This is a genomic window from Clostridium rhizosphaerae, from assembly GCF_016765585.1.
Taxonomy (GTDB): Bacteria; Bacillota; Clostridia; order Clostridiales; family Clostridiaceae; genus Clostridium_AT; species Clostridium_AT rhizosphaerae.
This window is the reverse complement of record NZ_JAESWC010000001.1, coordinates 115344-173014: the sequence shown is the minus strand read 5'-3', so window position 1 is coordinate 173014 and position 57671 is coordinate 115344. Positions and strand designations below refer to the sequence as shown.

The following is a 57671-nucleotide window of genomic DNA, read 5'->3' as shown; positions in this document are numbered from 1 at the left end:
GAACGAGGCAAAAGAGAATAAAGGCAAGCACCATCAGAGGTTATGAGCGATTTTTCCATGTCAAGACATCTAAGGCTAACAACTCTTTCGCTTAGGTTTGGATACTTGGATGCCATATAGGAATCAACTTCTCTTATGAAATCCATAATCTCCTGCTGTGATAATCTTGTCTTCTGTGTGCCAAAGTTTTTTTCAAAGGAATCTGCTGTTCCATTAAAAAACGCTTTGTTTCTTTTCTCTCTGGAATCAAGGAAAACAGCATTATCACTAGCTGCTTTTATTACAGATTTTATACTTTCTTCGTCAACCTCGGCACTGGAAGCAAAGCCCCAGGAACCTCCTTTATATGTTCTCGCACTAACCCCATTTGTAATATCCTTAGCGTTTCCTACTAAATTTCCATTCAGGAAGGTTATATTAAGTGTCCTATTCTCCTGAACTCTCAGCTCGGTATATTGAGATATAAAGCTTGAATACTTGTTTAAGTTTTTTAGAATCAAATTTAATTCCTCCTTTTGTCGGAACACTGGGCAGTCTAAAACGCTCGTTCCCACTCGCAGACTACCCGCTAAAGTCCATTTAGGACTTTAGCCTCCTTTCAATACAAATATTATATCATTTTACAATATGTGGTGGAAGTGAAAGAAATATTATAGAAATTTTGTTTATCTATTGAAGTAGCTGCAAAATTAATATTTCATGAAGCTTTAATAAGAAACAAATAAAAAAGCCGTACCTGATTAAGATACGGCTGTAGTTTTTATGAGAAGCCTAGTGCTGCTTTAAATTAGTTTCTCTGCAATAAACTTAGAGGAAATCCTTTTTATCAATATATAATCAAGTACTAGGAGAACTCCGCCCCCTATAAACATTGCAAGGCTGCTAAGGAGTAATACACCTGTCATTTGACCTACCAATAAAAGAAGCACTGGAAGAACAAGAAGACCACTTACCTGCTGGGCTTCTTGGAAGGTTTCTGATTTTGCAGATACCATCACAGTAAATATTAGGGATAACAAATTGATTGCAGGTGAAATCCATAGTATAATTATGAGCCATTTTATATCAGGGAAAATAAGCCCTCCAAAATATATGAACCCTCCTATATTAAATACAATGCCAAAGACTATAAAGGAAAGCAAGGTTATGATATAAGATGGAATAAAAACTCCTAAAATCTTAGCCCTTAAAAGCTGTTCCATAGATATTGGCGTGTAAAGAAGAGACTCCATAGTTTTATGTTCCTTTTCTCCCACAAAGCTGCTGGCTCCGATAACTCCTGAGCACATTATTGGAATTATTAGAAAGTAAGATGGAAACATATAATTTATGGTTACTTTTATTAAAAGCTGTGCCGGAGTATAGGCTGTATACTCAGAAGGTAATTTTTTTATAAGAGGACCAAGCTTTGTGATCATGCTTGAATCCTTTCCAATAAAGCTGGCACCTATAAGTATTGCCAGTGGTATAATTACCATCAGCACAATTGGTACAATAGTCATAGGCATAATAACCTGTTTTGAACTTGTTATTTCATTTATATCTTTATCTATCAAGGCTTTTTCACTTCTATTCATTTTCTACCCTCCTAAGTCTAAATGGTTACATCCTCGGATGTACCTTTGATGTATTTAAAGTACAGTTGTTCTAGTGACCATTTTTGCTGCACTGCTTCATAAATTTCTCCGCCACTTGTCAGTATACCTTGCAGTAGAGTATTTACATCTTTGTCTCCTAAAATAGCTTTGCTGTACATATCATTACCTTCATGGATAAATCCAAACTTATCAGAAATATTTTTGCCTCTGATTTTTAATTGAAGGGAAGCATTTTTTCTTGAAGCAAGCTCGTCAAAGCTGCCTAAGCCAAGGACATTGCCATTGTTTATAAAACCATAAAGTGTACAAATATCTTCAGCATATTTTAATTGATGGGTACAAAGAAAGATCGTAACCTGATTTTCCTCTGCGAGTTCTTTTATAAGCCTAGTAACATTTAGCGCATTTTCCGGGTCCAGTCCGGAAGTAGGTTCATCAAGAAATAAAATTTGAGGATTGTGAACTAAGGCCAGTGCTAAGGAAACTCTCTTTCTCATTCCTGTACTGAAAGACTTTACCTTTTTATCTTTTACATCAAATAGCTCTAGTCTTTTTAATATAAAACCAGTACGTTCTTTAAGCGCTTTTTCTTCAATTCCATGCATTCTCCCAAAGAACATAAGATTTTGCTCTGCAGTAAGATTTTCATAACAGGAGGAACTTTCAGTCATTACCCCGCATAATCTGTGAATCTCAAGATTATTTTCCCCCACAGGTATTCCTAAGATTTCAGCATGCCCTGAGGTTTTTGAAAGAATTCCATTAAGAATTCTAACTGTAGTGGTCTTCCCCGAACCATTAGGGCCAAGAAAGCCAAATATCTCACCTTTTGGTATGCTTAAACTTATATTGTTTAAAGCATTAGTCTGACCGTCATAGGACTTTTTAAGATTTTCTACATTTATTGCATTCATTTTTTTCTCCTTTCACTCGAAACACTGGGTAGTTTAAGACGCTCGTTATCACTCGCAAACTACCCGTTAAAGGTCATTTAGACCTTTAACCTCCCTTCACTCGAAACACTGAGAATCTATCCATTAAACTCCATTAACAACTTTATTTTTACAATTATTAAACGTACAATCGTGAAAAAAGTTCAAAAAATATTTAATTTATTAGATAAGCATATGAAAGAGAATTAATATATAATAATCACTTGAATAATAATAATAATTAATAATATACTTATTTCAGTAGATGAACTTTTTTCGTTTAAATACGTTAAAGTATTAGGAAGGTGAGGCGGAGAGTGCTTGTATGAAATAGAATTAATAAATAAAGCAAAGCAGGGAAACAAAAGTGCTCTTAATACACTTCTTTCTGATAACCTTCCGCTGCTTAAAGGTTACATAATAAAAATGACCGGCAATGCCGAACTTTCTCAGGATATTATTCAAGAAGCCATGCTTAAGGCGGTGCTGAATATTCATAAATTTAAGCCAGAGGCAAAGTTTTCAACTTGGCTAATTACAATAGCTACTAATGTTTATAGGGATTACCTCCGAAAAAATAAAGAGCTTGAGCTCATAGACGAGTGTATTCCTTCAAAGGAAATGAGTCCCGAAGAGCTAACTATAAGCAAGCTTCAGTATAAGGATATTATAGAAATTTTAAAAGCTATACCCTATGAAAAGAGAGCTGTATTTATACTAAAACATTATTATGGTTATAAATATGAAGAGATTGCAAAGATATTGGATTGTCCTGTTGGCACAGTTCGTTCAAGACTTCATAACACTATAAAATATATAATTCATGAATTAGAGAGGAGGAAGCTGGTCTAATGAAGAAAGACATCATAGAAAATAATATAATTGATAACTATTATAAAGAAGCTTCTTATTCGGAACATTTAACTTCAGAGACTGATGAGCTGTTTAACAAGAAGCTTAATAATTCCTTAGAAAAGATGGATATAGTAGATTCTTTAGATTTTCCTATGGATATTAATATTTTAGAAGTTATAAATAATGCAGAGGCAATAAAAGCTAAGAAAAAGCTTAGAAAGGAATACCTTATTTTTATTTCTATTTGTCTCGTAATAGTATCTTCATTTATCTTCCTTGCATTTAATGTAGATATAAAAATTATAATATATGCAGAAGTTGCAATATCTGTTTTTCTTCCTCTAACTCTAATACCAATAGCTGCAAGGGTTAAACTAAAGGGGGTTCAAAGATGACAAGAAATCAGCTGATATTAGTTTTGATTATTGTAAGCCCTTTACTATTGGCACAGGCTGCCTGGATATTTTCAGATGCACGAAAAAGAGAGGAAAAGTACTACTGGCTTTGGGGACTTTTTGGCCTTATAAACGTTCCTCAATCACTTATTGTTTATTTAATTGTAACAAGAATAATATTAAATAGAAATAAAGACACTAATAAGCTTCCATAATTTTATATTATGAAGGCTTTTTATTTATAGTTTTGACAGTGTGGGAATTTACAAGGGTGAGATGATATAGAGGAACCTATCTTTAAATGTATGTAAATTTCATATTAAGGCAGGTTATATTAGGAGATCTACTCTCCCTACTTTAATTATACCATATCCAAAAAAATATTTACAGACTGTTATTTAGGTCATTTTGCGAGTATACTTAAAAAGCATTTTATGAAGGCTTCAAACACTAAAAGGAGGCTGATGTAGGTATGAGCATTAACGACTTTGAATGGAAATCAGAAAAGGAATGGCTTCAGAAGGTACTTAAAGAGGCACAAAGGCAGCTTGACGAAAAGCTTCACTACAAGGATAGGTTTAGAAAAGATGCACTTGAAACTCAAAAGGAGTTATGGGAGGAGCTCGGCTCTGTTTCTGTAACCAACGGTCTGGAGCAGATTGTAAGTTTTATGGGCTTCATCGACAGAATGAAATATCAAAAGAGAAATCATGAAATTACAAGAAGGCTTCAGGAAACCTATGAGAGAATGCTTAAGTCTCCCTATTTTGGAAGAATTGATTTTCTTGAAAACGGGGAGGATAAAGTTGAGAAGTGCTATATTGGATTATCAAATCTTATAAATGAAGATTATGATTTTCTTATTTATGACTGGAGAGCTCCGGCTTCAAGCATGTTTTATGATTATGAAATAGGAAAGGCAAGCTATAAATGTCCTGAAGGGACTATAGAAGGAGAGCTGACCTTAAAAAGACAGTATAAAATAAGTAATGGCAATATTGAATATATGTTTGACAGTAACCTTAAGATAGATGATGAAATACTCCAGGACATTTTAGGTAAAAGCACCGACAATAAGATGAAGGCCATAGTAACAACTATTCAAATGGAGCAGAACAAGGTAATCCGCAATGAAGAATACAAAAACCTAATTGTTCAGGGGCCTGCAGGAAGCGGAAAAACCTCTATTGCTCTTCATAGAATAGCATATCTTCTTTATAAGCACCGCGCTAAGATAACGCCTCAAAATATAGTAATATTTTCACCCAATGATATCTTTAATGATTATATATCAAACGTTCTGCCTCAGCTTGGAGAAGACAACATGCTCCAGACAACCTTTAAGGAATATATGCATAAGGCTTTAGGGAATAAATTTATTAAAGAAAATTATTCTGATATGATGGAATATATTCTTACCTCAAAAAAGCATTTGGATTATGAAAAGAGAATTAAAAATATAAAATACAAGTCTTCACTTGAGTTTATAGATGTACTAAAGCAATATGCAGCAAAAGTAGAAAAGGCTGGTAGAAACTTTAAGGATATAGTCTTTAGAGATAAATTAGTAATATCTAAAAATGAACTTGAGGAGCTGTATTATAAGGATTATATAAACCTTCCTTTCAAAAGAAGGCTTGATAAGATTAAAGAAAGAGCTTTATTCCTTCTAAAGCCTTTTGAAAAAGAAAGGATAAATGAAATTTATGATGAACTTTGGAATACAGGTTCTTTTGTAGATGAGATGGAAGCTAAAGAAAAAGCTATTGCTTCAGTTAGGGAAGAAACAAAGAATATATATGAGGAAGTTAGCAGGATTACAAGGTTTGATTTAATGAATATATACAGGAAGCTGTTTAAAAATCTAGACAGTGAAGTCAAAGAATATACCTTAAAGAATTTAGGAGCTAACATTCTTAACTACGAGGACCAGCCCCCGCTGTTATATCTAAAAGGGGTTTTTGGTGACCTTCCTAAAACCTCGGACATTAAATATGTAATTATAGACGAAGCTCAAGACTACACACCTCTGCAGTATGAAATCTTTTATCAGCTTTTTAATCAAGCAAGTATAACAATGCTGGGAGATCTTAATCAATCCATTAATCCATTTATGAATGTGGGGAGCTATGATAATATTTCGCATATATTTCCACAGGATAATACCTGCATAATAAACCTTACGAAGAGCTATAGATCTACAATGGAGATTACTGAGTTTTCAAGAAGGATTCTCAATCATGAGGTCAATGCAGAGTATGTGGAAAGAAGAGGGGATAAGCCAATAGTGCTTGGTTTTAATGATGAAGAGCCTATAAATGAAAGAATTCTTAGAGATATTGAAATGTACAGGGAGCAGGGGTATAAATCCATTGGCATTATAACAAGAACTACAAAGGAAGCAGACAGAGTATACAGCTTCTTAAAAGACAAAACAGAGGTTAAAGCTCTAATAAAAGATGATGATGAGTATATAAACGGCGCCCTTGTTATACCCGCCCATCTTGCAAAGGGTCTGGAGTTTGACGTAGTACTTATCTATAATGCAGGAGATGAAAACTACAGCTGCGAAGAGGAAAGACTGCTGTTTTATACAGCCTGCACAAGAGCACTTCATAAGTTAAGTGTATACTACACAGGAAAGCTGACTCCACTGCTAGACAGAATAGCTTAGGATTAACTATTGAGAACCTTACCTCAATCTGTTGTGGTTTCGAAGTAAAAATTGAGCAAAAGTGGGGCTGAAAAAGTGCATTTTTCAGCCCTATTTTTTGTGGGGTTTTATAGAAGAAATAGAGATTTTTGATGATGCCATTTATAATCCTTCTTTCCTCAGATTTCTTTTTTCATGTAGATCAGGTTTGCAATCAGTGCAGAAATTGTCAGTAACACCAGTCCGATCAGAATGCCAAATATGGGGATCAGAACTTGATTTTCCGTGAAATACCGCATGACTTGGCCTAGATTGCTAATGAAATTCGTTTTTTTCGTCATGAATAAGATTAACACCGCGATTACGTACATCGGTAGCATCGTGAAAACGTAGGCTTTCGCAAAGGAAAATTTGAGATAAATCGGATAGGAGACGCCGACGGCAAAGCAGAAATAGCTAAAAGCCAACATAAGTGTGGCCCAGAATGTGAATGGATCCAAACTTACGTTCATTATTGGTGGAACTGCTGTTAATTTTGAACTGTACTTTTTCTGTTTCATATTTAGTTGCTTATAAAATTTATAAGAATAGAATTATAACTTTTGCTTATCGTAAAGAATTAAAGGGCATGCCAGTGGCTTACCCTTAATTATTGTTTCACATCCATAATTGTTTTTGAGCAAAAGTGAATTAATTACTATATTTTTTTTAGTTTGATGTTGCTAATCATTAAATACGAAGCAATACATAATATTATTGCAATAACAATAATATTAATCATTATAGCTGCATTAATGAAAATATAAATAAGATAATATACTGCCATAAAACATCCAACCACAGTAATAGGCACTCCAGTAAATACCCCATTAAAATCAAATGCATTATATCTTGCCAGCCTATAAGCTCCAGCTATCGGCATGAGAATAGTTATAATATACCCGATTAAAGAATAGGAAATAAGGTTACAAATATAGAATGTCAGCACAGACGGGGCCACACCAAATGATATTACATCCGCCAGTGAATCCAGCTCTTTTCCTAGAGTATTTTCCACTCCAAAAAAACGTGCAACGCGTCCGTCATATCTATCAAATAGGGCTGAAATAAGAATGAATAAACTGGAAAAAAGGAAATTTCTCTCGGATGCCATTAGTATAGAAAGCACACCAAAGATTAGATTGCCAAATGTGAATATATTAGATAAATTTTCTTTTCTAGGTAATTTAGGAATATTAACACCTCCTGTTTTTTATATCATAGTTAATTATAGATTAATTCGCGATAGATTGCTATAAAATCCTTCAAGTATTCAGAGTAATTACTTTATACCATTATTCTGCGGTTTTTATAACTTAAATATTCATATTGCTAAATGCATACATCCTAAAACTAATACCAATGCCATTCTAAACATAACCTACTGATAGTTATATGCCCTGTAAAACACTTCCTAAAACATAATATTAAAGAAAAGCGGAACACTAAGGATTAGATTACTAAAGGAAGGGATGAATTTCGTGGTTTCTAATTCTAATATTTCTGTTTATAGTGAAATAGGAAATCTAAAGTGTGTACTTCTTCATTGCCCTGGAGAAGAGGTTGAGAATATAGTTCCGGATTATTTAAGAAGATTATTATTTGATGAAATTGTTTTTTTAAAACAGGCAAAAAAAGAGCATAATCAATTTGCAGATATTTTGCGCAATGAAGGTGTAGAAGTTCTATATCTTACTGATCTTATGGCAGATATTTTAGAGGACCATAAGGTTAGAGATGAGTTTTTGAAAGAATTTATGGAAGAAGGAAAAGTGGTTACTGAGGGGCTTCAGGAAGCTATTATTGAGCTGTTTAGCGGTTGTTCACCACAGGAGCTAATAAGAAAATGCATAGCTGGTATTAGAAAAGAAGAGCTTAATCATATTAAACCCAAGTCACTGGGTGATATGGTTAAAAATCCATATCCTTTTTATCTGGATCCTATTCCTAATATGTATTTTCAAAGGGACCCTTTTGCATCTATTGGATCGGGTATTTCTTTAAATGTTATGGCCAATGAGACACGAAATAGAGAAACTATATTTGCAAAATATATATTTGATAATCATCCTAGATTCAAGAATGTGCCAAGGTGGTATAACAGAAACAAAACTCATCCAATTGAGGGTGGAGATATTTTAGTTCTTTCTGATAAGGTTTTAGCTATTGGAATAAGTGACAGAACAGAACCAATAGCAATTGAAAGGCTAGCACATAAACTGTTAAGTTCAGAGGAGCCTTTTGAAACAGTTTTAGCTTTTGATATTCCTAAAACAAGAGCCTATATGCATTTAGATACAGTATTTACTATGGTGGATTATGATCAGTTTACTATATATTCCGGTATTGAGGACCCTTTAGATGTATATAGTATTCATAAAGGAAAAAATGATGAAATCAAAATAAAGTATGAATATGAAGAGTTGTCTAGTATATTGAAAAGACATCTAAACCTAACCGCAGTAAATCTAATAAGGTGCGGTAATGGTGATCGCATTGCAGCAAGCAGAGAGCAATGGAATGACGGAAGCAATACACTTGCTGTAGCTCCCGGCAAAGTAATTTGTTATAATCGTAATCATGTAACCAACGAAACCTTAAGGAAAAATAATATAGAAGTGCTAGAGTTTGATTCCTATGAATTATCTAGAGGCCGTGGAGGGCCAAGATGTATGAGCATGCCTTTAATTAGGGAAAAATTTAGCAAAGAAAACAAGAACAAGATCAGGTATTAGTATTTTAAAGTTTGATAATAAACAGGTAAAAACCTCCGATAATAAGTTTACGGAGAACCGTATCATAAGTAATTGAGGTTTTTCTATAAATGCTTAGTGTTGCAACACTAAGCATTTATTCCTGAGCCTTGTTTTCTTTTAGAAGTTTTGTTTATTTTTATGCTTTTCATCAATATACTTTTTAACCGCTAACGCAAATGCAATTAGGGCCGCCACTCCGCATATAACCCAAAGTCCAAGCTTGGAAGCCTTGTCTATGTTTTGTCCTAGTACAGAATATACAATTGTTGCAGGGAGTTGTCCGATTCCTGTGGACCATAAAAAACTCCAGAGACTTATGCTAGTAAGTCCGGCAGCATAACTAACTGCATCAAAGGATATAAAAGGCAGAAGCCTTGCAATTAAGATTGCATAAGGACCGTACTTATTGAAAAATTTATCTGAGATATCAAGAGCTTTCTTGCCTACAAACTTTTCAGCAGCAGGTCTTCCGTAAAGCTTTGAGATATAATAGCAAAGGATGGCTCCAAGCATAGCACCGCTCCAGGATAATATTGCGCCAAAGAACCAACCGAACAGCCATGCATTAGCAAAGGTTATTATAAAGGCAGGAAGAGGTGCTGCAATGGATTGAAACATCATAAGTACAAGTGATACAACTGGTGCCCATGCTCCAAAGGATTTAATATATTCCTTCATGGTGCTTATATCCAGCATGGAAAATAAAACAACTAGCTTCTTTACCGTTGTATTTACCTGTGGAACAAATAAATAAAGGCAAATAATTAGCAGCAGGAAACCTAATTTGATTAAAGTGGATTTTTTAAGCGTCAATATAATCCCTCCAAATTTTAATGAAAGTCTCTTTAAAGCAAACTAGCGTGCATAAAATACTGCTTTGCTAAAATCTAAAACTACACTTACTAAAGAATTAATCTGAGAAAAATTTGTGTCTGAAGTAAAACCTTTTAGTTCAATATCTTTAGCAGTTATAGAATAATAACTTCTATCGCCAGCATATCTTAAGCTGGAAATTACTCCTTCAATAGAATCAGGGAGCTTTTCCTTAGAAATATGTATATGTTCCCTGTGAAGCATTGCTGTAACTTCACCTCTATAATGAGCGGAACCTTTGCCTAAAACTTCATAATTGTCTCCTATATTAAAGCTTCCTAAACAGCAGTTGAATACACTATCTTCTATAGTTCCTTCTATATAATTTTTTTCACCAAGGAAATCAGCAGCCTCCAGGCTTTCAGGGCGTTCATAAATTCTTTGTGGAGTATCGCACTGATTAATACTTCCATTAAGCAGCAGTGCAATTCTGTCAGAAAGCATAAAAGCTTCTTCTTTGTCATGAGTAACTAAAATAGTAGTGATGTAAAGCTTTTGGTGAAGCTTCCTAATAAGCTCACGCATTTCCTGCCTTAGAGTTATATCAAGGCTCGAGAAGGGTTCATCTAAAAGAAGCAGGCTTGGATTTACAGCCAGGGCTCTTCCTATAGAAGCTCTCTGCCTTTGTCCCCCGGAAAGTTCGTCAGAATATTTCTTTTCGCAGCCTTGAAGCTTTAGAAGCTCAACTATTTCTTGGACCTTTTCAGTTCGTACTTTTTTATTAACTCCAGCCATCTTAAGTCCGAAGCCTATGTTTTCCTCAAGATTTAAATGAGGAAAAAGCAGAGATTCCTGAAAAACAATAACGGTTCCTCTCTTATTTATAGGAACTTCCTTAATAGATTTGCCATCAACAAGTATATCGCCAGCTTCTATCTTATGAATTCCAGCTATGATTTTCAGCAAGGTGCTCTTGCCAGAACCGGATGGGCCAAGAAGAGAGAGAAATTCTCCTTCTTTAACAGAAAGATTAATGTAACGAAGCACCTTCTGCCCATTAAAGCTTTTGGAAATATCAATAAGTTCTATTTTCTTCATAATTTAATCACCTTAAATGTATAGATGTCCTTCTATTTTATAGTAGTTCTTAAGCATTTTCTCAAATATAAGAAGAAAAACAAAGGAAACAGATATAAAAACTATGCTGAGAGCCCCAGCCATAGTCTGGTCTCCATCTTGAATAAAAGGAAACATAATAATTGCTAAAGTCATAACCTTGCCACCGCCAATTATCAACGTAAGAAGATACTGGCTAAAGGACACAACAAATATAAGATTGGAAGCAGAAACAATTGCAGGCATTAAAAGAGGTAGAGTGATGTTTAAAAAAGTTTTTAGTCTTGAAGCACCAAGAACTCTAGCCTGAACTTCATAGCTGTTTCCGATTACCTCATATACATTTTTAAGAATCCTGATTCCATAGGGCAGACATGGAAATAGATGAATTATAATAACTCCCAGCAGGGTATCTGCAAGACCTAGCCTTATAAAAAATATGTGTATGCCTGTAGCAATAGTTATTGAAGGAATTATAAGTGGAGTCAAAATAAGTATCTCAACAAGCCGCTTTCCCCTAAAGTTGAAGGTGCCAAGAGCTTTTGCAGCAGGTATGGAGAATAAAATTGTAATAAAGGTTACAGAGAGAGAAAGTCCTATGCTGAAGAAAACTACTTTTAACAGCTGATGACCATTTTCTAATATATACCTGTAAGCTCTGAGGTTATAATTTTGGGGTAAAATATTTGGCCAGTTCCACTTGCCAGAAATACTCCATAAGAGGAGTACAGCTATAGGGAGCAGACCTAGAAAGGCAAAGCTTAAGGCAAAACAATTTGCAGTATGCTTAAATATTTTATTCATATAACCCTCCTGTATTCCTTATGCTGCACATAGAGATTATTAATTTCTATGCCTCCTGTATTGTTACGTCTTTAATATTGTTTAGAGGCTTTAACGATTTTGTAATAGATATATATTAAAATAGTTGAAATACAGGCAAGTATTATGTTTATAACCATAGCATAAGGCCTGCTGCTTAGGTCTGCACCTGTATATTCCATGTAAGCCTTAACTGGCAGAGCTTTTGGGAAAGTAGGTCCTAAGAGATAAGGAACTTCAAAGGCTCCAAAGGAAAATGCAAATATGATTACAAAAGCCGATAATATGGAAGGCAAGCAAAGGGGAAGCATTACATGAAAGAAAACCTGCCTTTTGGTTGCTCCAAGATTCCTTGCGGCAATATAAAGCTTATCATTTATATCTTTTAGCACAGTATACACAACCATCGCTGTGAAAGGGATCTCCTTCCAAAGATAGGTTAGCATAATGCCAATACCTTGCCTGTCAAAAATAAAAAGAGTCATGTCTTCCATAGTCTTTATAAGCCCAAGCTTAAAAAGCAGCCTTGCTAAAATACCGCTTTGAGACAAAATACTAAATGCTGCGGCAGCAGCTATAATATGAGGTACTATTACAGGCAACCTGAAAATAAACTTTTCTAGGATTCTTCTGCTGCTGCTCATGTAGACACAGAAAGCAAGAGCAGTGCCTAAGACTAAGGCTGTAAGAGAGGAAGTCAGTGAAGTTATAAGGCTAAACCTTAAAGAACTTATAAAATCACCGTCAAGCAAAATCTCCTTGTAGTAATTAAGAGTTATACTTCCCATTCCATAAGCTTTTGAATAACCAAAGCTCTCAAAGAGAGCATTGATTATTCCCGGAATAAGTATGCCCAAAATTATGACAAGCGCCGGCAGCAGAAGTATATAAGGTTTTAGTTTTTCTTTCAATTTAATCTCCCTTTGCCACATTTTCAAGCCAAAGTTTTTCTATTATTGGTACAAGTTCTGCTCTTAGCTCAGGAATTCTTTGCTGAAGCATTATATTCTGAGGTATGGAATCCTGTCCAAGCTTAATATTGTCAAAAAGTTTTTTCTCATCGGTTTGTAGTTTATCATAAGAAATTACAGGAAGATCTCCCCAGTTTTTAGGATCATATTTAAGGGCCTGAGCTTCAGCACTTAGTATTTGATTAATAACAGCCATTGCACCGGCTTTATTCTGCGAATTTCCTGCAATTGCAAGGAAATGAGTATTACCTACTGTACCCTTATCTAAAAGCAAACTCTTTGTTCCAGATGGCAGCTCGCCGTTTTCTATTCTGCTTGTAGTACCATAAGGATTATAGGTCATTGAGGCCAAAAGCTGTCCATCAGAATACATGCTATCAAGCTGAGCAATAGTAGCAGGATAGCTCTTTCCCTTATTCCATAAATAAGGTTTTAATTCATTTAAATAGTCCAAGGCTGGCTGAATAACCTTTTGAACTTCAGCCTTATCAGCTTTAATATCTGAAAGCTTATTAGGATCCACCAGATTACATATTATAGTTCTTACAAAAGCACTTCCTGTAAAGTCGGGAGGGGCTGGGTATGTAAATTTCCCTTGATTGCTTTTAACAAAATCCATAAGCTCCTTGGTATTGTTAAAGGTTTTTGATACTTTATCAGAATTATAAAGCATAACAAACTGTGCCTTTCCAAAAGGTACCTCATAGCCCTCCACAGGAAATCCAAAGTCATAAGTAACCTCAGGAGAAGCCGTGTCCACCTTTTCTTTAAAGTTTGGCAGGCTTTCAGAAAAAGGCCCATATAGCAAATTAGCTTTTTTTGCATTATAAAAGTTTTCTCCATTTATCCAAACTATATCGATTGAACCGTTCTTGCTTCCTGCCTGTTTTTCAGCCAAAAGCTTATGTAAGATATCATCAATGTTCATGGGAACTCTTTTAAGCGTTATATCATAATTGTTCTTAACTGCTTTTGCAAGGTAATTGTCAACCCATTTGTTAGTAAGCTCGTTGCCACCCCATCCATAGAAGGTAACAGTTGTTCCTTTAGAAGCCTTAAGAACAGCATCCCAGTTTGAAAGATCAACGTTTTCAGCGGTTTTAGAAGTCTTACTGCTGCATCCGATTAAAGAAAATACAATAATTAAAGATAGAATAAAAGATAATAATCGTTTCAAATTTACTACCCCCAAATAAATAATAGTGTTACATAAAGAAACCTTAGTAATTATATCATAATTTTACATATTGATAACAAAATTGAAGTATAGATAAAATTAATAGTTGATAAGTTATTTATTAAAAACTTCTATAGTGAATTATAGCCAAGCTGTGTTAATATAGTTTTGGTATTTGATATTTAGTTTATTCTAGATTAATGGAATAAAAGGGCCTCTATTTAGCTACGGATTCGTGCTGAACTAATAGAGGCTTATTTTTGTTAATGGAAGGGAAAATATGAAAGAGCTGAAACTATCCAGGGAAGTTATAGAAAAGATAAAAGTTGAACAGGATAAATGTAGTGGTTGCAAGCTGTGTATGAAGAATTGTCCTATGTTAGATACTTATTGCAATACTCCAAAAGAATTATTAAAGGATGCAGTGGAAAATAAAGCAATAAAGACCGAAATACCTTACTCTTGTGCTTTATGCGGTTACTGCACTGAGGTTTGTCCAAAGAAGGTTGATCTTAATGAACTCTTTTTTGATCTTCGAAGGTTTATTGTACTTCAAAATAAAGGAGTACCAAAGGAATTTGGCAGAACTACAGTGAATTACCATCAAAAAAACAGTTTTTCAAAGCCGTTTACTACTAGTATAAAGAGCCAGCAAGGCTCAAACGCTGAAAGAGTATTCTTTCCTGGCTGCAGCTTAACTGCTTATAGCCCAGAGTTAGTTTTAAAGGTTTATGAATATTTAAATGAACAGCTTCCGGGCACAGGAATACTATTGAAGTGCTGTGGAAAGCCAACTCAATCTATGGGAGATGAAGCTGCCTTTGAGCATTATTATTCAAAGGTTAAGGCTGACTTTGAAGCAGGAAAGGTTAAAGAAGTTATAACAGCATGCCAAAACTGCTATAAAATAATCTCTAAGCACAGTCCAGATATAAAGGTTACCTCCTTATGGGAGGTTATTGCAAAGGAAGGCGTTCCTAGCGGTGTAAAAAATAGAGGCAGAGAGTTAGGCATTAGATTTGCTCTTCACGATCCTTGTCCAACTAGAAAGGAAGATAAAATTCATACTTCTGTAAGAAATATATTAACTATGCTTGGCATTGAAATAGAAGAGTTGAAATATACGAGAAATAACACTCTATGCTGTGGATCAGGCGGGATGCTCAGTGTAACCAATAATGAGCTGGCGCTAAAACACATGAAAAAGGTAGCTAATCAAGCTGAATCAAATTATTTTGTAACTTATTGTGAAGAGTGTGTGCAATCTCTTATAAGAGGAGGAACGCAGGCTGTTCATATTCTGGATTTGCTATTTAATGAAGAAATATATACAAGCAAGAATTTTGGTCAAAGCAGTCAAGGCACTTTAAAAAGCTGGATTAATAGATATAATGGAGTGAGACTTATAAATAAGATCAATAAATAACAGGAGATTTAAAGTTATGAAAAAGAATTATGTGAAAGGAATTAAATATATTAGCCTCATAGCAGTTATAGCTTTGGCTGTGTATTTTCTAAACAGACTTGATGTATTTAAAAACTATAGCTCTAGGGATATTAAGCAGTTTTTAGATTCTCTTGGACTGCTTGCCCCTATAGTTTATATAGTGCTTTTTACCTTTGTGCCGCTAACCTTTTTCCCGGATTCAGTGCTTGCTATTGCGGGTGGGATGGCTTTCGGACTTATTAAAGGCAGTCTGTTAACTATAATAGGAGCCTTATGCGGAGGAACTCTGGCTTTCTTTATAGCAAGATATCTAGGACAGGATGTTATAAAAAGAATTATAAAGAAGGATATTTCTATATTAGGCAAGCATACTCAGGAAAAGGGCTTCTGGGCTATACTTGTTTTAAGGCTAATACCACTGGTACCTTTTGATGTAATAAGCTACAGTGCTGGCTTATCTGAAGTGAAGTATAAAGATTTTTTATTAGCTACTTTATTAGGAATAATTCCTGGAGTAATGGTATTTTCAAATATAGGCGACAAGTCTTTAGAGATAGGAAGTTTTCAGTTTTATATATCCATAGCGCTGCTTATAATACTTTTAGTCGTTTCAGCACTGTTTAAGAAGAAAATTTCTCAAAGAATTATTGGTGATATAAATAAAACCAGAGAGGAGAACTTGTAATGCTGGATACATATGGAAGAAAATATGTAAACCCGATAATAGATAAAACTGCAAAAGACCTGCTGAAGCTTAATTTAAAGCCTAACCATGTAACAGGTATTGCTTTTTTTGTAGGAGTATTGTCCGGAGTTTTCGTATACTTAGACTTAAGCTTAATAGGTGTAATACTTCTTTGGGTTTCTGGCTTTTTAGATGCTGTAGACGGCTCAATGGCAAGAATAAGTAAAAATACTTCAGCACTAGGAACTCTTATGGACATCACCTTTGACAGGGTAGTTGAAATGTCAATTGTGATAGCGTTGGCTATGAGATTTCCAAGTTCAAGAATTTATTTGTTAATATTAACTATATGCATTTTGTTTTCAATGACAATTTTCCTTACAGTAGGAGCTCTTTCAGATCAAAAAGGAATAAAGTCCTTTTATTACCAGGCAGGCTTGGCGGAAAGAACAGAGGGCTTTATAATGTTTTCTTTAATGAGCTTGTTTACTCCGTGGCTGGTTTTGATAACAAATCTGTTTTCAGCAGCAGTGTTTTTTACAGCTGCTCAGCGTATAGTTGAAGCAAAACGAATATTAAATTGATATAGTATTGAAGTTACGGAGAAATATCCTTAAAAGTGCTATTTCTATATTCTAGTACAAGCTTTATTAAAAAAATAAATAGTGGGCTATAGTACTATAAAAAAAATCTATTAGACCATTTTTCGACAATAGTGTATCATAATGCATTGGGAATTCAAGTTATAAATATATTTGATATGAAAATTTTTAAGGGGTGACACTATGAAAAAGAAAATACTTATAGGCCTTCTTTTTGCAGCTTTGGTTTCTTCATTTGCAACTGGATGTGCTTCTAAGAGCCAACCAACTAGTCCAGCAGATACTAAAGCAGATACTAAGGCTGTTGAGTCTGTTGCAAAGACAAAGGTATTTGTATCACCAGAATGGGTAAAAAGTGTAATTGATGGTAAACAATCAGAATCAAAAGATTACAAAATCATCGAAGCAGCATGGGGTCCAGCTAAGGATGATAAAGACTACGTAGCTGCACACATACCAGGGGCAGTGCATCTGAATACAGATGATATTGAAGAATCAACTTACTGGAATATAAGAACAGGTGATGAGATTAAAAAGGTTATGGCTAATTATGGCATAACAAAAGATACTACTGTTATTGTTTATGGTGCTGACTCAGGTGCTACTAGGGTTGCATTTACATGCCTTTGGGCTGGAGTTGAAAATGTAAAAGTAGTTAATGGCGGCTTAAATGGATGGACAAAAGCAGGATATGCTACTAACAAAGATATAGAAGAGCCAAAGGCAACTACTAAAGAGTTTGGTTCAGCTGTACCTGCTCATCCTGAGTATGTTTTAGCTATGCCTAAAGATGTACAGGCTGAAATGTCCAAAAATGATAAGTTTAGATTGGTAAGTATAAGAAGCCTTGATGAATTTGAAGGCAAAAAAAGCGGATATGACTATATAAAAAGAGCAGGAGAACCTAAAGGAGCTGTATGGGGTCATGATGAAACTGACTACCGCAATGCCGATGGAACCTTTATTAGTTTCGATAAAGCTGTAGGAATGTGGAAAGAACAAGGAGTTACAAAAGATAACGAAATCGCATTTTACTGCGGTACTGGCTGGAGAGCTACCATTCCATTTTTAATGGCTTATGAGAACGGTTGGACAAACATAAAATTATATGATGGCGGATGGTTTGTATGGCAGATGGATCAGAAGAATCCAGTGCAAGCTATAACACCACAAGAGGCCGCAGCTCAACATAAATAAGTTTAATAAAAATGTCTGATTGCCTAAAAGGCTTTCAGACATTTTTTACGTAGAAATTAAATTAAAAGTATTTTTATATGCTGTATAAGTGTAATAATTGCTAATATCAAACTGGTAAAATAGTAGGAACGATAGTTTCCAGTAGAAAATATTAGAGTGAAAAGCACAAATATGAGAGTAAGCACTATGCCTGCTAGTAACATTGGCAAAGCCTTTTTATCCTTAATATAATTACCTTTTTTGGTTTTTACATATAAAATAGCAGCAACGCATAGTATTATTAAAAATATAATTGCAGCATATTTTAGTGCAGTTATAGGATATTGCGCTTCCCATTCATGATTTTTAAATACCACATACCTCATCATTCCCATTCTTTTCATAGAAAAATATTGTATTACATAAGCTGCAATCACAAAAAGTACTTGTAGTATTATGGATATCCAATAAAAGATCTTCTTTAACATAATTTATCTCCCTATCTTTAAAATCATAAAGGAATCAGCTGAAAATAAGCTAACTCTATTATATAGAAACTATCAAGGTTTGTACATTAATATAACTCTCTTTCAGGAAGGTTGAACCTATAAAACTAAATAACAGGTACATAGCAGCTGCCCTTTTCATCTGAATTTAGGAGCTTCATTAGGTTGCACAGCTCTATTATTATATTTTCTATATGCTCCTCATCTAAATAGGTAAAGCATATTCTAAGATGATTGAACTCAACTTCATTAGGATAGCATATAGTTCCGGGCAGGAATGAAATATTTTTTGTTGTTACTGAATGATATAATAGTTTTTCTACATTTAAACTTTTAGGCAGAGTAATCCAAAGGTTTATTCCACCTTCAGGTATAGTCCAGTTTACTCCTGAGGGCGCATTATGCTTTAATAAATTAATAACCTTATCACGTCTTCTTAATAATTTCTTGTTCAGATTATCTAGATAAGAGTTCATCTTATTCGACTTAATAAAGTCTAAAAGCGTCTTTTGGTTTAGCATTGAAGTTCCGAGGTCGTGATTAGCTTTTGCATTTATAAGCCTCGAAAGTATTGAGCCTTCAGCTACGATTGCTGCGAGTCTGTATGCCGGACCAAGGATTTTACTTAAACCCTTTATATAAACAACATGTCCATCAGTATCCATAGATTTTATTGATTTTATCTTTTCCTTTTTATAGGAAATTTCACTCCAAGGATCATCCTCAACAATGATACTATTATTAAATTTAGCTATATCAAGAAGTTCAATCTTTCGCCTAAGGCTCATGCTGCAACCCGTTGGATTATGAAAATTTGGCATAGTATATATAATTTTTGGTGAATGTTTGTCGCATAAACTTATTAAAATATCAGTTCTCATGCCCTCATTATCAACAGGTACTGTTAAAATTACAGCTCCTCTGCTTTTAAACAAATCTATAGCTCCGGGGTAAGTTGGAGTTTCCATAACAACAATGTCTCCAGGACCGACAAAGGTACTGGCTATAAGGCTTATTCCCTGCTGAGAACCGCTTGTTATCAAAATATTTTCAGGTGCAGTTGATATTTCTTTTGATTTTAAATAATTGCTTAACACGTTTCTAAATTCATGATCTCCTTGAACAGGAGGATATTGAGCAAGATACTCAATATTACGCTCCGTTAAGTTTAAGGAGTCCTTTAAAATATCAGCAGTAGGCAGAAGTTTATAATTAATTGAGGCGATTGATAGGTTGTACATATTATTGCCATAGGTTAAATTACTGTTGCTTTGAAATTGTGATCTTGATAAATAGTCTGGAATCCCCATCTGCCATTGAAAATCGTTATGTTCCGGGAAGCTGTTAAGTTTTTCTATATTATTTCTTTGATTAACATAAGTTCCTTTGCCTTGTATAGTAACCGCAAGCCCGTTTTTCTCCAATTCATTGTAAGCTTTTACTATAGTCATTGGACTAATATTTAATTCCTTTGACAGAGTCCTAATTGAAGGAAGCTGCTGACCGTCTTTAAATAATCCGGATAAAATTCTATCAGAAAAAAATTCAAATAGCTGTTGAGTTATAGTTATTATACTGTTTCTATCAATTTCAATAATCATATATAATTCTCCTTTTAGTCGGATACACCGAGAAATTAAATCATTGGCTAGGCAGCTGTAAAAGTGTATTTAGGGCTTTTAACTGCAGAGGTGTTATACACAGTTTTAATATAACTTATTTAAATTATAATAACATCATATCTTAATTTAGCTCTAAATACCATTAAAACATAAGTTTTTCATGATTCAACTGTTATACTTGACGCTTGACTGTTATACAGTGTTTTGTTTTATAATCATATCACAGATCAAATTAAAATTAATGGAGGCTTGTTAAGTGAAAAAATATGCTTTAACTTTGGTTAGATTATTTATAGGACTCTTTCTTTATGCAGTTGGGATAGTTTTTACTATTAATGCTAATTTAGGACTATCACCATGGGATACTTTTCATCAGGGGATTTCTAAACATACGGGTATTACAATGGGACAGGCAAGTATTGTAATTGGATTAATTATTGTAGTTATAGACTGGGCAGCAGGGGAGAAGGTCGGAATCGGAACTATATTCAATATGCTGTTTATAGGTATCTTTATGGATCTTTTGATGCTTAACCATCTAATACCTTCTTTTGATAATATTGCAGCCAGAATAATAATGATGCTTCTTGGAATGCTTATTATAGGAATTGCCTGTTACTTTTATATTGGTGCTGGCTTAGGCTCCGGACCTAGAGATGGGCTTATGGTGGCATTAGCCAAGAAGACCAACAAACCAGTTAAATTAATAAGAAGCTGCATTGAAGCTGTGCCTTTGATAATCGGCTATTTATTAGGAGGAAGTGTAGGATTTGGAACTGTAATTATGGTAGTTTTCGGCGGATATTTTATACAGTTTGCCTTCAAAGTGCTAAAATTTGATGTAAGAGATGTAGAGCATCAATTTATAGATGACTACGTAAAAGTCATTAAAGAAGCTTTAACTAATAAAAAAGAAGGAACAAATATAAATTAATAAATAGAGGTTAAAGCCCTAAATGGGCTTTAACGGGTAACTTGTGAGTGGAAACGAGCGTCTTAAGTTACCCCGAACTAAAGCCCTAAATGGGCTTTAACGAGCAATTTTAGAGGCTAAAGTCCTGAATGGACTTTAGCGGGTAACTTATGAGCGAAGCGAATGTCTTAAGTTACCCTGTGCCCGAAGGGGAGCGAGAGTTTTTAATTGCTCAGTGCTTCCGACTAAAAGGAGGAATTATAAAATGAAACAATTTAGAAACCCTGAAACTGTACACGCACCAGTAGCCGCTTATACACATCAAATAGAGGTCACCGGAAACAACCGATGGCTTGTTTTATCAGGGCAGCTTGGAAAAGATGAAAGCGGAAATCTTCCTGAGGACCCTATAAAACAAATAGAAAATGCTATGGAAAACCTCGTTAGAAATCTTCAGGCAGCTAACATGGGAATTAAGGACTTAGTTAAAATAACCTTCTATATGGTTGGACCTATAGATAATGCCAAGAGACGTGAAGCTGTTTCAAAATTTTTAGGAGATCACAATCCTTGTATGACAATGCTCTATGTAGCTTCTTTAGCTGATCCATCCTTTAAGGTTGAAGTAGATGCATGGGCATGTGCCTAATAATCAGGGAAAGAGCAGTACTTAAAGCTTTAACAAGGCTTTTAGAAAATGAAAAAAATGTAAGAATATATCAAAAAAGGTTGATTCTTAATGGATTGGATGGTAAAATCTGATTAATTATTCATAAAATGTATAAGTATTATGCTAATAGGGGGGATTATTTATGGATAAAATGAAGATTAATCATGAAAGAAATCGGCTGCTTGTTAAACTTTTATGGTTTTCTGCTTTTTTGAGCATCGCACTTTCCATTGTTACAAAAAAGCCTGCCGGAACTTTGCTGAGCTTGGTGTATGGTGGAGTTGGAACAAGTATTATTATTACTTTTTTGACTTATAAAAAAATTATTGTTAATGAAGTTATGTATGTAGTTGTTGTTGGTTTGGCAGCTCTTTCATTCTTTATGATGAGAGGAACACCGCATATTACTACATATGTTGTAATTTACTATAGTATGGTTTTGGTGGCGCTTTATCAAGATTGGAAACCTATGATTTTATCAGGTGGAATTAATATAGCACTCACCATATATTTCTTTTTTAATTATAATCAGATGTTTCCAAGCTGTAATACTGTAAGCCTTATTAACTTTATTCTTTATATAATTCTTGTAACCAGCATTCTTGTATTTCAAAGTATATTTAGTGAAAACTTAAGAAAAACATTATATGAAAGCAACAGAAAAACAGAAGAAGGAAAGAAAATTCTAGAGAATATGTTTTTTAAGATCAGAAATTCAGTTAAGCAGTTAAATAAGTTTTCTGGAGACTCTATTGATAATATTAAAATAACTGGGGATATATCAAGAGAGATTACAAAGACTTTTTCTGAAATAGCCTCAGTGGTAGATGACCAGGCTAAAGCAGTAGTTGAAATTACAGAATTTATGGATGATGAGAATAATGAAATAGAAAGCGTAGTTGTAGCCTCAAGTAAAATGAAAAGTATTTCTAACCAAACAGTTGCTGCTATAAAAAATGGAGATGAACTAGTATTAAACCTGTCTAAGGACATGGATTCAGTAAAGAACACTATAGATAATACTGTTGGACTTATGGCTGAATTAAATGAACAAACAAAGATGATTGAGGAAATTTTATCATCAATAACAAGTATTGCAGCACAAACAAATCTTCTTGCATTAAATGCTGCAATCGAAGCTGCAAGAGCTGGAGAAGCTGGGAAAGGATTTGCAGTTGTAGCAGAGGAAGTTAGAAAGCTGGCAGAAGATTCGAAGGATTCAACAGAAAGAATAGCAGATATTTTAGGACATATTCAAGTAAAGACAGGACAGGTTACAAGCGAAATAATTTTAACGCAAAATGCCGTTAATTCCAGTCTACAGTCAACAACCAGGGTAGAAACAATATTTAAAGACATTTCCGATAATGGCGAGAAGGTTGCTTATGAAGCACAAAATGTTGGAAGTGGAATAAAGAATGTGAAGCAATCCTCAGAGACTATTCTTAAAGGATTGGAAACAATAACAAGCACTGTTGAGGAAACTACATCATCAATTCAAGAAGTATTCTTAAGGGTTGAAGAGCAAGATAATCGAATAGCAGAAACTATTAATGCATTTAATGAATTAAATGAAGTGTCTTTAGAGCTAGAAAAGTTATCTAGTTAATTTCTTATCGCGATATCTTCTTTTCAAGAAAGGAAGATATCGCGATAGTTTTTTACAGTTCATATAAGAAATTTGTACGAAGCATCATCTAGAATTTTTAATATATACTCCACCAGATCCCATGAGTCCTCTCACAAAAATACGATTATGTTCTTTGTCATTCTTATATTCAATAACCCAAAAGGGCCAAATATAATCAGACAAAACCCTTTTACCTTCTATTGCTATACCTATAGTTTTCCCAAGGTTTTCTTCGTCTGAAGCAGATAAGGAATTACTGCGATTATAAATAATGTTATTTATTATTAAGGTATTACCATTATCATTCATCTCAAATTTATCTAAACAAAATCTCGTGTATATAAAAAAAGCTGGTATTGATAAAATTAATAGGATAACCATAATTAAGATTGCTCTTGAAAGCTTCAATCTACTCACTCCAATCAAGTTTTAATAAGATGATATAATATATCTGATTTATTTTACAAATATTACATATTATTATTATTAATTTTAACTTAATCAGTGAAGTAATGGCAATGTTTTTAAATATTATTATAAAACTCATGAACAATTGCAAGAAGTATCTAATTCACCTGAACGAAGGAATTTACAATAACATGTCGAATTTATAGCTTGATTACTATAAAGGGGGCCACATGATGAAAGGGAGAAAAATAATCAGTTTCTTGATTTCAACTATTTTAATTTTAGGGCTTTTAGCAGGCTGCAGTTCTTCAAAAACTACCACAAGCGGAAGTGCCGCAGAAAGCAAAGTTGGAAACACAGGCGGCAATATAACAAATCGAGGTGTAATTGCTAAGCAGGGTGATTGGATTTATTATTGTAATTTTAGTGATAATAGAAAATTATATAAGATAAAAACGGACGGCACTGAAAAAACCAAGCTGAATGACGATCATTCAACTTATATAAATGTATTAGGCGACTGGGTTTATTACACCAGCGGCAGTTCTGCTGGGACTTATGGCGGAAAACTATATAAAATAAAAACAGACGGCAGTGGAAAAACCAAACTGAGTGATAATGAAGCCGGTTATATAAATATATCAAGTGACTGGATTTATTACTCCAACTATGATGATATGGATAAACTGTATAAAATAAAAACAGATGGTACTAAAAAAACAAAGTTAAGTGACAATAGAGCGTGGTATATAAATATATCAGGCGATTGGATTTACTATTCTAAAATTGTTAATAACAGAGGACAGCTATATAAAATAAAAACCGATGGAAGTAAGGATACAAAACTGAATGAAGATGCACAATATGTAAATGTTGTTGATGACTGGATTTATTATATGACTAATTATACGCGCAATAATCCTGGTGGAAAAGAAGGCGGAAACTTAAGCAGGATGAAAATTGACGGCACGGGAGAAACAAAGATTAATGACAATCAGTCAGACTATATAAATATATCGGGAGACTGGATCTTCTACGCGAATTATAATGATATGGGAAAACTATATAAAATAAAAACAGACGGTACTGAAAAAACCAAATTAAATGATGATATGCCGGAGAATATAAGCGTGGCAGGAGACTGGATTTATTACAAGGTTTTTACCGGAGGTGTTGGCGGCGGAACGCTATATAAAATTAAACTAGATGGCTCAGAAAAGACTTCTATAGGTTTGCCGAAGGAGGAAGTAAAGAAGGAAACAGATATTCAAGCTGCCCAAAGTAAAGAAGATAACAGCGGTTCATCAGTAGAACAGGATCAGCAGCAATCCTATAAAAAGTATATAAATGATAGATTTGGATTTTCAATAGAATATCCAGGTACGTTTGTAGTTAAATTGACTCCAGATAATAACGATGGAATAGTTTTATCATCTAAGGATGGCAGCGCAGAACTTACTGTGTCGGGAATCAATAATGTGTTAGATGAAACTGTAACTTCTAATTATAACAAACTACTACAGGCGCATAGTGATGCTGCATATAAAACACAGCAAAATAATTGGCACATAGTATCCTGGATTGAAGGAGATAAAATTGTTTATCAAAAAACAGTTGTAGGAAATGGTTCAATAAATACATTTATTATTAAATATCCTTTAAGCCAAAAAGATAGCTATAATTCAATAGTTTCTCATGTTAATTCAACTTTTAAAACACCAGGGATTGATTCAGCACATTAGATAAAATATAGTTGTATGCAAAATCAAAAAGCTGCTGCACAATTAATTAATTAGTTAGTGCAGCAGCTTTTTTCATAAATTATAATACTCTATACATTAGTTCCCGGCTGATAAATGAGGTGCGGGGTTCCACCAAGACTATCAGCAGTAATTGTATCAGGATCGATAGAGATACCTCCTACTGTTGTTGTTGCAGATTGAGTCATTTGATAGCCTCTTGTAGGTATGCTTGGAACTGTACTCATAGACTTCCAGTAGTGTTGGAATTTAAGATTATTATACAGCTGAGTACCTGTTAGTCCGCAGTTAGCACCTACATATATTCCAGGCTCATAGCCAGAAGCATTAACCTGATCATACCAATTATTGCAATAAGCAATAATATCAGTTGAGCTGCAGCTGGATGAAACCTGTTCTAGGTCAAGCCATAAAGTAACACCTTTAGGAAGACCAATTGACTGAGCATTTGCAGCTGCGTTTGCACCATAAGTAGTACCTTTAGAGCCATTTGCGATCCAATATCCACCTTCACAGTGTTGAACGGCCATGAGAGCAAGACCTGTAAGTAAAATTGCGCCAGCCTCAGTGTTGTCTAAGTCTCCACTTTGTTGACCTGATTGCCTTGAAAGATACCTTATGCAAAACGAATAGCCGTTGTTTGCTAAGGTTTGAGCAGTTTGTACAGTAAGTCTTGTTGCAGTATCAAATCCCTTATTAGTTTTTAGAGATGTACCTGAAACTACATTGCCTGATAATGTTGCCATAATAAAATCCTCCTTATAATTTTTATTTTCAATATATAAGAAGGATTTTCTCAGCTAAATGTAAACCTATGAAGTATTATTTTTTTATATCTTTGAGATATTCATTATCTATGGCAATAATTGATGCAAATAAAAAGTCTGTATCATGCAGGCTGGATACACTGATATTCATATCCTCAATATCATATTTTAATTCATTGTTTTGTTTTGTAATTTTTGTTATTTTATTTGCTGTACTATAAACGCCCTGCTTTGCACTAACTATAGGGTGATATATTAAGGACTGCTTAGTAAAATCTATAGGGTAATTAAATACATAATTAATTGCACTGTCATCATGAAGATACTCTTTTTGAAAAGCGTCCCACTTTTCCTGTGTATCAAAGATTATATTATTCCTTGGTAAAAATCCCTGCTCAATCTTATTTGTATAGTTAATTAAGAACCCTGAATAAACGCATTTAAATGGGATGCCTTGTTCAGTGCCGTCATTTGTACTCATTAGGCCAATACCGCTATTTTCAGCTGCAAGCCTATTTACATTGCCGCATCCAAGAAAAAATGTACTTATGAAAATAATTGCTAGTGCTAAATTTAATATTTTTTTTCTCATAATTCTCATCCTTCCTTTACTATACACTTATCCGATAATATATATTATTACCCATATTTTAACATTGATACCACTTGCTAATAGTATCAAAAGTGTTACAATTTAGTTTAAATAAGGTTTCTTTTAAAGTAAAAGAACGCATCGCAAAAAGATAAAACTATTTAATATGGGGGATATGATGGAAAACAAAGAATTGTTAGATAAACTGGTTAAGGAAAGCTCAAATATTTTTGAAAATAACCTGGTTGGAGTCTATCTTCATGGTTCTATGGCTATGGGATGTTACAATCAAATAAAAAGTGATTTGGATATTTTAATTGTTGTGGAAAACGCAATTACAGATTTGCAGAAGAAGAGATTTATGGATTTTATTGTTGAGTTAAATGATAATGCTCCTTCTAAAGGTATAGAAATGAGCATAGTTAGGAGTGAGCACTGTAAAATTTTTGTTTATCCAACACCTTTTGATTTGCATTTTTCAAATATGCATTTGAATTGGTATAGAAGCAATCCGGAGGAATACATTAGAAAAATGAAGGGCACAGACCATGACTTGGCAGCTCACTTTGTGATTACAAAGAATAGAGGTATTACTTTATACGGAAAACCAATCAGTGAGGTTTTTGGAAATATTCCTTCAGAAGCGTATTTGGACAGTATTAAAAAGGACATCATGGATGCAAAAGATGATATAGCACATAATCCTATTTACATTGTTTTGAATCTTTGCAGAGTACTTGCCTATGTACAAGATAGCTTGGTGCTTTCCAAAAAAGAAGGCGGAGAATGGGGAATAAAAAATGTTGATGAAAAATATAAGGTGTTAATAGAAAGTGCGCTTAAATGTTATATTTCAGATGTAGAAATGGAGCTTGATCCTGTAATTGCTATAGAGTATTGTGAATATATGAAAAGCAGGATAGGTATATAAAAACAAATAAATAAGGGATGTAGCAAAACAGCCAAACCTAGCGTGGTATTTGAATACGTAGAAACATTTGAGCAAGCAGCAATAAGACTTTAATTAAAAAATTTATAAAGCCGTTAAGAATCCTATACTGTCTGAGCAAAGCGAGTTTATAGGATTTAGGATTTATAAATTTTTTAATTATTAGTCTTATCTGCGAAGCGAACGTTTCATAGAATTCAAATACCACGCGAGAGGTTTAGGCTGTTTTGCTACATCCCCCTTTGTTATTAGATCTTATATCTATGCCTTGCTTGTCAAAACTGCATTTTTATGTGCATTTACATCTGATACATAGGAAATTGTCAATGCTACGGAAAGTACTATAACTGCAGTCCATATTGTTTTTTCGTGAAAGAATCCTGCTTCTATGGCTCCTATGCCTGCTCCTAAGAAAAATGAAAGGAGAATGCAGCTATATCTATATGCCTTTCTTAAAGCTTCCTTATCTTTTCTTACAATACCTTTATAGTAATTGTCTGCGCAGGAACGCATATTTCCGCTGCAAAATATATTGGCATAATTTTCACTTGTGCCAAATCTTCGAAATGCGCAGTACTGAAGAGAGGCAGCAAAAGCCACAAGAGAATCAGCTATTACATTTGAATAAGATAATGGAATAAAACCTGTAATAAATAAAATCAGTATTGAAAATACAAGTATTCCACGTTTCCATGCAAGCTGTTTTTCTTTGCAAATAGAATAAAATATATGCCATGCTGAAAAAATACCTGCCCAGAAAGCTACAATGGGAACTAAAGCGTGAAAAAATCCTATATAATTTTTTTCTACTAACTGAGCTGCAGCAAGCACAAAATTACCGGTTTGGCCTGTAGCAAATACTTTTCCGCGGACTGTATAAGAATAAGCATCCATTAATCCGCCAGCTGAGGCAAGAAGCATTCCAAAGCCTAATTTTTCAGTTATCTCTATATCAACTTTTTTGTCTTTCATAATGGATCACCTTGATTCTTTTATAATAATTATTATTTTTATAATCATATTTTTATTATAACGTTGTTTATTAATAAATAGAAATATATAATATTTATTAAATTGATAATAAAATGCTTATGGATTTATGGAGGATGACATGGATATTCTTCAACTAAAATATTTTCTTGCTGCTGCTGAATATGAGCATATGACTAAGGCTGCACATTCTCTGCACATAGCACAACCTGCTTTGTCACAATCAATAAAGCACCTTGAAGAGGAAATGGGAGTGCAGCTCTTTGACCGTAAAAACAGAAGTATACGCTTGAATGCTTCAGGCAGACTCCTGCAAAGTGAATTACTTCCAATAATAAATACACTTGATTCATTGCCTGCTAAATTAAAAGAGTCCGAGAAGCAAGCTTCTTACACTATACAATTAAATATCCTTGCTGTTTCTGTAATGGTTACGAAATCAATCATTTCTTTCAAAAAGTTATTTCCTGAAGTGAATTTTCGTTTATTGCAGCATGCGGATGAGAGAGAGTTTGATCTTTGCATTTCCTGTGTAGGTTTTGATGCAGTTCCTAAAGGCGGTATTCCACTTGTTAAGGAAAAAATATTGCTGGCAGTTCCAAGCAGTAGTAAATATGCATCGCAAAAGAACATAGCTTTAAAGCAGGTAGAACAGGAAGGCTTTATCAGCTTTTCTGAGGCGAGACCCTTCAGAAATATATGTGATGATTTTTGTAAGCAAGCTGGCTTTAGACCTAAGATTGTCTTTGAAAGTGATAATCAGGAATCGGTTCGTAATTTGATTGACTCTAACTTAGGGGTTGCTTTCTGGCCGGAACACTCCTGGGGAAAGCTAACAGCAAAGGATGCAGTACTTCTTACAATTAGTGAACCGGAATGCAGTCGTACTATTTACGCTATTGAGAATCATCATTCTATAAATAGTAAATATGTTACAGCTTTTTTGGAGCATTTAAGGAAGTTTATTAAGGAGATAACATAAAAAAAATTCTATTTCGGCGTTTGAATTCAGGCTATGTTAAAAAATACTGCCGATTTTATGGAATCATTAAAGGAGGTCAATTATTGACCTCCTTTGGTTCGTTTTATGAAACTATTTCGAAATAGTCTTAGTAGAAAATAAGACGAACGATCTTTGAAAACTGAATAATAAGGTGTTAAATAATTAAATTATTTCTTTATAGTATAAGCACAATAATGCCCAGTCTTACATTATATGGTATAATTAATTCGAAATTGTAAATGAAAGCGAATTAGGATTACTAATATAATCTTTTTATTTGAAAGGAGAATGGGGATTGTTAGCGATAAAGAAGGCAAAAATTGAGGATGCTCAATTAATTACTGATATAAAAACAAAAGCATTCAACAAAGAAATTAATACATATTTAGGAAGAGATGGAGGTCCCCCAGGATATGATAAGGTGGAGTCTGAAATTAATATTATAAAGAAATTTATTGCTTATAAGATTGAATTAGATAATCAAATTATAGGTGCATTGTTTCTTATTCCTTTGAATGATAGTAAGATGCGCTTTGAAGATTTTGTAATAGAACCATCATTTCAAGGAAAAGGATATGGTTATATAGTAATGGAATTGGTTGAAAAAATATATCCACATATTAATGAGTGGCAACTTTCTACACCCGTATTTAGTGTAGGTAATCAACACTTATATAAAAAATTTGGGTATATAGAAGTTGCAAGAAATGAGGATGAAATTGAATATATAAAGAAAATTAAATAATACGCTATTTTTTTATATTGTAAAATAGCATAAAAATAGAATATTTATTTAAAACACCGTACTATTCAGAATTGAGTTTTACGGTGTTTTTGTTTCCCAATACAAAACTATGGCGTAATAACATAAGTGAAGAGTAAAACAAACAGTGATCTTTAGAAATTGAATAATAAAATGCTAAATAATAAAAGCCCTTCCTTAGGCATAAATATAATGATTTTCTATCTTGCATTATATGGTATAATTGCTTTAATTGGTTAGAAGTTGTAAGAAATAGTCAAACAAAATATCTTAAAAGAACATATTAATGTATCTTGAAAAGAGGATAGATAATGATGGAGAAAATAAATAACAATATTCCAAAGCATGTTGCTATTATGATGGATGGTAATGGAAGATGGGCGAAAAAAAGACTGATGCCGCGTAAAATAGGACATTTAGAGGGCAGTAAAAGGCTTGAAAGTATTTGCGAGAGTTCTTATAAACTTGGAATTAAATATCTTACAGTATACGCCTTTTCAACTGAAAATTGGAATCGACCAAATGATGAAGTTAATGGAATTATGAATCTATTTCGAAAGTATTTAGTAGATAAAAAGAATAAATGTATTCAAAATGACATGCGTGTTAGGATTATAGGAAATCGAAATGGCTTAGATAATGATATTCTTCAAAAGATAGAAGATATGGAAGAAGCAACAAGAAAATGCAATGGCTTAAATTTGCAATTAGCTGTAAATTATGGTGGGAAAGATGAGATAGTAAGAGCAGTTAATAAAATTCTTTTATGTAAAGAACATTTGAATAGCATTACTGAAGCTGAGTTTTCATCTTATCTGGATACAAGGGATATTCCTGAGCCAGACTTGTTTATAAGAACTGGCGGTGATAAAAGATTATCAAATTTCTTATTGTGGGAGATGGCGTACACTGAGTTTTATTTTTCCGATATATTATGGCCTGACTTTAGTGAAGAAGAATTGAAAAAGGCAGTAAATGAATTTTCTAAAAGAGACCGTAGATTTGGGCAAATAAAAGAATAGTTAGCAGTAAGAAAATGCAGAACCAAATTTAAGAATTAATTTGTAATGTTCTCATATTGTACAAGAGCAAGACGTTATAAATAGATTAAGTATATTATAACTAAGGGGGATTTTTATGAAGGGAGCAGTTTTATCTGATATTCATGGAAATGGAGTAGCATTACATACCCTGTAGATGAGATTATTAATATAGCAATATACAATAAGTTTCCTCTATTGAACGAATATAGAAACATTATATTGAATGCATATATGTAATAGGTACAGCAATAGCGATGCATTATTTTACATTATATGGTATAATTATATAAAGTGAATTTAGCATTTATATCATGTTGCACTAAAGGAGTGGTTGATGTGGAAATTATAGCAATAATGGCAATAATATTAGGGCCGATTTGCTTGTTTATAATTATTTTAGCTGCAATCAAAAATGGTGTAGAAAGAGCATCAATTGAACTTAAAGAAGACTTTATTGACGAATTTAATATAAGAAAAACAACGGCAAATGAGGACCATAATGAGAATTTAGTATAAAGTTTATTATTAAATGCAATTCTTATATTCTGTAATGATTCCAAAATAATATGAACAAAATTAAGTTCGTGTTTATAAGGAGAGTATATACTATGGCCTTTATATTTTTAGTTATAATTTTTACACCGTTGCTAATATATGAGTATGTGGTAAGCCCAAAGATTTGTGAGAAAAAAATATATAACCATATAAGTAATCTTGGTGGACAAGTGACTGATATAGAAAAATTAACTACAAGGGAAAAACTCTATTGTGTTAGCTTTATTATAGATGGAAAGCCTGAAAAAGCGATAGTGCGATTTGACTTTTTTCTTGAAGATATGTGGAAAAGGTAATAGCATACTGATTTAAAGCACCGTATTATTCAAAAGTGAATTTTACGGTGCCTTTGTTTTGTCATATTTTACTTTACGACTCTTAATAAGAAGAACGTAAATTAAGCTTTTATAAGCTTTAATATTTCTTTAGGATTTTCAAGAATATATTTTGCATCAATTCCTACTGATGATTTAGCACCCCATAACGCTAGTGCAAAATCTATGCCAGCGCCCAATGCACAATCCATATCATATTTAGTATCGCCAATATATATTGCCTTTGATTTATCAGCACCGGAAAGTTCAATAAATTTTAAAATTGGGTCTGGATTAGGTTTATGCTTTTCTGTATCATCCGCGCAAACTACTATGTTAAAAAAATCATTAAGCTCAAATGGTAGAAAGTTATCTATAAACTCTTCTCTAGTTTTTGAAGTAACTATACCAGTTGAAATTCCAATTTCATTTAACTTAATTAAAGTATCTTTAATACCATTAAAAACTTTCACATGATGAAAATATTCCATTAAGTATTTATTCCATTTTACATTGCAGTCTGAAACGTTACTTATTCCGAGCCTATTTAATGAAATTTCTCCTGGAATTCCTAGAGCAAAGCTTAATTCATCAAAACTTAAATTTTTATTGAGCTCTTCAAACACTAATTTTTGGAGAGATGAAAGAACTGCAAACTCTGTATCCAAAAGAGTACCATCAATATCGAATATAATATAGTCGTACATACTTTCCTCCTTTTAGTCGGAAACACTGGGCAAAAGCCCACTCGCTTCCGCTCGTAAATGCCCGCAAAGACCCATTTAGGGTTTTCGCCTCCTTTTTGCCGAACTAGGAATAATTTATGACTTTAACCTCCATCCGAAAACATTTAATTTTTTAATAAAGCGTGACTTTTAAACTCTGTTAATATTGCGTTTCGTATTATCTACTAGCTTCACACCTGAATACATAAGCTTAATAGTAAGTTCAATAATACCTGTAAGGCAATCTCTTCTGCTGTCTTCAGCTATGAGTATTTCAGGCATGACTTTATTTGCAATATAGGTTTCACATCTTTCTATAATTTGATTTATTAGGTTCTCTCTAAATGTCTCCCCGCCAACAACAACCAAATCGGGATTAATCACACAGTTAGTGGTTGCAATAACTCGAGAAACAGTATCGATATAGGAATAATCCTCAGGTTCGCTTTCTATAAAAGAATTTAGGTATTGTCCATCACCTAATGGAATAAATCCTATCTCACCAGCTAAATTACTGCCGCCATGAATAAGCTCCCCGTTTAAAATGATTCCTGATCCTACTCCTGATTTAGTAAAATGTATATATATCATATTTAGTATGTGAAGATCATCCACATCAAGCCTATCCATAAGGCATATACTGTGACCAAACGCCATAGCATTTAAATCATTTTCCAGAACCACAGGAATGTTATATTTCTCCTCGATATATTCTCCAATATTGCTTTCTTCCCATACCTTAAGGTTTTTACCGAATAAGTATTTTCTCTTTTCTATATCTACTACACCGGGTACTGCAATTCCTATAGCTTTAATATTGCTTTTACTCTTCATAATATCATCAAGGATTTTTTCTATTTCATAAAGGTAGTCAGTGCTGCCTATTTCAACTCTTGCATTTTCAATGATTTCACGTAAAGGGTTTGATATCACATATTCAATAAAATTGTCTCTAATATAAAAAGCTAATGCGAGACTTTCCTCTAAGTTCAGAGCATACCTCTCGGCTCTTCTGCCTCCGCTGGATTTATCCAAGCCTAATCTAATCACTTCGTTATTTTGAAGTAACTCTTCAAGCAATGATCTCACTGTAGTCTGGCTTATTCCTGTAATTTCAGATAATTCCGCCCTAGTAGCTGCGCCTATTTTCTTTAGTTCATTTTTTATTAAAGCAACATTAATTTCCTTCATGGTCTTTGGTTTGCCTGTAAAGCCGGCCACAAAATCATCTCCATTATACTTATATCAGATACTTTTAAAAGTGTCTGATATAAGTATAGCTCTATAATTTAATTATTTCAAGCAGCTTAATTCAATAATTTTATTTCTAGATAAACGCTTAATATTAATGTATATAGCGAAAGTAAAAAGCGTCTGTAGAGGCTTATAAGATCTCGTTTAAGTATAATATTATGAAGCTTTTAGCATGATATATGAAGTATATTATAAATCGTTCCTTTCTCTGCATTTACTTTTCCTAAGTCATCTATAAAGAAGAATACATGATATTTCCATTTGTCAGGATTATAAATAACTATATATTCTGCATCATTAATTTTAGGAATATCCTGCTCTATTTTATCCTTGAAATTATTTAGGCTTTCTTGTGGCTGGATTTCTCTTGTAATTTCAAACAGGTATCTAATATTTTTAATTTTATCGGTGGTTGTATCAATTAAAGGTATTCCTATATTTACTTGCTGCCATCCAAAAGAAGTTATTATATTGTCATAAAAACCATTGAATAAGAACTTATTTAGGCCATTGCTGTCTTTCCAAAGATATAAAGGAGAATAGCTATTCTGCAAGCTGTCGTTTTCTCCTTTTTCTGTTATTAAATATAGTTTAAATTTTAAATCCTCAAATCCATCAGTTTTATAACCGTTATTCTTTACTCTTTCTCTGATTATGTTCATGTCATAATTACTTGGAAGTGTAATTTTGTATTGTGTTGCGATCATTTGACAATCACTCCTTTATATTAATTAAGTAACTTTAAATTCATTATATATCCATCTAAATAATATTAATAATAGTTATAAATGATAGCAGATATTAATTAAAATAATATCAATATAAATGAGAGTACTAATAATAAAAATATGTTAAAATTATGATTAATACATAGTAAAGAAGGTAATAAAACTATGGAAAGTAATGATTTAAGAATATTTCAAGTAGTTGCATATGAAGGGTCTATTTCTAAGGCAGCTTTAAAAATGGGATATGTTCAATCAAATGTAACATTGCGCATAAAAACACTGGAAGATGAGCTTGGAACTAAGCTGTTAATAAGACATAGCAAGGGTGTCTCACTTACCCCTGGTGGTGAAAAGCTGCTGGTTTATGCAGACCAAGTTATTAGGATACTAGATGAAGCTGTGAAAGCTTTAAAAAATAATGATAACAATAACTATTTAAAAATTGGTGCAACTCAAACAATAGCAGCTTCAATTGTACCAAAATGGTTAAGCATATATTCTGAAAGATATTCCGATGTATCATTATCATTAAAAACAGATAATCAAAGGGGATTAATTGAACAACTTATAAATGGAGAACTGGATGGTGCATTTATAAATAGCCAATTTACGCATCAGAATATTAAATCAGTGTTTACTTTTAATGAAGAACTAGCAATTGTATCTTCTACAGATATCAAAGAAGTAGATGAAGTATTAAAAAAGCCTATTATTATAAAAAACGATATTAATTGCCCTTATCGTGTGCTTTTAGAAAAATGGGTTATAGCTAACAATGGAAATTTAAGCAGAGTTATGGAGATTGATTCTCTAGAGGCTATTTTAAAGTGTGTATCAGATGGAATGGGGATTTCTCTTTTGCCCAAGAGTGTCATTAAAGATAGCAATAAAGTATATACACATGAGTTATCTAATGAGTATAATAAACTTCCAATAAACTTTATTATACGTAAAGACTTAAATGTAAATACTTTGATTAATAATTTTATCGATGTCCTTTTTGAAAGCTGAGATTTCAACCTTAGGATTTTCAAGCAATTGCGTAAAGCAATTTTTAGGTTAATAAAGTTGCTCGAAAAAAGTAGAAATTTGACGAAAACTTAAAATTTTTATTGAACGTATTCAATACTTCTATTATAATATTAGTAAGACTGGTAAGCGTTTAATAATCTATATTTCACCGTAGTCTAGCTAGCAAAAAGAAGCTTTAAAGATTAAGAAAATAGAAATCAATAATTCCTAATAATTTAGTTTTTGGACATGTCATAAATATGATCAGAACCCTAAAATAATTGTTATCATATCACACCTAAACAATATCATTGTTATTCATTAAAATAATCATAGAATATAATTTTATATTGGAGGGCTTTGCATTGATTAAGTTATTAGAAAATGGAGATCTAGACTTAGACGTACTTGAAATCGGTGATGTAATAGATATTGGTTTGTTACAAACCTTTCAAGATAATTTCGCAACAGGAATGAATATAGCAAGCGTTACAGTGGATAGACAAGGAAACCCAGTTACTAGGCCAAGCTCCTACACAAAATTTTGTATGGATTTTACACATTCTACTAAGCGTGGAGACGACAGATGTGCATTATCTCACAAGAAAGGCGGAGAAGAAGCAGCTAGAACCGGAAGACCATATATTTATACCTGTCATGCAGGGCTTATAGACTTTGCGGCACCGATAATAATTAATGGACATTTAATAGGCACAATTTTAGGTGGACAAATTCTAACTTCCAAGCCTGAAGAAGAGAAATTTAGAAAAACAGCCTCAGAAATTGGTGTGGACCCTGAAGGTTATGTTAAAGCAGCAAATAATGTTTATATGACAAAAGAAGAAAATGTAAGATCAGCAGCTGAAGTTTTGTTCATAGTAGCAAATGCACTTTCTAATGGTGGTTATGAACGGGTTAGATTAAGTACTATGTCAAAAACTCTTTCAGAAAATTTCAGTCAAATATCTGCTACATTAGAAGAGTTAAGTGCATCTTCAGTAAATGTTACTAATAATCAGCTTAATTTAAATAATGAAATAAATAATGTAAAGCAAATTTCCGTAGAGATAAATACAATATTAGACTCCATTAAAAGCATAGCTGACCAAACAAAAATGCTTGGTTTAAATGCAGCAATTGAAGCTGCAAGAGCAGGGGATGCAGGAAGAGGATTCGGAGTAGTTGCAAGCGAAATAAGAAAGCTGTCCGAGAATTCAAAGGAAACAGCTGTAAGAATAATGGACCTTACAAGTAAGATCCAGGAATCAGTAAATAAAACTATTGAAACATCAAATGCAACCCTTGAAACAACAGAGCAGCAGTCAGCAGCAATTGAAGAAGTGGCAGCCAGCGTATCAGATGTTTCTAATTTAGCCGAGGAATTAAATGGTATGGCGAATCATAAATAAAAATTACCCTATGAGATAGGCACTTAAAAAGGTCTATATTATAGGGTATTTTTGTTTTACTTACATCTATATTTGTGGGATAATAAAAAGGTTGAAGAATTATGTAGTTTTATGACATTATATATAAATTAATATCGCAAATAATTGAAGGAGTGGAAGCTATGAAAAAAGGATTTGATCATGAAAAATATCTAGAAGAACAGTCTAAGTTTATTTTGGAAAGAGTTAATAATTACGACAAGCTCTATATAGAGTTTGGTGGAAAGCTGCTGTTTGATCTTCATGCCAAAAGAGTTTTGCCTGGCTTTGATGAAAATGCAAAGATTAAGGTGCTGCATAGTCTAAAGGATAAGCTCGAAGTAGTTATCTGCGTATATGCCGGAGATATTGAAAGAAACAAGATAAGAGGAGACTTTGGCATTACCTATGATATGGACGTTCTAAGGCTTATAGATGATCTAAGAAGCTATGATCTTGATATAAACAGTGTTGTAATCACACGTTATGATGGGCAGCCTGCTGCAACTATGTTTATTAACAAGCTTGAAAGAAGAGGCATAAAGGTTTATAAGCATAAGGCAATTCCAGGATATCCTGCAGACGTTGATGCTATAGTAAGCGATGAGGGGTATGGAGCAAATCCATACATCGAAACAACAAAGCCAATAGTTGTAGTAACTGCACCAGGGCCAGGAAGCGGAAAACTGGCTACCTGCTTAAGTCAGCTTTATCATGAGAATAAAAGAGGGATTACTGCAGGTTACTCAAAATATGAAACTTTCCCTGTGTGGAATGTACCTTTAAAGCATCCGTTAAATACAGCTTATGAAGCTGCTACAGTAGATTTAAAGGATGTTAACATGATAGACTCCTTCCATTTTGATGCTTATAATGAAGTGTCAGTAAACTATAATCGTGATATTGAAACCTTCCCTGTTTTAAAGAGAATTATTGAGAAGATAACAGGAAAAGAATCAGTTTATAAATCTCCAACAGATATGGGAGTTAACAGAGTTGGCTTTGGAATAATTGATGATGAAGCTATTAAAGAAGCTTCAAGGCAAGAGATAATCAGAAGATACTTTAAGGTAGGCTGTGAATATAAGAAGGGTTATGTGGACAAGGAAACCTTCCAAAGAATAAAGCTTATTTTAGATGAGCTTAACTTAAAGCAGGAGGACAGAAGGGTTGTTATGCCTGCAAGAGAGCGTTCTGCAGAGTTAAAGAAAGCTTGCGGAAACAATGAAGCATGTCCAGTTGTAGCACTTGAGCTTCCTGACGGAACAATTTTAACAGGAAAGAGCTCGGAAACTATGGAGGCATCTGCGGCTGTAGTTATAAATGCCATCAAGTATCTTGCTAATATTGCAGATGATATGCATTTAATTTCTCCTGTTATACTTGAGCCTATTATAAAGTTAAAATCAAAAGATCTTGGCAGTAAAAACACTGCATTAAGTTGTGAAGAGGTGCTTATTGCGCTAAGCATATGTGCAGCAACAAATACAATGGCTGAAGCCGCTTTATCAAAACTTTCAATGCTAAAGGGCTGTCAGGCTCACTCAACAGCTATCCTTGCAAGAAGCGATGAAGAAACCTTCAGAAGAGTGGATATAGATGTTACAAGTGATCCGGAATATCCAACAAACAACCTTTACTACAGTATGTAAAATGATATGGCGTCCTATAGGGCGCCTTTTGCTTTGCAATAATTATATTCTGCATTAAATGATAACTTGCTGAAAGTAAAACCTTTTTACATTAGCTTTGAGTTGTTTGAAGCCTGAAAGGAATGTTTTTGCAGAATTAATACATAATACTTCAGTATAAGACTTATTTTTTGAAGATGCCTAAAGAAAGAAGTGGATTTACGTTGAATTATATATATACTATTTTGGTTCAATATGTCGATAGAGCTACCTTGCTTCTTATATGTTTATTTATTATTACAAGAATGAGAGTCTTTAAAGACATATTCATAAAAGAAAATTACGAAAGAAAAGATTATGTTTTTATTTGTGTAGTGTTTTCTTTATTTGCTGTACTAGCAACTTATACAGGACTAAATGTAGAAGGATCTTTAGTAAATGTAAGGACCATTACTATAGTGTCTGGAGGAATAATATTTGGGCCGATTGTAGGAATAGTAACTGGACTTATATCAGGTGTTCACAGATACCTCATAGATATAAACGGCATAACCTCAATACCCTGTCTTATAAGCAGTATAGCAGCAGGTGTTGTTTCCGGATATATAAATAAAAAGGTTAAGAGAAAATATAGGTGGATTGCAGGTATAGCAGCAGGTATGCTTAGTGAGACAATTACAATGACACTTATACTTCTATTAAGTAAGCCTCATGCCTTAGGGTATGATATAGTATCTAAAATAGCTATCCCAATGATTTTGGGACAAATCAGCGTTGGATTTATTGTTCTGCTGGTTCAAAGCGTTGAAGACGACAAAGAAAAGATAGCTGCAAAACAGGCGAAATTAGCACTGGATATTGCCAATAAGACTCTTCCATATTTTAGAGATATAAACAGCGACTCTTTAAATAAAATATGTAATATAATAAAAGAAGATATACAAGCAGATGCAGTAGCTATCACTGATACAAAGTATATATTGGCTTATGTAGGAGTTGGGGAAGAATACTATAATATTGGCCATGAAATAATTACTGATGTAACTAAAAAAGCAATAAACAGCGGAGAAATAATTATTAGAAATGAAGATCTTGGTGACAAGAGTACTAGGTTAAAATCTGCTATTGTAATACCTCTTAAAGAAAAGAATGATATTATAGGTGCTTTAAAGATATATTATTTAAAGGAGTATAAAATAACGTATTCCTTACAAACTTTAGCAATAGGACTTTCACAGATTATTTCTACTTTGATGGAAGTGTCTAAGATTGAACAAATGAAGGAAATGGCAAATAAAGCGGAAATAAAAGCTCTTCAAACTCAGATAAATCCCCATTTTTTATTTAATGCGTTAAACGCTATAACTTCATCTATTAGAATAAATCCTGATAAGGCAAGAGAACTTATAACAACCTTATCTAGTTATTTAAGATATAATTTAGAGTTAAACGGTGAGTTTATAGATATAAAGAAAGAACTAAAACAAGTTATGGATTATGTAGAAATAGAAAAAGCTAGATTTGGTAATAAGCTTAGTGTAGTTTATGATATAGATGAAGTGGAAATTAAGATTCCTAGTCTTATAATACAGCCTTTAGTAGAGAATGCCATAGTACATGGCATTTTGAACTGTAAAGGCGGGGGAACTGTAAAAATCAATGTAAAAGATGAAAAAGAAAAGGTTAAAATAGAAATAGTTGATAGCGGTATCGGCATAAGCGAAGAAATTATAGAAAGAGTTTATAATGGAAGTATGCCTGAAAACAAAATTGGAGTTTATAATGTACATTCAAGGCTTAAACTTATTTATGGAGAAGGGCTTATAATAGAAAGACTTGATAAAGGAACTAAGGTACAATTCTATATAAAGAGGTAAGGATATGAAAGCAATAATAGTTGAAGATGAAGTTTTAGCAAGGGAAGAACTTAAATATTTTATTAAAAATTACAGCAGTATAGATATTGTGGATGAGTTTGAAGATGGAATAGAAGTGCTTAAATTTATGCAGGAAAATGTAGTGGACGTTATTTTCTTAGATATTAACATACCCTTACTTGATGGAGTTCTGCTTGCAAAAAGTATTAGTAAATTTGCTAAAAAGCCGCAAATAGTATTTATAACTGCGTATAAAGAACATGCTGCGGAGGCCTTTGAAATAGAAGCTTTTGACTATATATTAAAACCTTATTCAGAAACTAGAATTATATCTATGCTTAAAAAGCTTGAAATGAGCTATGGACAGCAAAAAGAAATTCCTAAAAAAGGAAGTATTACAGATAAGATAAACTTATGGAAGAATGATAAGATAATAGTTGTGGATATGAATGATATTTATTATTGTATAGCAAAAGAAAGAGTAACTTATGTTTATACTAAAAAGGAAGAGTATTCGGTAAATCTTAGTATATCTGAGTTTTATAACAATTTGACAAAGGATAAGTTTTTTAGATGTCATAGATCTTATATAGTAAATATAACTAAAATAAAAGAAATCATTCCTTGGTTTAACAATACTTATAACTTGAAGCTTCAAGATATTGACTATGAAGTGCCAGTAAGCAGAAGCAATCTAAAGGAATTTAAACAGCTTATGAATATTTAATTGAAATTTATATCAGATGAGGTTTTGCCACATCTGATTTTTTTATTGAAAAAAATTAGAAGGCTGCATTTTTGTTATAAATTATACAAAGATTGATAATGTTCATTGTGTAATGAAGCTATGTAACTAGTTGTCGAAACTATGCATTTTATGCACTATTTTTTGCATTTCATTCAGTATTTAATCTCTTTATTTTGCTTTGATATATAATTTGAATCAGATTAGGGAAAGGTTTTCAAAAATGATAAACGTTTTAAATAAACATTATTTTAACAGAAAAAATAAAGGGAGGGCTTCACAATGAAAAACACACCAGAAAAACGATTGTTAATAGTATTAGGTACAATAATTGCCCAGATTGGTTTAGGGACAATTTATACTTGGAGTTTATTTAATCAGCCTATTGTTAATAAGTTTGGCTGGGGATTAAGCAAGGTATCCATGACATTTTCTATTACAAGCTTTGCTTTAGCATTTTCTACATTAATTGCTGGTAAGCTTCAAGACAAGCTAGGGATTAGAAAGCTTGTATCAATTTGTGGAATAATACTTGGAGTTGGTCTTTTACTAACATCTAAAGTAAATTCATTACCTATGTTATATATTACTGCTGGTGTGATTGTTGGAGCCGCAGATGGTATTGCATATATCACTATTCTTACTAATTGTATAAAGTGGTTTCCAGAGAGAAAAGGGCTTATTTCAGGTATATCAGTTGGAGCTTATGGAACAGGAAGCTTGATTTTTAAATATATAAATGCAGGATTAATAACTTCAAAAGGTGTTTCTACAGCATTTCTATATTGGGGGATTATTGTAATAGCTTTAGTTTTTACAGGTGCTCAATTACTAAAGGATGCATCAATTAAAACTGTTAAAGCTAATAATGCTTCAGAAGGGCATAACTATTCGGTGAAAGAAATGTTAAAGACTAAGCAAGCATATATGTTGTTTATAATATTCTTTACAGCATGCATGAGCGGTCTTTATCTAATAGGAATTGTAAAAGATATAGGTGTCAGCTTAGCTGGTCTCACCCCTGCTGTAGCTGCAAATGCAGTTGCAATGGTAGCAATATTTAATACTGCTGGAAGAATAATTTTAGGAGCACTGTCAGATAAAATAGGCAGACTAAAAGTAATAGCATTTACCTTTACACTTACTGCAATCAGCGTATTTGTATTAAGTTTTGCACATTTGAATTTTGGAATTTTCTTTGCTTGTGTTGCTGGGATAGCCTTTTGCTTTGGAGGAAACATCACGATATTCCCTCCTATAGTAGGTGAATTTTTCGGTTTGAAAAACCAAACTAAAAACTACGGAATTATTTATCAAGGTTTTGGAATAGGTGCTCTTTCAGGATCATTTATATCTGCCGCTGCAGGTGGTTTCAAGCCTACCTTCATGGTTATAGGAATATTATGCCTAGTTTCAATTATAATAATTGCAGCTATAAAGGCTCCGGTAACTATAAAACAAACTAGAATAGGTTCAAAAGCTGTTATAAAAGCTGCTTAGAAAAAAAGTATTAGCTGTATAAAGGCAACTTGTAAACAAATTTGATTATAATATAAGCCTCCTTGGGTAGTATAACTGCCTTGGGAGGTTTTTTGTCTTAATACGGAGTATATAAATAATGAATTAAAGTTCCTTTAACTTTTATATAAATACTTTAGCAGGATTTCCACATCCTAATACAGAATATACCATGTATCAAACAACCGAGGTGAATTCCATGCTAAAAGAAGGAGTTTATGAGCAGATCATAAATAGAGAATTAAAACAAAAGCTTAAACAATTAAGTTTAGATAAATATCTTATAGAAAAAGAAGAGCTTGATGTAGAAGAGGCAAAGACAATACTCTCTGCCTACATATCCTCAGTAGTTAAAAAGGCACTCCGATTTATAAGAGAAAACAGCAAGCAAAATGATAAGGAAGCACTGCTTTCACAGATAGAAGCCTGCAACGAACTTATAAAAATGTTAGCGAATATTGCCCGGGAAAGGAATATTGAGGACTTTAAGATCGAAGAAGAGGGAGAAGTGATGACAGCTCTGTATTCTAAGATAAACATCATAAAGGCTGTGAAGGAAAGCAAGTCTGTAAGACCTGTAACTCCTCTTTATCAAAGCTCGTTATTTACAGGCTCTGTTCAGGAACCTAACATGATGAGTGAGCTTAAGAAGGAGATTTTATGCTGTGATTCTATAGATATGCTTGTGTCCTTTGTAAAGTGGAGCGGTCTTAGGTGTATTATTGAGGAGCTTAAGGAGTTTACAGAGCAGGAGGGGCATAGGCTTAGAATAATAACTACATCATACATGGGAGCAACGGATTATAAAGCCATAGAGGAATTAAGTAGGCTAAAGAACACAGAAATAAAGATTTCCTATGATACGGAGAGAACAAGACTCCATGCAAAGGCCTATCTTTTCAAAAGAGAAACTGGCTTTACTACGGCCTATATTGGTTCCTCCAATTTATCAAGTGCTGCCATAACCTCAGGACTTGAGTGGAACCTTAAAGTAACGGAGAAAGATTCCTTTGATATTATTAAGAAGTTTGAAGCAACCTTTGAAAGCTATTGGAATGATGGTGAGTTTATAGTATTTAACGGAGAGGCTCAGGAGGATAAAGAAAGGCTTAAAACCTCACTTAATAAGGAAAGCAGAACAGATGGTGAGGGTGAATCTATATTTAACTTTGATATAAAGCCTTATTTTTATCAGAAGGAAATACTTGAGAAACTTAAGGCTGAGAGAGTTTTATTTAACAGGCATAAAAACCTTTTGATTGCTGCAACTGGAGTAGGAAAAACAGTTATTGCTGCCTTTGATTATAAGGATTTTGTTCGTGAACATAAAAGAGATAAGAACAGGCTGCTTTTTATTGCTCATAGAGAAGAAATACTTAAGCAAAGCAGGGATACCTTTAGAGCTATTTTAAAGGACAGCAATTTTGGAGATTTGTATGTTGGAGGAAGTGTACCTTCTTCCTTAGACCATTTATTTATGAGCATACAAAGCTTTAACTCTGCTAAGCTTTATGAAAAGACTACAGCGGATTTTTATGATTTTATAATAGTTGACGAATTTCATCATGCTGAAGCTCCATCTTATCAGAGGCTTTTAGATTACTATAATCCTAAAATACTATTAGGATTAACTGCTACCCCTGAAAGAATGGACGGCAAAAATGTATTAGAGCGCTTTGATGATAGGATTGCAGCAGAGATGAGACTTCCTGAAGCTATAGACAGAAAGCTTTTAAGCTCCTTTCAATATTTTGCTGTGTCTGATTTAGTTGATTTATCAAAGCTTAAATGGACTAGAGGAGGCTATGACAAACAGGAGCTTGAGAAGGTTTATACAAGCAATGATATTAGAGTAAATCAAATTATAACTAGCCTTCAAAAGTATGTAACGGATATGAATGAGATTGTTGGACTAGGCTTTTGCGTTGGTGTTGAACATGCTAAATACATGGCTGACAGGTTTAATAAAAATAGCATAGCATCAATTGCTTTAACTGGTGAGAGCAGCGATGAAGAAAGAAGCAGCGCTAAGAAAAGGCTTGTAAGCGGAGAAATAAAATTCATATTTACAGTTGACCTTTATAATGAAGGTGTAGATATACCTGAAATAAACACTGTGCTGTTTTTAAGACCTACAGAAAGCTTAACCATATTCCTTCAGCAGCTTGGAAGAGGTCTAAGACTTAGCGAAGGAAAAGAATGCCTAACAGTTTTGGACTTTGTTGGTCAGGCTCACAAAAACTATGATTTTGAACAGAAGTTTAAAGCCTTGATAGGCAAATCAAAGCATTCAGTAGAATACAGCATTAACAATGGATTTTTAAACCTTCCAAAGGGCTGCTATATACATTTAGAAAAGCAGGCTAAGGAATACATACTTAGAAACATAAAGGATGCAAGGCTTACAAAGGCTGCTTTAATAAGCAAGATTAAATATTTTGAAGCTGATACAGGACATAAGCTTATCTTGGCTAACTTCATGGAACACTATGGCTATAGCTTAATTGATGTATATGGCAAGAATGGAGACAGAAGCTTTAGCAGAATGAAAGTTGAAGCCGGTATTATGGAGAGCTTTGATAATAAAGATGAGGAAGTAATAAATAAGAGATTTAAGAATTTGTTTCATATAAATTCTAGAGAACTTATTGAATTTGCAACTAGGGTGCTGGCTTTAGGTGAGGATATTAAAGCACAGGTGTTTAGTACAGAAGAGAAGCTTATGCTTGGAATGCTATATTATAGCTTTTATTTAGAGGCGCCAGAAAAGCAAGGATTCGCTACTTTTGAAGAATGCTTAAGTGAGCTTTGTGTAAATAACAAGGAGCTTATGAAAGAGGCTTTAGAGATACTTCAATATAACTATCTGCACATTGATTTTGTTGATAAGCAGGTGGATTTAGGATTTCAGTGTCCGCTGGATTTGCACTGCAGTTATAGTGTGGATCAAATTATGGCTGCCTTCGGCTATTTTGAAGAAAGCAAGAAGCCGGCCTTTAGAGAGGGAGTTAAGTATTTTAATGAGAAGAAGCTTGATGCTTTCTTTGTAACTTTGAATAAAAGTGAGAAGGAATATTCGCCATCAACCCTCTACGAGGATTATGCAATAAATGAAAGGCTGTTTCACTGGCAGAGTCAGAGTAGGACTTCAGTAGACAGTGAGACTGGACAGAGGTATATTAACCATTTGAGAACTGGCAATAGGATAGTTCTGTTTGTTAGGGAGAATAAGAAACAGGATGGTGTGACTTCGCCTTATGTTTATTTGGGTGAGGTGGAGTATGTGAAGCATGAGGGGGATATGCCGATTAGTTTTGTTTGGGAGATGAAAGAGGAGATGCCGGCTGGGATGATGAGGGTGGCGAATAAAAGTATTGTATAATATGTTGGAGAAAGTATATAAAAAGCAGTTACAGAGGCTTGATGACTATTCAATGGCTAATAACCAGTGTAAATTCGGCCTGAAATTATAAAAGCGATAGAAAAACTACTATTTAAGTAAATCATATTTTTGTTTGAATCTATTTGCAAATATTAAATATCCAGGTTACAGAGGAAATATTGGGTATTTATAGAGTAGAAAAATAAGATAAGTGAAATAAAAGGTTCAAATAATGTCTATAATGTGGAGTTAGTATCATAATATCATGCTGAACGAAGTGCAAGTAGACCCATGGTTATGTGAAATAATGAAAAAGTTAAATAGATATCGGTTTGAAGTAGAAAGGGGAAATATACATGTGGGCGTTAGGAAGTTATGAAAGATTGGTTTATGAAATTAAAAGAAGAGAGAATCCCGACTTACCTGTTACTTTTGGGTTACTAATTGCAGATTTTGACCAACGAAAGTGCAAAGAGTATATATTAAATTATATTGATGTTTTTAACTATAAATCTGGCGAATATATAAATTTTTATTTACCAGGTTATATGGAAGAGGGGATGTATGAGAGCAAAAAGAAAATAACTATTAAAGGCAAAGATTATTACTTTAAACGTGAGATCTTTCTTGAATTTTTGATGAAACTGGAACAGGATTTCGATATTGATTTTCCATATAATCCAGTTCTAATACTACTTGAGTATGATAGAGGGCATTTCAAAATGTCAAAGAGAATAGTTATTGAACTAGATGCTAATGGAGCACAAATTGAAAGAACAGGTGATTTTTTTGAACAAATATTCAGTATAGCTAGAAGAGTAGTTTCTTTAGAAGATGTGTCTGAAGCATTAGTGGCAAAACAATTGAAAGGTGGGTTACTGGATACAATTTTTGGAATGGTTGATAATAGTTATCTATCCGCAATTTATAATAAGCATGGAGAGTGCAAGAAGTATAAGCTGAAATAAGTGGATTAATCTAAATTGTAGCTTTCATTGATTACTTAACATATTAATACATCTCCGTCCGATATGATCAGCTCTCACTGGGTGTAAACTACATTTTCGAAGAGGGACAGCTCAGAGGAGACGGAGATACAATGATATTAGGCGAATAATGAAAAGATAAGATAATCATAATTTAGTGATTGACCTATATTAGCTTATCTAAATTATCAAATCTATTTAAAAAAACGAAAAGGGTATATATCCTTCTGAAAGCAAAAAAATTTCTATTTTATATCTTTACCAGAAAAGTCAGTATGGTCAAAGGTAAACTTGTGGTCATGGTTCTTTTCACAATACCCAATTATCTTACCAGTGATGTTATCTTTATACAGTTTTATCTTTCCACCACATTTTGGCTTAGGGCATACTCCACTAAGATCTAATAAAGATGCTGTACCGTCATTATTGCACTTTAGTTTCAAGTTTATTAAATTATGAGGTTTAATCCAAATAAAGCCTTTTGTAAGTAACTCTTTATATAAAATGTGTATCAAAAGACTAATCAAAAGAACAATAACAGAAACTGCAGTAATTATAAAAGAGTTATTATTTCCAAGCATTGTTGAACTATTATTTAGAATTCCTAAAGTTGAATCTACAAGTCCTAGAGCCGTTCCGATTGCACCTGCTGACATTGACACAATCTTTAAATATCTTACCTTATTAAGACTAAAAGGCTTTCCTTTTTTTGTGTAACTATATTCAAGCTGTTTTGCTTGTTCAGTTGAATTAATAGTAGCATATAAATTACCAACTTTTATATTTCCTTTACCACTACTAACAATACTTACACTACCTTCACCAGTAATAATTGTATTATTAGTTTCATTAAATGCTGAAAGCTTCTTACCACAACTAGAGCAGAACTTATCAACAGTTTTTATACTATTGCCACAGCCTGTACAAAACATATATTTCCTCCAAATATTATCTGAAATTTGTTTATAGCTTCATTTATACCTGCTTCTTTCATCTTTTACTAATAATCTAACGTTTTGCTTTCCTAATCTTCCTAAAAAAAATCCGATTTCTAGGATAACGTTTTTCCTTGCTCTGATACTTCCATCCTCTAGCTTATCATCAGGACTTAGCAAAGCAATAGCATATGTAGCGCCATAAGTCTCTTCAATAAGTTTGTCTATTATATTTCTACCTTTATCTGCACATTCATGGAGAACTACATCAGTTACTTTAGCTCTGCTTAATAGCAACTGAACATTTGTTTTCATTTCACTATCATGTCCATGTATAATAAACACTTTATCAACTTTATCCATACCTACTTCTTTCCTTTCTAATGGATCATTTACATGAATATCTTCGTTTGGCACTTTTCTAACCTCATAGTGGCCGGAAAAGTAATTTTCAGTATTTTTGTAAAGTAATGCTTCTGCAAAGATTGAAATACCTGGTTCAAATAGTTCATCAATGTTTGTGTAAAAAACTTCATTATTGCTCATAGTAATAATATTGCTTCTACCTGATGGTGCTAGCCTACAAGTTTTAACTTCTCCCTTAAATATTTTAGGTGTATTGGCAGGCTTTCTTCTATCATAAATTTTATAATAACCATCATGGTCAACTATCTCATAATCGTCAAATCTTAAATAATTGTTCAAAAAATTTACTATATCAAGTAAATTATATTCTGAATCAAAATATTCATGTGGATCCAAAAGACTGGTTATTAGCTCCTCAATCTCTGGTGTTTTGGTAATTAGATTAATTTTTTTGTTCAGTAAATCTTGTTCTTGATGGTAAACATGCTTCAAATTGTCCCCATAATCCCAAGTTTGCAAAAAATTTTACCAAGTTTGATCCGCTTCTATAAATTGATTTTTTATTGTCCCTGTAATTGTATTAACTAAAATATCGATTGTTTTTTGTGAAATAAACATAGTATCCCCCAATTCGCCAGGCTTTTACTTTATGATTAAATTATACCACAAAACTTACTATCTTCTCCATAACTAGTAGAATGGTTTGGCAAAGGTTACTGACATTAGAGAATAGTTTCAATATAACATCATATTCGCGAATATATTACATTTGATTGTATTTATAGATGAAGTCTATTTTTTACTAAGAAAAGTAAAGTTATAGGAGGACGCAGAGGAAGGAAAGAGATTAATACATACAATTATGGTTGATTTCAGCCATTTTGAGGAAAGAAAGAGGCCATTGTTTAGCGAAGGAGTATTGACCTTCAACCCTCTACGAGGATTATGCGATAAATGGAAGGTTATTTCTTTGGCAGAGTCAGAGCAGAACCAGTGTGGAGAGCGAGGCCGGGATGATGACAGTGGTCAATAAAAGTATAGTGCAATGAATTGGAAAAAGAGTATAACAATTAGGCTCAGAGTGTTGTTGAATATTCAATAATCTATAATCAGCATGTTTTTTGCTGGTATTATAAAAGTCATATAAAAGAGTTACTATCTATACAAATAGTAGCTCTTTTTATGAGTTAATTTTTAAATATAAATTGTCCATATTTTGAAGGAAATGCAAGATATTTGTAGAATAATGAAATAAGAAAATTGACTTTGAAGGTTCAGACAGTTTTCAAAATAGGAAGTTGAAAGGTTGTAGATGAATGAAATAATTCATCAAAATCATAAAATATTGAAAATATTGTTGTAGGTGGGTGTTAGGTATGTTAGAAAGTATACTGCTTGAAAACTATCGGTGTTTTGAAAAATCGAAAATGTCAGTGAGAGACTTGACTATTATTGTCGGAAAAAATAATGCAGGTAAATCTTCTATTATAGAATCTCTGAGAATGATAGCAATGGCTACTAAAAAATGTACAAAAACTTCATATATTAGCGCTCCAAAGTCATTGGGATTACCACAAAATATTAAAGGGTTTCGATTGCCAGTTGAGAAATTAAAAATTGATTTAAGAGGAGTGATTTATTATTATAAGTCTGATATAGCTAAAGTTACGGCATGTTTTAAAAGTGGTGTTACAATAATTGTCTATATCAATAAGGAAATAGCCTTTGCGACTATATATGATAAAAGTAGAAATTTAGTTTCCTCAAAGGCAAAAGCGATATCACTTAATATTAGCACAATAAGTATCTTACCACAAATTGGTCTTATAAAAGAGAATGAGAAAAAGTTAAGTGAAGGCACAATTATAGATGATATGGATACATACCTGACTTCAAGGCATTTTAGAAACGAAATGTTATTATATAAAAAAGAATTGTATAATAAATTCAAAAGACTCGCTGAAGAAACATGGCCAGGTCTAAGAGTGAGAGAGCTAGATTATAATTACAGTCACAGTGAATATATTAATTTTCTTATTGAAGATGAAAGGTTTCCAGCCGAAATTGGATTAATGGGAAGCGGGATTCAAATGTGGCTGCAAATTATATGGTTTATTTGTAGGTCAGGTGGAAGTGAAACAATAATTCTTGATGAGCCTGATGTTTATATGCATCCAGACCTTCAGCTAAAAATACTTAAGCTCGTAAGATCCCAATTTAAGCAGGTAGTTATTGCTACCCATTCTATAGAAATAATATCTAATGTTTCACCACGCAATATACTTACGATTGACAAACACGATAGACAAATGAGGTATGCAAATCATCTTGCAGCTGTTCAAAATATTGTGGATGATATTGGTAGCGTATATAATTTATCATTAGTTAGATTAAATGGCTCAAATAAATGTTTTTTTGTTGAAGGCGAAGATGTGAAAATACTACAGCAGTTTTATAATGTACTTTACCCTAAGAATACATATTCCTTAGATGCTATACCCTCATTGCCTCTCGGAGGATTTAAGAGAATAAACGAAGCTTTTGGGGCAGCAAAGTTGTTATTTGAGAATTCAAGTGGCCATTATAAATGTTTTGCAATATTAGACCGAGATTATTATTCTGAATCACAAATAGAAGTACAACGAAATAAGTCAATAGATAATCATCTTTCACTCCATGTTTGGAGTAAAAAGGAATTAGAAAACTATATTATAATACCTGCAGTTTTATTCAGAATAACTAAACAAAGTAGTGAAATGTTTCAAGAGTTTATAGAAAAGTATGAGGGGCTTATTGACACTTTTAAAAATGATGTCATTGATTGCTTTACTACTAAAATTCAGGAAGAAGAAAAAAAACTTACTGCTGGGACCGCAGCTGCAAAGGCAAGAGAATATGTTAATTTAAGATGGACGAATTTAGATAGAAAGCTTGCTATTGTACCTGGGAAAGAACTATTAAGGGCAACAAATAATTGGATGAGGGAAAATTATAAGAAAAGTTGCTCCATGAAAAGTATATTTAATGCCATGGAGGCAGGGGATGTTGATAGGGAAATTGTTGAAGTGCTTACAAAGTTAATAAATTAGAACTAAACTCTACGTTCGTATCAATTATAGATTTAGTTCATAGTATTAAAGAGATAAATTTTGTTCATATAAGACGAATATAGCAATATGTTTAAACGATAAAAAATAGTTATAGGTAATAATTTGATTATAAATATCGATTAAAATGATAGTCGTAAGCTACTAATCAAGCTGTTTTTAATTTTATAAGCATATTTTTTATATAGCGAGGTCAACCATATTATTCTGGGGAAAGAAAGGTAGTAATATCCCATCGGGTTAATAATTAGTATTATAATATGGCTACAGACTTAAAAACATAAAAGAAAAGCACCTTAAATAGGGTTACCTATTAAGAACAATAGAAAATGTATACGGAGGAATAAAAGTATAAAATGATTAGAAATTATACAACGATAGAAAAAGAAATAGCTGAAACAGGGTTCTTTTCTGAATATTTGCCACCCTGTTTTAAACTAGATCCAAAAGTATTTTTAAGAGTTCCATCTGAGAGTTGTGAATTAATTGAACCATATTGTTTTACAATGAGTAGATACAACAATAACGATGCTAGGCGTAATATTTTTATTCCTGAAATAGGAGCGTATACTGTAGTTCGAAATTACATTAGGCAAGAGCAGATTGTAAAAGATCTAGTTGAGTTCACTGAAAACAATGATGCATCATTTTCCCCTATTCTAGGTAAAAATGATAGCATTGTGAGGCATGAACAATCATACGGTGGAACAACGGGCCAAGTAATGGAACTTTCCAAGTTAGAGGAAATTTCTTCAGATTACATTGAAAATATATCTAAAAAAATCATTAAAGCAACAGGGTCTAAGAAAGTATTAAAATTGGATATATCAAATTGTTTTTCCAGCTTCTATATGCATATGATTCCGGCAATTTTGTTAGGTGTGAAAGAAGCAGAGTGTAACTACAATAAATTTTTAAAGGATCCTAATGACCAGTCTATTAATAGTATTTATCGAAAATATCGAAAGTTGGATGAAGTTCTTAGACGGCAAAATTTGAATAGAACCAATGGGTTGCTTCCTGGTCCGTTGATATCTAAAATGATTGTCGAAGGAATTCTTACACGTATTGATAAAGAACTAAGTAAAGAGGGAATTAAGTTTTCTCGGTATGTTGATGATTATGAAGTTTATCTTTTTGATAATGACGATAAGACTGTAATAAGCATTTTTACAAGGGTGCTTAAATTATATGGATTTTCTCTTAATAATGAAAAGACAGAAATAATTGAGTTCCCTTATTATGTAGCAGAAAATTTAGAAAAGATTTTTAAGGGGCTCATGAAAGAAAATTTGGATACTTCAGATTTAATGAAGCTGTTTAATACATATTTTCTCTTGGAAAGAAACGGCACTAAGGGATCAATACGATATTTGCTCAAAACATTAGAGCAAAGTCACATAGAATCAACCAATACATCTCTATATAAAGCTTATTTGTTAACAATTATCGAAAACAATGAACGTTCTTTGACAAAGGCATGTTCATTGCTTATTAAAAACAAAGAAAGTCTGACTTTAGATGAAAAAGATGTTGATATTATAAAGCAAATGTTAAATAGACATATAAGTTTTGAGCACGATTTAGAAGTACTGTGGTTGTTATATTTGTTAATCGAAACAGGCAATATTAAAACTGATGAATCACTGGTGCATGAAATCGTAGAAAGTAAAAACGAATTAGCTAAAATTATTCTTATGAGAAAAGGTTTGTTGGGTCAGGAAGAAATAACCCTAGTAAGCAGTAATGCTCTTTCTTGGATTCTCATTTATGAACTTTATGTTTCAGGCTATATAACTGAGGATATACTTATATCAAAACTTAATCTGAATAAAAATTTGCACATGTATCAATATCTTAAACAAAATAATGTGCATTTTTGTGAATGAAAAGTTTCTACAGTTATGATGTTGTATAAGGTAATAAAGGCAGTTTTTAAATTGTATGAACTATTAATTATCCATATGATATCATGAGATAAAAAAATACTGAATAAGTTTATGAACATAACTTTATCGAATATTAAAATGAGATATCGTACTAATAAAGATTAAACAAGAAAATAGATAAAATAGAAATGAAAAGCAAGGTTTCACTTAATAGAAATTATTTGTATTAGTAAAGGAAATATGCTGAAAATAAACATGGTTTATTCATAATAAAGCATCTACTCTCAATAATATATTATTAAAGAGTAATATTTTATAAAGAGGTAGAAATTTGAATAATCAAGCCAATCCAATCGCTCCCCAAAAGTTAATTGAAAAAATTAATAGGCTCTTTGATGATATTAAAAATTCTAAAATTGAAAAAGAAGTTGAGGATGTCTATAAAGGAGCATTAGAAAGCTATTTCACAGATAATTCTATTAGATATGATTATGGATGTGATGGATATCTAGTTAGTAATATAGTCTATAATAATAAAACTAAGGTATTAAGGCTAATCATGGAGTTTAAGCATGATGAAGACTTTAGTTCAAAGATTAATCAGGCAAAAGTATTAATTCAAGTTTTATATTATCTAAAAAGTTTTTCCCTAAAAAGCAATGAGTTCCCTGAAGTCATTTTGGTTGGAGATAAAGATGAGTGTTTTGTTTTATCCTCGAAGCAGTTGATGCCATATTTAGATGAAAAAATAGACTGGTCTATAGCACCATCCACAGCTCGTTTCAAGAATAGCCTACTCTTAAATAAGATAGCAGCAGATAATACAATAATTCCTCACGTTTTTCAAATTGATAAAAATTTTAAATTTACTGATGTTATAGACGATATTCAAGCTATAGCCATGAATATGAAAATACAAATTAAGCTTACAGAGCAAAATATTTCCTCAATATATGATTATTTCATCATTAAAATTATAAAAGATCCAAATAAATATACAGTTAGTGATTTGGTTTTTATATTTATTAATTTAATATTAGATCCTATAGATAATTATATTCATCCTAAAAGAAAGAATACTTTAGTACTTTCGAACAATGATCACATATATATTAATGGAGATGCATACGAATCTTTTGTTGATTATTACTCTTTAGATTACAGTCCTAAAGAAAAAGAAAGGCTAACATCTATTTCAGATAGGTTATATGAAGATACTCAGAGGAGATTTAGAGGAGAATTTTATACACCTACAGTTTGGGCTGATGAAGCAAATAAAATGATATCTGAAATTTATGGACAAGACTGGAGAGAAAAATATGTGGTTTGGGATTGCGCATGGGGTACTGGGAATCTAACAAGAGATTATTATTTTAAAGAATTGTATTGCTCTACCATTTTTAAAGGAGATTTAGTTGTAGGAAGCAAATATAATACTAATGCTACAAAGTTTCAATATGATTTCCTTAATGATGATATTGATATCTTAAAGGGAGCAGAATTACTAGAAAGTATGTGTAAAATGCCTAGGAAGCTACTTGAAAGTTTGAAGGCGGATAAACCTTTTCTATTTTTTATTAATCCTCCTTTTGCCACTGCAGGAAATGCTAAAGCAAAAGATGCAAAAAGCAAAAACGGTACAGCTAATACTGAGATAAATAAATTGATGAAGAAATATAATGTTGGGAAATCAGCTCAACAGCTTTACGCCCAATTTCTATATAAAATTCTTCTATTGAAAAGAAGAGATAACCTATCTAATGTTAAAGTTGCAGTCTTTTCAAATCCTTTATTTTTAAGTGGTCCTTCATTTGAGGGATTTAGAAAGCATTTCTTTGAAGACTTTAAATTTGTTAAGGGAATGCTGTTAAAGGCCGGAAACTTTTATGATGTTTCAAATGACTGGGCTATAAGTTTCAGTTTATGGGATACCGGTACAAATACTGATATTAGTACTTTTAATTATGATATCAAGGATATTACAAACGAAAATAGTATAGTAACTATAGGTAAAAAACAAATTTATAACTTGGATGGACTAAGAAGTGCAGCAGATTGGATAAGTATTAAGGAACTGCCTAAGACAAAAGAGATAATTACACTTAAGTCACCAGTTAATCCCGACAAGGAGATTGTAAAAACTGATCAGGAGGCACTAGCTTATTTCATTAACGACAGTAATAACATATATGCAAATACTCAAGGGGTTTATTTAATGTCTAGTAAAATAACTAGGCATATTAGGACGATACCAATCTATAAAGAAAATATAATGCAGTGTTTGTCGCTTTTTTCAGCTAGGAAGGTTATAAAGAGTAACTGGATAAATCAAAAGGATGAATATCAGGAGCCCAATGTTAACCATGTAAAATATAAGGAGTGGGAAAAGGATAGTATTGTTTATTCATTATTTAATGTATCATCGTATCAAAGTTCATTAAGAAAAATTAAGTCATCGGGTAGAGATTTCAATATCTTCAATGAGTTATTTTTTATGTCAAATGACGAAATAAAGACTTTAGCTGATAAGTACAATAATTATCCGTTATATATGGATGCTAAAAATTATTCAAATGAAAGATATCTTTACTTATTGCTTAAAAATATCCATTTATCAAAAGAAAGTAGAGATGTGCTAGAAAAAGCTAAGGAGCTAATTATAAAGAGTATCGAGTATAGAGAGCCATTTGATAATGAATTTCCTCAATATCAAATAAACAGTTGGGATGCAGGCTGGTATCAAATAAAACAATTGCTAAATAAATATATGAAGACTGAATTAGAAGAGTTTGAGGGGTTTTATCTCCAGCTCGAAAACAAAATGAGAAATCTTATATATGACATAGGATTTTTAAAAAGTTAGCAAACTCATCGCTCCACTCCTCGCAAACGGGTCAGAACCCACCTGATTTTTATCTTGCATAACTTTAAATCCAAGAGCATTTTTCAATATAGTAAATAATATAGCAAAGTAAAAAAACAATATAATAGTATTAAAAACTTCATAATAGAAGGAGCTGTCATATCAAATGGACTATGTAAAATACATAAGAGACAAAGTAGGAACTGATGCGATAAATCTAACAGGAGTTAATATACTTATAATAAATGATAAAAATGAAATCCTACTTCAAAAGAGGGGCACTTTCCCCTATAAATGGGGGCTAATTGGAGGTATAACTGAGCTTGGTGAATCTCTTGAAGATACAGCAGTAAGGGAGATCAAAGAAGAAACCAACCTGAATATTGAAGACCTGACCTTCTTAGGAACAACTTCCGGCAAAGATTGCTATATAGAATTTCCGAGCGGAGATAAGGCTTACTTTATAACAATAGGTTATTACACTAAGACCTACTCTGGTGAACTAAAAGTAGATAATGTAGAAACTCGAGAATTGAGATTTTTCGGTTATGAAGAACTGCCAGAAAATATACCAAGTAGTCATAATAAAATGCTGGATAAATACTATTTACGATAAAATACTTGTTTCTTCAGTAAAAATAGAAGCAAAAAACTGTGAGGTTCTATTATACCTCACAGTTTTTATATTTTCGTAATATGAATCGA

General features: G+C 32.8%; 51 protein-coding genes (1 of these 51 only partly in view). 31 read left to right on the top strand and 20 right to left on the bottom strand.

The window, feature by feature from the left end; all coding sequences use genetic code 11:
- From JK636_RS00835 to JK636_RS00825, 3 genes are all read right to left on the bottom strand, one after another.
- Positions 1-500, bottom strand: partial view of a TldD/PmbA family protein gene (locus tag JK636_RS00835; protein ID WP_202746940.1) — the 5' portion only. It extends 880 nt beyond the left edge of the window; the window shows 500 of its 1380 coding nt (coding positions 1-500); its start codon is at positions 498-500; its stop codon lies beyond the left edge, outside the window.
- Positions 501-782: 282 nt separating this feature from the next.
- Positions 783-1577 (bottom strand): ABC transporter permease subunit, encoded by a 795-nt coding sequence (locus JK636_RS00830; RefSeq protein WP_202746939.1) that lies wholly within the window; start codon positions 1575-1577, stop codon positions 783-785.
- Positions 1578-1594: 17 nt separating this feature from the next.
- A complete protein-coding gene (locus JK636_RS00825; protein WP_202746938.1) occupies positions 1595-2512 on the bottom strand; it encodes an ABC transporter ATP-binding protein in 918 nt (305 codons plus the stop codon).
- 339 nt (positions 2513-2851) lie between these two features.
- On the opposite strand from JK636_RS00825, the gene sigY reads away from it, so the two are divergent.
- From sigY to helD, 4 genes are all read left to right on the top strand, one after another.
- Complete coding sequence (gene sigY, locus JK636_RS00820) at positions 2852-3382, top strand: RNA polymerase sigma factor SigY (protein WP_202746937.1); 531 nt, start codon at positions 2852-2854, stop codon at positions 3380-3382.
- Positions 3382-3780, top strand: coding sequence for a DUF5345 family protein (locus tag JK636_RS00815; protein WP_202746936.1), 399 nt, complete (start codon positions 3382-3384; stop codon positions 3778-3780). The genes sigY and JK636_RS00815 overlap by 1 nt, the downstream gene beginning before the upstream one ends.
- Entirely contained in the window at positions 3777-3995 is a 219-nt protein-coding gene (locus JK636_RS00810) for a sigmaY antisigma factor component (protein ID WP_202746935.1), read from the top strand. The genes JK636_RS00815 and JK636_RS00810 overlap by 4 nt, the downstream gene beginning before the upstream one ends.
- A 257-nt stretch (positions 3996-4252) precedes the next feature.
- A complete protein-coding gene (helD, locus tag JK636_RS00805) occupies positions 4253-6454 on the top strand; it encodes an RNA polymerase recycling motor HelD (RefSeq protein WP_202746934.1) in 2202 nt (733 codons plus the stop codon).
- Positions 6455-7130: 676 nt separating this feature from the next.
- Here the strand turns inward: helD and pssA are convergent.
- Positions 7131-7667 (bottom strand): CDP-diacylglycerol--serine O-phosphatidyltransferase, encoded by a 537-nt coding sequence (gene pssA, locus JK636_RS00800; protein WP_202747388.1) that lies wholly within the window; start codon positions 7665-7667, stop codon positions 7131-7133.
- 286 nt (positions 7668-7953) lie between these two features.
- On the opposite strand from pssA, the gene arcA reads away from it, so the two are divergent.
- The gene (arcA, locus tag JK636_RS00795; protein WP_420839257.1) at positions 7954-9207 is read left to right on the top strand and encodes an arginine deiminase; all 1254 of its coding nucleotides are present in this window, start codon (positions 7954-7956) and stop codon (positions 9205-9207) included.
- A gap of 138 nt (positions 9208-9345) precedes the next feature.
- Here arcA and JK636_RS00790 read toward each other — a convergent pair whose 3' ends face one another.
- The 5 genes from JK636_RS00790 to JK636_RS00770 all read right to left on the bottom strand — a co-directional run bounded on the left by JK636_RS00790 (position 9346) and on the right by JK636_RS00770 (position 14127).
- Positions 9346-10044 (bottom strand): TVP38/TMEM64 family protein, encoded by a 699-nt coding sequence (locus JK636_RS00790; RefSeq protein ID WP_420839256.1) that lies wholly within the window; start codon positions 10042-10044, stop codon positions 9346-9348.
- Between the two features lie 39 nt (positions 10045-10083).
- Entirely contained in the window at positions 10084-11139 is a 1056-nt protein-coding gene (locus JK636_RS00785) for an ABC transporter ATP-binding protein (protein ID WP_202746932.1), read from the bottom strand.
- Positions 11140-11151: 12 nt separating this feature from the next.
- Positions 11152-11961, bottom strand: coding sequence for an ABC transporter permease (locus JK636_RS00780; RefSeq protein ID WP_202746931.1), 810 nt, complete (start codon positions 11959-11961; stop codon positions 11152-11154).
- A 71-nt stretch (positions 11962-12032) separates the two neighbouring features.
- Complete coding sequence (locus JK636_RS00775) at positions 12033-12890, bottom strand: ABC transporter permease (RefSeq protein ID WP_202746930.1); 858 nt, start codon at positions 12888-12890, stop codon at positions 12033-12035.
- 1 nt (position 12891) lies between these two features.
- Positions 12892-14127: an ABC transporter substrate-binding protein gene (locus tag JK636_RS00770; RefSeq protein WP_202746929.1), complete on the bottom strand. Its 1236-nt coding sequence runs from the start codon at positions 14125-14127 to the stop codon at positions 12892-12894.
- A 280-nt stretch (positions 14128-14407) separates the two neighbouring features.
- Between JK636_RS00770 and JK636_RS00765 the strand changes: the two genes are divergently transcribed.
- The 4 genes from JK636_RS00765 (at position 14408) to JK636_RS00750 (ending at position 18058) form a co-directional block, all read left to right on the top strand.
- Positions 14408-15553, top strand: coding sequence for a (Fe-S)-binding protein (locus tag JK636_RS00765; protein WP_202746928.1), 1146 nt, complete (start codon positions 14408-14410; stop codon positions 15551-15553).
- Between the two features lie 16 nt (positions 15554-15569).
- Positions 15570-16259, top strand: a complete 690-nt coding sequence (locus JK636_RS00760; protein ID WP_202746927.1) for a TVP38/TMEM64 family protein — start codon at positions 15570-15572, stop codon at positions 16257-16259.
- Positions 16259-16843: a CDP-alcohol phosphatidyltransferase family protein gene (locus JK636_RS00755; RefSeq protein WP_202746926.1), complete on the top strand. Its 585-nt coding sequence runs from the start codon at positions 16259-16261 to the stop codon at positions 16841-16843. Before JK636_RS00760 ends, JK636_RS00755 begins: the two co-directional genes overlap by 1 nt.
- 201 nt (positions 16844-17044) lie before the next feature.
- Positions 17045-18058, top strand: a complete 1014-nt coding sequence (locus tag JK636_RS00750) for a sulfurtransferase (protein ID WP_202746925.1) — start codon at positions 17045-17047, stop codon at positions 18056-18058.
- 56 nt (positions 18059-18114) lie between these two features.
- On the opposite strand, the gene JK636_RS00745 is transcribed toward JK636_RS00750, so the two are convergent.
- Positions 18115-18525, bottom strand: coding sequence for a hypothetical protein (locus tag JK636_RS00745; RefSeq protein WP_202746924.1), 411 nt, complete (start codon positions 18523-18525; stop codon positions 18115-18117).
- 125 nt (positions 18526-18650) lie between these two features.
- On the bottom strand, positions 18651-20144 hold the full coding sequence (gene pdxR / locus JK636_RS00740) for a MocR-like pyridoxine biosynthesis transcription factor PdxR (RefSeq protein ID WP_202746923.1): 1494 nt from the start codon (positions 20142-20144) through the stop codon (positions 18651-18653).
- A gap of 277 nt (positions 20145-20421) precedes the next feature.
- Here pdxR and JK636_RS00735 point away from each other — a divergent pair, with 277 nt between their 5' ends.
- From JK636_RS00735 to JK636_RS00725, 3 genes are all read left to right on the top strand, one after another.
- A complete protein-coding gene (locus JK636_RS00735) occupies positions 20422-21099 on the top strand; it encodes a DUF6198 family protein (RefSeq protein ID WP_202746922.1) in 678 nt (225 codons plus the stop codon).
- 244 nt (positions 21100-21343) lie between these two features.
- The gene (locus JK636_RS00730; protein ID WP_202746921.1) at positions 21344-21727 is read left to right on the top strand and encodes a RidA family protein; all 384 of its coding nucleotides are present in this window, start codon (positions 21344-21346) and stop codon (positions 21725-21727) included.
- A gap of 163 nt (positions 21728-21890) precedes the next feature.
- The gene (locus JK636_RS00725) at positions 21891-23357 is read left to right on the top strand and encodes a methyl-accepting chemotaxis protein (protein ID WP_202746920.1); all 1467 of its coding nucleotides are present in this window, start codon (positions 21891-21893) and stop codon (positions 23355-23357) included.
- An 84-nt stretch (positions 23358-23441) separates the two neighbouring features.
- Here the strand turns inward: JK636_RS00725 and JK636_RS00720 are convergent, their stop codons facing one another.
- Positions 23442-23786 carry a hypothetical protein gene (locus tag JK636_RS00720; RefSeq protein WP_202746919.1) on the bottom strand — a complete coding sequence of 115 codons (345 nt, stop codon included), beginning with the start codon at positions 23784-23786 and terminating at the stop codon, positions 23442-23444.
- Between the two features lie 233 nt (positions 23787-24019).
- On the opposite strand from JK636_RS00720, the gene JK636_RS00715 reads away from it, so the two are divergent.
- Positions 24020-25528 (top strand): DUF5050 domain-containing protein, encoded by a 1509-nt coding sequence (locus tag JK636_RS00715; RefSeq protein WP_202746918.1) that lies wholly within the window; start codon positions 24020-24022, stop codon positions 25526-25528.
- Positions 25529-25617: 89 nt separating this feature from the next.
- Here the strand turns inward: JK636_RS00715 and JK636_RS00710 are convergent, their stop codons facing one another.
- Both JK636_RS00710 and JK636_RS00705 read right to left on the bottom strand, forming a co-directional pair.
- A complete protein-coding gene (locus JK636_RS00710) occupies positions 25618-26292 on the bottom strand; it encodes a DUF1906 domain-containing protein (protein WP_202746917.1) in 675 nt (224 codons plus the stop codon).
- Positions 26293-26368: 76 nt separating this feature from the next.
- Positions 26369-26905, bottom strand: a complete 537-nt coding sequence (locus JK636_RS00705; RefSeq protein ID WP_202746916.1) for a hypothetical protein — start codon at positions 26903-26905, stop codon at positions 26369-26371.
- Positions 26906-27083: 178 nt separating this feature from the next.
- On the opposite strand from JK636_RS00705, the gene JK636_RS00700 reads away from it, so the two are divergent.
- Entirely contained in the window at positions 27084-27836 is a 753-nt protein-coding gene (locus tag JK636_RS00700; protein ID WP_202746915.1) for an aminoglycoside adenylyltransferase domain-containing protein, read from the top strand.
- Between the two features lie 279 nt (positions 27837-28115).
- Here JK636_RS00700 and JK636_RS00695 read toward each other — a convergent pair whose 3' ends face one another.
- Positions 28116-28826 carry a YoaK family protein gene (locus tag JK636_RS00695; protein WP_202746914.1) on the bottom strand — a complete coding sequence of 237 codons (711 nt, stop codon included), beginning with the start codon at positions 28824-28826 and terminating at the stop codon, positions 28116-28118.
- A gap of 139 nt (positions 28827-28965) precedes the next feature.
- Here JK636_RS00695 and JK636_RS00690 point away from each other — a divergent pair, with 139 nt between their 5' ends.
- The 5 genes from JK636_RS00690 (at position 28966) to JK636_RS00670 (ending at position 32504) form a co-directional block, all read left to right on the top strand.
- A complete protein-coding gene (locus tag JK636_RS00690) occupies positions 28966-29826 on the top strand; it encodes a LysR family transcriptional regulator (protein ID WP_202746913.1) in 861 nt (286 codons plus the stop codon).
- Positions 29827-30142: 316 nt separating this feature from the next.
- Positions 30143-30592: a GNAT family N-acetyltransferase gene (locus JK636_RS00685; RefSeq protein ID WP_202746912.1), complete on the top strand. Its 450-nt coding sequence runs from the start codon at positions 30143-30145 to the stop codon at positions 30590-30592.
- Positions 30593-30921: 329 nt separating this feature from the next.
- Positions 30922-31632: an isoprenyl transferase gene (locus tag JK636_RS00680; RefSeq protein WP_338025708.1), complete on the top strand. Its 711-nt coding sequence runs from the start codon at positions 30922-30924 to the stop codon at positions 31630-31632.
- Between the two features lie 357 nt (positions 31633-31989).
- Positions 31990-32169 carry a hypothetical protein gene (locus JK636_RS00675; RefSeq protein WP_202746911.1) on the top strand — a complete coding sequence of 60 codons (180 nt, stop codon included), beginning with the start codon at positions 31990-31992 and terminating at the stop codon, positions 32167-32169.
- A 92-nt stretch (positions 32170-32261) separates the two neighbouring features.
- The gene (locus JK636_RS00670; protein ID WP_202746910.1) at positions 32262-32504 is read left to right on the top strand and encodes a hypothetical protein; all 243 of its coding nucleotides are present in this window, start codon (positions 32262-32264) and stop codon (positions 32502-32504) included.
- A gap of 101 nt (positions 32505-32605) precedes the next feature.
- On the opposite strand, the gene JK636_RS00665 is transcribed toward JK636_RS00670, so the two are convergent.
- The 3 genes from JK636_RS00665 to JK636_RS00655 form a co-directional block, all read right to left on the bottom strand.
- Positions 32606-33229 carry an HAD family hydrolase gene (locus JK636_RS00665; protein WP_202746909.1) on the bottom strand — a complete coding sequence of 208 codons (624 nt, stop codon included), beginning with the start codon at positions 33227-33229 and terminating at the stop codon, positions 32606-32608.
- A gap of 168 nt (positions 33230-33397) precedes the next feature.
- Positions 33398-34468, bottom strand: coding sequence for an ROK family protein (locus JK636_RS23475; RefSeq protein WP_202746908.1), 1071 nt, complete (start codon positions 34466-34468; stop codon positions 33398-33400).
- A gap of 200 nt (positions 34469-34668) precedes the next feature.
- The gene (locus tag JK636_RS00655; protein WP_202746907.1) at positions 34669-35208 is read right to left on the bottom strand and encodes a DUF4865 family protein; all 540 of its coding nucleotides are present in this window, start codon (positions 35206-35208) and stop codon (positions 34669-34671) included.
- A gap of 186 nt (positions 35209-35394) precedes the next feature.
- On the opposite strand from JK636_RS00655, the gene JK636_RS00650 reads away from it, so the two are divergent.
- The 8 genes from JK636_RS00650 (at position 35395) to JK636_RS00615 (ending at position 47788) form a co-directional block, all read left to right on the top strand.
- Positions 35395-36240 carry a LysR family transcriptional regulator gene (locus tag JK636_RS00650; RefSeq protein WP_202746906.1) on the top strand — a complete coding sequence of 282 codons (846 nt, stop codon included), beginning with the start codon at positions 35395-35397 and terminating at the stop codon, positions 36238-36240.
- 365 nt (positions 36241-36605) lie between these two features.
- The gene (locus tag JK636_RS00645) at positions 36606-37649 is read left to right on the top strand and encodes a PocR ligand-binding domain-containing protein (RefSeq protein WP_202746905.1); all 1044 of its coding nucleotides are present in this window, start codon (positions 36606-36608) and stop codon (positions 37647-37649) included.
- A gap of 161 nt (positions 37650-37810) precedes the next feature.
- A complete protein-coding gene (locus JK636_RS00640; protein ID WP_202746904.1) occupies positions 37811-39319 on the top strand; it encodes a DUF1846 domain-containing protein in 1509 nt (502 codons plus the stop codon).
- A 176-nt stretch (positions 39320-39495) separates the two neighbouring features.
- Positions 39496-41175, top strand: coding sequence for a sensor histidine kinase (locus JK636_RS00635; RefSeq protein ID WP_274601585.1), 1680 nt, complete (start codon positions 39496-39498; stop codon positions 41173-41175).
- Between the two features lie 4 nt (positions 41176-41179).
- Entirely contained in the window at positions 41180-41902 is a 723-nt protein-coding gene (locus JK636_RS00630) for a LytR/AlgR family response regulator transcription factor (protein WP_202746902.1), read from the top strand.
- 300 nt (positions 41903-42202) lie between these two features.
- Positions 42203-43420, top strand: coding sequence for an L-lactate MFS transporter (locus tag JK636_RS00625; RefSeq protein WP_202746901.1), 1218 nt, complete (start codon positions 42203-42205; stop codon positions 43418-43420).
- Between the two features lie 217 nt (positions 43421-43637).
- Positions 43638-46820, top strand: a complete 3183-nt coding sequence (locus JK636_RS00620) for a DEAD/DEAH box helicase (protein WP_202746900.1) — start codon at positions 43638-43640, stop codon at positions 46818-46820.
- Positions 46821-47176: 356 nt separating this feature from the next.
- Positions 47177-47788, top strand: coding sequence for a hypothetical protein (locus JK636_RS00615; RefSeq protein ID WP_202746899.1), 612 nt, complete (start codon positions 47177-47179; stop codon positions 47786-47788).
- Between the two features lie 263 nt (positions 47789-48051).
- Here the strand turns inward: JK636_RS00615 and JK636_RS00610 are convergent, their stop codons facing one another.
- Positions 48052-48738, bottom strand: a complete 687-nt coding sequence (locus JK636_RS00610; RefSeq protein WP_202746898.1) for a zinc ribbon domain-containing protein — start codon at positions 48736-48738, stop codon at positions 48052-48054.
- 39 nt (positions 48739-48777) lie between these two features.
- On the bottom strand, positions 48778-49599 hold the full coding sequence (locus JK636_RS00605; protein WP_202746897.1) for a TIR domain-containing protein: 822 nt from the start codon (positions 49597-49599) through the stop codon (positions 48778-48780).
- An 884-nt stretch (positions 49600-50483) separates the two neighbouring features.
- Between JK636_RS00605 and JK636_RS00600 the strand changes: the two genes are divergently transcribed.
- The 4 genes from JK636_RS00600 to JK636_RS00585 all read left to right on the top strand — a co-directional run bounded on the left by JK636_RS00600 (position 50484) and on the right by JK636_RS00585 (position 57582).
- Positions 50484-52196 carry an ATP-dependent nuclease gene (locus tag JK636_RS00600; protein ID WP_202746896.1) on the top strand — a complete coding sequence of 571 codons (1713 nt, stop codon included), beginning with the start codon at positions 50484-50486 and terminating at the stop codon, positions 52194-52196.
- A 374-nt stretch (positions 52197-52570) separates the two neighbouring features.
- The gene (locus tag JK636_RS00595; protein WP_202746895.1) at positions 52571-54103 is read left to right on the top strand and encodes an RNA-directed DNA polymerase; all 1533 of its coding nucleotides are present in this window, start codon (positions 52571-52573) and stop codon (positions 54101-54103) included.
- 331 nt (positions 54104-54434) lie between these two features.
- A complete protein-coding gene (locus tag JK636_RS00590; RefSeq protein ID WP_207751671.1) occupies positions 54435-56966 on the top strand; it encodes a hypothetical protein in 2532 nt (843 codons plus the stop codon).
- 166 nt (positions 56967-57132) lie between these two features.
- Positions 57133-57582, top strand: coding sequence for an NUDIX hydrolase (locus JK636_RS00585; RefSeq protein ID WP_202746894.1), 450 nt, complete (start codon positions 57133-57135; stop codon positions 57580-57582).
- Positions 57583-57671 lie beyond the last annotated feature (89 nt).

Excerpts from the sequence above, each read along its gene's own strand:
- JK636_RS00830 (WP_202746939.1), bottom strand. The coding sequence starts at position 1,577 with ATGAATAGAAGTGAAAAAGCCTTGATAGATAAAGATATAAATGAAATA.
- JK636_RS00825 (WP_202746938.1), bottom strand. The coding sequence starts at position 2,512 with ATGAATGCAATAAATGTAGAAAATCTTAAAAAGTCCTATGACGGTCAG.
- JK636_RS00815 (WP_202746936.1), top strand. The coding sequence starts at position 3,382 with ATGAAGAAAGACATCATAGAAAATAATATAATTGATAACTATTATAAA.
- JK636_RS00810 (WP_202746935.1), top strand. The coding sequence starts at position 3,777 with ATGACAAGAAATCAGCTGATATTAGTTTTGATTATTGTAAGCCCTTTA.
- helD (WP_202746934.1), top strand. The coding sequence starts at position 4,253 with ATGAGCATTAACGACTTTGAATGGAAATCAGAAAAGGAATGGCTTCAG.
- JK636_RS00785 (WP_202746932.1), bottom strand. The coding sequence starts at position 11,139 with ATGAAGAAAATAGAACTTATTGATATTTCCAAAAGCTTTAATGGGCAG.
- JK636_RS00780 (WP_202746931.1), bottom strand. The coding sequence starts at position 11,961 with ATGAATAAAATATTTAAGCATACTGCAAATTGTTTTGCCTTAAGCTTT.
- JK636_RS00765 (WP_202746928.1), top strand. The coding sequence starts at position 14,408 with ATGAAAGAGCTGAAACTATCCAGGGAAGTTATAGAAAAGATAAAAGTT.
- JK636_RS00760 (WP_202746927.1), top strand. The coding sequence starts at position 15,570 with ATGAAAAAGAATTATGTGAAAGGAATTAAATATATTAGCCTCATAGCA.
- JK636_RS00755 (WP_202746926.1), top strand. The coding sequence starts at position 16,259 with ATGCTGGATACATATGGAAGAAAATATGTAAACCCGATAATAGATAAA.
- JK636_RS00750 (WP_202746925.1), top strand. The coding sequence starts at position 17,045 with ATGAAAAAGAAAATACTTATAGGCCTTCTTTTTGCAGCTTTGGTTTCT.
- JK636_RS00745 (WP_202746924.1), bottom strand. The coding sequence starts at position 18,525 with ATGTTAAAGAAGATCTTTTATTGGATATCCATAATACTACAAGTACTT.
- pdxR (WP_202746923.1), bottom strand. The coding sequence starts at position 20,144 with ATGATTATTGAAATTGATAGAAACAGTATAATAACTATAACTCAACAG.
- JK636_RS00730 (WP_202746921.1), top strand. The coding sequence starts at position 21,344 with ATGAAACAATTTAGAAACCCTGAAACTGTACACGCACCAGTAGCCGCT.
- JK636_RS00725 (WP_202746920.1), top strand. The coding sequence starts at position 21,891 with ATGGATAAAATGAAGATTAATCATGAAAGAAATCGGCTGCTTGTTAAA.
- JK636_RS00715 (WP_202746918.1), top strand. The coding sequence starts at position 24,020 with ATGAAAGGGAGAAAAATAATCAGTTTCTTGATTTCAACTATTTTAATT.
- JK636_RS00710 (WP_202746917.1), bottom strand. The coding sequence starts at position 26,292 with ATGGCAACATTATCAGGCAATGTAGTTTCAGGTACATCTCTAAAAACT.
- JK636_RS00705 (WP_202746916.1), bottom strand. The coding sequence starts at position 26,905 with ATGAGAAAAAAAATATTAAATTTAGCACTAGCAATTATTTTCATAAGT.
- JK636_RS00700 (WP_202746915.1), top strand. The coding sequence starts at position 27,084 with ATGGAAAACAAAGAATTGTTAGATAAACTGGTTAAGGAAAGCTCAAAT.
- JK636_RS00695 (WP_202746914.1), bottom strand. The coding sequence starts at position 28,826 with ATGAAAGACAAAAAAGTTGATATAGAGATAACTGAAAAATTAGGCTTT.
- JK636_RS00690 (WP_202746913.1), top strand. The coding sequence starts at position 28,966 with ATGGATATTCTTCAACTAAAATATTTTCTTGCTGCTGCTGAATATGAG.
- JK636_RS00680 (WP_338025708.1), top strand. The coding sequence starts at position 30,922 with ATGATGGAGAAAATAAATAACAATATTCCAAAGCATGTTGCTATTATG.
- JK636_RS00670 (WP_202746910.1), top strand. The coding sequence starts at position 32,262 with ATGGCCTTTATATTTTTAGTTATAATTTTTACACCGTTGCTAATATAT.
- JK636_RS00665 (WP_202746909.1), bottom strand. The coding sequence starts at position 33,229 with ATGTACGACTATATTATATTCGATATTGATGGTACTCTTTTGGATACA.
- JK636_RS00655 (WP_202746907.1), bottom strand. The coding sequence starts at position 35,208 with ATGATCGCAACACAATACAAAATTACACTTCCAAGTAATTATGACATG.
- JK636_RS00650 (WP_202746906.1), top strand. The coding sequence starts at position 35,395 with ATGGAAAGTAATGATTTAAGAATATTTCAAGTAGTTGCATATGAAGGG.
- JK636_RS00640 (WP_202746904.1), top strand. The coding sequence starts at position 37,811 with ATGAAAAAAGGATTTGATCATGAAAAATATCTAGAAGAACAGTCTAAG.
- JK636_RS00635 (WP_274601585.1), top strand. The coding sequence starts at position 39,496 with ATGCCTAAAGAAAGAAGTGGATTTACGTTGAATTATATATATACTATT.
- JK636_RS00630 (WP_202746902.1), top strand. The coding sequence starts at position 41,180 with ATGAAAGCAATAATAGTTGAAGATGAAGTTTTAGCAAGGGAAGAACTT.
- JK636_RS00625 (WP_202746901.1), top strand. The coding sequence starts at position 42,203 with ATGAAAAACACACCAGAAAAACGATTGTTAATAGTATTAGGTACAATA.
- JK636_RS00620 (WP_202746900.1), top strand. The coding sequence starts at position 43,638 with ATGCTAAAAGAAGGAGTTTATGAGCAGATCATAAATAGAGAATTAAAA.
- JK636_RS00615 (WP_202746899.1), top strand. The coding sequence starts at position 47,177 with ATGTGGGCGTTAGGAAGTTATGAAAGATTGGTTTATGAAATTAAAAGA.
- JK636_RS00610 (WP_202746898.1), bottom strand. The coding sequence starts at position 48,738 with ATGTTTTGTACAGGCTGTGGCAATAGTATAAAAACTGTTGATAAGTTC.
- JK636_RS00600 (WP_202746896.1), top strand. The coding sequence starts at position 50,484 with ATGTTAGAAAGTATACTGCTTGAAAACTATCGGTGTTTTGAAAAATCG.
- JK636_RS00595 (WP_202746895.1), top strand. The coding sequence starts at position 52,571 with ATGATTAGAAATTATACAACGATAGAAAAAGAAATAGCTGAAACAGGG.
- JK636_RS00585 (WP_202746894.1), top strand. The coding sequence starts at position 57,133 with ATGGACTATGTAAAATACATAAGAGACAAAGTAGGAACTGATGCGATA.